The organism is Thalassospira sp. A40-3 (genome assembly GCF_015871485.1).
GTDB classification, from domain to species: domain Bacteria; phylum Pseudomonadota; class Alphaproteobacteria; order Rhodospirillales; family Thalassospiraceae; genus Thalassospira; species Thalassospira tepidiphila.
On the sequence record NZ_CP065428.1, the window covers coordinates 115,343 to 172,448 of the forward strand.

53 protein-coding genes, 1 tRNA gene, 1 other RNA gene and 1 riboswitch (2 of these 56 cut by a window edge) are annotated in these 57,106 nt (G+C 54.7%); of the genes, 27 read left to right on the top strand and 28 right to left on the bottom strand.

The window, feature by feature from the left end; translation table 11 throughout:
• From IT893_RS00490 to aroQ, 5 genes are all read left to right on the top strand, one after another.
• A protein-coding gene (locus IT893_RS00490) for a TRAP transporter large permease (RefSeq protein ID WP_064788160.1) crosses the window boundary here: on the top strand, nt 1-1,172 show its 3' portion. 97 nt of this gene lie to the left of the window's left edge; only the last 1,172 of its 1,269 coding nucleotides appear in the window; the start codon falls outside the window, past its left edge; it ends in the stop codon at nt 1,170-1,172.
• Between the two features lie 11 nt (nt 1,173-1,183).
• A complete protein-coding gene (locus tag IT893_RS00495) occupies nt 1,184-2,032 on the top strand; it encodes a shikimate dehydrogenase (RefSeq protein ID WP_008889076.1) in 849 nt (282 codons plus the stop codon).
• A 12-nt stretch (nt 2,033-2,044) separates the two neighbouring features.
• Complete coding sequence (locus IT893_RS00500; protein WP_063085768.1) at nt 2,045-2,698, top strand: GntR family transcriptional regulator; 654 nt, start codon at nt 2,045-2,047, stop codon at nt 2,696-2,698.
• 81 nt (nt 2,699-2,779) lie between these two features.
• Nucleotides 2,780-4,657, top strand: a complete 1,878-nt coding sequence (locus IT893_RS00505) for a bifunctional sugar phosphate isomerase/epimerase/4-hydroxyphenylpyruvate dioxygenase family protein (protein WP_197146485.1) — start codon at nt 2,780-2,782, stop codon at nt 4,655-4,657.
• A 38-nt stretch (nt 4,658-4,695) separates the two neighbouring features.
• Nucleotides 4,696-5,142: a type II 3-dehydroquinate dehydratase gene (aroQ, locus tag IT893_RS00510; RefSeq protein ID WP_197146486.1), complete on the top strand. Its 447-nt coding sequence runs from the start codon at nt 4,696-4,698 to the stop codon at nt 5,140-5,142.
• Between the two features lie 144 nt (nt 5,143-5,286).
• On the opposite strand, the gene recR is transcribed toward aroQ, so the two are convergent.
• The 4 genes from recR to ffs all read right to left on the bottom strand — a co-directional run bounded on the left by recR (nt 5,287) and on the right by ffs (nt 8,484).
• Nucleotides 5,287-5,880: a recombination mediator RecR gene (gene recR, locus IT893_RS00515; protein ID WP_197146487.1), complete on the bottom strand. Its 594-nt coding sequence runs from the start codon at nt 5,878-5,880 to the stop codon at nt 5,287-5,289.
• Between the two features lie 120 nt (nt 5,881-6,000).
• Nucleotides 6,001-6,324: a YbaB/EbfC family nucleoid-associated protein gene (locus IT893_RS00520; protein ID WP_008889081.1), complete on the bottom strand. Its 324-nt coding sequence runs from the start codon at nt 6,322-6,324 to the stop codon at nt 6,001-6,003.
• Nucleotides 6,321-8,210 (bottom strand): DNA polymerase III subunit gamma/tau, encoded by a 1,890-nt coding sequence (locus tag IT893_RS00525; RefSeq protein ID WP_197146488.1) that lies wholly within the window; start codon nt 8,208-8,210, stop codon nt 6,321-6,323. The genes IT893_RS00520 and IT893_RS00525 overlap by 4 nt, the downstream gene beginning before the upstream one ends.
• 179 nt (nt 8,211-8,389) lie before the next feature.
• Nucleotides 8,390-8,484: signal recognition particle sRNA small type (gene ffs, locus IT893_RS00530), an RNA gene on the bottom strand.
• Between the two features lie 190 nt (nt 8,485-8,674).
• Here ffs and nudC point away from each other — a divergent pair.
• Together nudC and IT893_RS00540 are read left to right on the top strand one after the other, a co-directional pair.
• A complete protein-coding gene (gene nudC, locus IT893_RS00535; RefSeq protein ID WP_197146489.1) occupies nt 8,675-9,601 on the top strand; it encodes an NAD(+) diphosphatase in 927 nt (308 codons plus the stop codon).
• A gap of 78 nt (nt 9,602-9,679) precedes the next feature.
• Nucleotides 9,680-10,480 (top strand): transporter substrate-binding domain-containing protein, encoded by an 801-nt coding sequence (locus tag IT893_RS00540; protein WP_197146490.1) that lies wholly within the window; start codon nt 9,680-9,682, stop codon nt 10,478-10,480.
• A 40-nt stretch (nt 10,481-10,520) separates the two neighbouring features.
• Here the strand turns inward: IT893_RS00540 and IT893_RS00545 are convergent, their stop codons facing one another.
• Nucleotides 10,521-10,889 carry a DUF1636 domain-containing protein gene (locus tag IT893_RS00545; protein WP_197146491.1) on the bottom strand — a complete coding sequence of 123 codons (369 nt, stop codon included), beginning with the start codon at nt 10,887-10,889 and terminating at the stop codon, nt 10,521-10,523.
• 54 nt (nt 10,890-10,943) lie between these two features.
• Nucleotides 10,944-11,822, bottom strand: coding sequence for a LysR family transcriptional regulator (locus IT893_RS00550; protein ID WP_197146492.1), 879 nt, complete (start codon nt 11,820-11,822; stop codon nt 10,944-10,946).
• 157 nt (nt 11,823-11,979) lie between these two features.
• On the opposite strand from IT893_RS00550, the gene IT893_RS00555 reads away from it, so the two are divergent.
• Entirely contained in the window at nt 11,980-12,588 is a 609-nt protein-coding gene (locus IT893_RS00555) for a glutathione S-transferase family protein (RefSeq protein WP_197146493.1), read from the top strand.
• Nucleotides 12,589-12,715: 127 nt separating this feature from the next.
• Here the strand turns inward: IT893_RS00555 and IT893_RS00560 are convergent, their stop codons facing one another.
• Entirely contained in the window at nt 12,716-13,384 is a 669-nt protein-coding gene (locus tag IT893_RS00560; RefSeq protein ID WP_197146494.1) for a glutathione S-transferase family protein, read from the bottom strand.
• Nucleotides 13,385-13,530: 146 nt separating this feature from the next.
• Here IT893_RS00560 and IT893_RS00565 point away from each other — a divergent pair, with 146 nt between their 5' ends.
• A complete protein-coding gene (locus IT893_RS00565; RefSeq protein WP_197146495.1) occupies nt 13,531-14,199 on the top strand; it encodes a TetR/AcrR family transcriptional regulator in 669 nt (222 codons plus the stop codon).
• Between the two features lie 17 nt (nt 14,200-14,216).
• On the opposite strand, the gene IT893_RS00570 is transcribed toward IT893_RS00565, so the two are convergent.
• From IT893_RS00570 to IT893_RS00585, 4 genes are all read right to left on the bottom strand, one after another.
• Nucleotides 14,217-15,299 (bottom strand): 2OG-Fe(II) oxygenase family protein, encoded by a 1,083-nt coding sequence (locus IT893_RS00570; RefSeq protein WP_197146496.1) that lies wholly within the window; start codon nt 15,297-15,299, stop codon nt 14,217-14,219.
• Between the two features lie 46 nt (nt 15,300-15,345).
• Nucleotides 15,346-16,491, bottom strand: coding sequence for a succinyl-diaminopimelate desuccinylase (gene dapE / locus IT893_RS00575; RefSeq protein ID WP_197146497.1), 1,146 nt, complete (start codon nt 16,489-16,491; stop codon nt 15,346-15,348).
• Nucleotides 16,492-16,645: 154 nt separating this feature from the next.
• Entirely contained in the window at nt 16,646-17,491 is an 846-nt protein-coding gene (gene dapD / locus IT893_RS00580) for a 2,3,4,5-tetrahydropyridine-2,6-dicarboxylate N-succinyltransferase (protein ID WP_197146498.1), read from the bottom strand.
• A 256-nt stretch (nt 17,492-17,747) separates the two neighbouring features.
• Nucleotides 17,748-18,437 carry a pyrimidine 5'-nucleotidase gene (locus IT893_RS00585; RefSeq protein WP_197146499.1) on the bottom strand — a complete coding sequence of 230 codons (690 nt, stop codon included), beginning with the start codon at nt 18,435-18,437 and terminating at the stop codon, nt 17,748-17,750.
• 462 nt (nt 18,438-18,899) lie between these two features.
• Here IT893_RS00585 and IT893_RS00590 point away from each other — a divergent pair, with 462 nt between their 5' ends.
• On the top strand, nt 18,900-20,582 hold the full coding sequence (locus IT893_RS00590; protein WP_197146500.1) for an EAL domain-containing protein: 1,683 nt from the start codon (nt 18,900-18,902) through the stop codon (nt 20,580-20,582).
• A gap of 67 nt (nt 20,583-20,649) precedes the next feature.
• Here IT893_RS00590 and IT893_RS00595 read toward each other — a convergent pair whose 3' ends face one another.
• From IT893_RS00595 to IT893_RS00615, 5 genes are all read right to left on the bottom strand, one after another.
• The gene (locus IT893_RS00595) at nt 20,650-21,525 is read right to left on the bottom strand and encodes an ABC transporter substrate-binding protein (RefSeq protein WP_197146501.1); all 876 of its coding nucleotides are present in this window, start codon (nt 21,523-21,525) and stop codon (nt 20,650-20,652) included.
• Between the two features lie 179 nt (nt 21,526-21,704).
• Nucleotides 21,705-23,330 carry a phosphoenolpyruvate carboxykinase gene (locus tag IT893_RS00600; protein WP_008889096.1) on the bottom strand — a complete coding sequence of 542 codons (1,626 nt, stop codon included), beginning with the start codon at nt 23,328-23,330 and terminating at the stop codon, nt 21,705-21,707.
• Nucleotides 23,331-23,548: 218 nt separating this feature from the next.
• A complete protein-coding gene (locus IT893_RS00605) occupies nt 23,549-24,301 on the bottom strand; it encodes a HugZ family protein (protein ID WP_197146502.1) in 753 nt (250 codons plus the stop codon).
• A gap of 85 nt (nt 24,302-24,386) precedes the next feature.
• The gene (locus IT893_RS00610) at nt 24,387-24,575 is read right to left on the bottom strand and encodes a DUF1289 domain-containing protein (protein WP_197146503.1); all 189 of its coding nucleotides are present in this window, start codon (nt 24,573-24,575) and stop codon (nt 24,387-24,389) included.
• A gap of 138 nt (nt 24,576-24,713) precedes the next feature.
• Nucleotides 24,714-24,911 carry a CsbD family protein gene (locus IT893_RS00615; RefSeq protein ID WP_063085705.1) on the bottom strand — a complete coding sequence of 66 codons (198 nt, stop codon included), beginning with the start codon at nt 24,909-24,911 and terminating at the stop codon, nt 24,714-24,716.
• Between the two features lie 275 nt (nt 24,912-25,186).
• Here IT893_RS00615 and IT893_RS00620 point away from each other — a divergent pair, with 275 nt between their 5' ends.
• Nucleotides 25,187-25,804: an RNA methyltransferase gene (locus IT893_RS00620; protein WP_197146504.1), complete on the top strand. Its 618-nt coding sequence runs from the start codon at nt 25,187-25,189 to the stop codon at nt 25,802-25,804.
• Between the two features lie 145 nt (nt 25,805-25,949).
• On the opposite strand, the gene IT893_RS00625 is transcribed toward IT893_RS00620, so the two are convergent.
• From IT893_RS00625 to IT893_RS00635, 3 genes are all read right to left on the bottom strand, one after another.
• Nucleotides 25,950-28,214, bottom strand: a complete 2,265-nt coding sequence (locus tag IT893_RS00625; RefSeq protein WP_197146505.1) for an anthranilate synthase component I — start codon at nt 28,212-28,214, stop codon at nt 25,950-25,952.
• 228 nt (nt 28,215-28,442) lie between these two features.
• On the bottom strand, nt 28,443-29,435 hold the full coding sequence (locus IT893_RS00630) for an ion transporter (RefSeq protein WP_197146506.1): 993 nt from the start codon (nt 29,433-29,435) through the stop codon (nt 28,443-28,445).
• A gap of 109 nt (nt 29,436-29,544) precedes the next feature.
• Nucleotides 29,545-30,189, bottom strand: a complete 645-nt coding sequence (locus IT893_RS00635; protein ID WP_197146507.1) for a phosphoribosylanthranilate isomerase — start codon at nt 30,187-30,189, stop codon at nt 29,545-29,547.
• A 156-nt stretch (nt 30,190-30,345) separates the two neighbouring features.
• Here IT893_RS00635 and ubiE point away from each other — a divergent pair, with 156 nt between their 5' ends.
• The 3 genes from ubiE to IT893_RS00650 are packed head-to-tail and all read left to right on the top strand — an operon-like array spanning nt 30,346 to nt 33,177.
• Nucleotides 30,346-31,119, top strand: coding sequence for a bifunctional demethylmenaquinone methyltransferase/2-methoxy-6-polyprenyl-1,4-benzoquinol methylase UbiE (ubiE, locus tag IT893_RS00640; protein WP_063085689.1), 774 nt, complete (start codon nt 30,346-30,348; stop codon nt 31,117-31,119).
• Between the two features lie 13 nt (nt 31,120-31,132).
• Nucleotides 31,133-32,695 (top strand): 2-polyprenylphenol 6-hydroxylase, encoded by a 1,563-nt coding sequence (ubiB, locus tag IT893_RS00645; RefSeq protein WP_197146508.1) that lies wholly within the window; start codon nt 31,133-31,135, stop codon nt 32,693-32,695.
• 38 nt (nt 32,696-32,733) lie between these two features.
• Entirely contained in the window at nt 32,734-33,177 is a 444-nt protein-coding gene (locus IT893_RS00650; RefSeq protein ID WP_252724028.1) for a GNAT family N-acetyltransferase, read from the top strand.
• Nucleotides 33,178-33,249: 72 nt separating this feature from the next.
• Here IT893_RS00650 and IT893_RS00655 read toward each other — a convergent pair whose 3' ends face one another.
• On the bottom strand, nt 33,250-34,908 hold the full coding sequence (locus IT893_RS00655) for a methyl-accepting chemotaxis protein (protein WP_064780427.1): 1,659 nt from the start codon (nt 34,906-34,908) through the stop codon (nt 33,250-33,252).
• Nucleotides 34,909-35,367: 459 nt separating this feature from the next.
• On the opposite strand from IT893_RS00655, the gene IT893_RS00660 reads away from it, so the two are divergent.
• Nucleotides 35,368-36,921, top strand: a complete 1,554-nt coding sequence (locus tag IT893_RS00660) for a tetratricopeptide repeat protein (protein ID WP_197146509.1) — start codon at nt 35,368-35,370, stop codon at nt 36,919-36,921.
• Between the two features lie 196 nt (nt 36,922-37,117).
• Here IT893_RS00660 and IT893_RS00665 read toward each other — a convergent pair whose 3' ends face one another.
• A complete protein-coding gene (locus IT893_RS00665) occupies nt 37,118-38,017 on the bottom strand; it encodes a tectonin domain-containing protein (protein ID WP_063085675.1) in 900 nt (299 codons plus the stop codon).
• Between the two features lie 385 nt (nt 38,018-38,402).
• On the opposite strand from IT893_RS00665, the gene gpt reads away from it, so the two are divergent.
• From gpt to IT893_RS00680, 3 genes are all read left to right on the top strand, one after another.
• Complete coding sequence (gene gpt, locus IT893_RS00670) at nt 38,403-38,882, top strand: xanthine phosphoribosyltransferase (RefSeq protein WP_008889111.1); 480 nt, start codon at nt 38,403-38,405, stop codon at nt 38,880-38,882.
• 325 nt (nt 38,883-39,207) lie between these two features.
• Nucleotides 39,208-40,365, top strand: coding sequence for a sorbosone dehydrogenase family protein (locus IT893_RS00675; protein WP_197146510.1), 1,158 nt, complete (start codon nt 39,208-39,210; stop codon nt 40,363-40,365).
• 94 nt (nt 40,366-40,459) lie between these two features.
• A tRNA-Gly gene (locus IT893_RS00680) sits at nt 40,460-40,533 on the top strand.
• A gap of 21 nt (nt 40,534-40,554) precedes the next feature.
• Here the strand turns inward: IT893_RS00680 and IT893_RS00685 are convergent.
• From IT893_RS00685 to IT893_RS00695, 3 genes are all read right to left on the bottom strand, one after another.
• Nucleotides 40,555-41,154, bottom strand: a complete 600-nt coding sequence (locus IT893_RS00685) for a sigma factor (protein ID WP_197146511.1) — start codon at nt 41,152-41,154, stop codon at nt 40,555-40,557.
• Between the two features lie 6 nt (nt 41,155-41,160).
• The gene (locus tag IT893_RS00690) at nt 41,161-41,619 is read right to left on the bottom strand and encodes an ArsI/CadI family heavy metal resistance metalloenzyme (protein ID WP_197146512.1); all 459 of its coding nucleotides are present in this window, start codon (nt 41,617-41,619) and stop codon (nt 41,161-41,163) included.
• An 84-nt stretch (nt 41,620-41,703) separates the two neighbouring features.
• Nucleotides 41,704-42,420 (bottom strand): thermonuclease family protein, encoded by a 717-nt coding sequence (locus IT893_RS00695; protein WP_197146513.1) that lies wholly within the window; start codon nt 42,418-42,420, stop codon nt 41,704-41,706.
• 218 nt (nt 42,421-42,638) lie between these two features.
• Between IT893_RS00695 and IT893_RS00700 the strand changes: the two genes are divergently transcribed.
• From IT893_RS00700 to IT893_RS00710, 3 genes are all read left to right on the top strand, one after another.
• Complete coding sequence (locus tag IT893_RS00700; RefSeq protein ID WP_245227770.1) at nt 42,639-44,096, top strand: TrkH family potassium uptake protein; 1,458 nt, start codon at nt 42,639-42,641, stop codon at nt 44,094-44,096.
• Nucleotides 44,097-44,233: 137 nt separating this feature from the next.
• The gene (locus tag IT893_RS00705; RefSeq protein WP_197146514.1) at nt 44,234-44,422 is read left to right on the top strand and encodes a DUF3012 domain-containing protein; all 189 of its coding nucleotides are present in this window, start codon (nt 44,234-44,236) and stop codon (nt 44,420-44,422) included.
• A gap of 328 nt (nt 44,423-44,750) precedes the next feature.
• Nucleotides 44,751-45,758, top strand: coding sequence for an aspartate-semialdehyde dehydrogenase (locus IT893_RS00710; RefSeq protein WP_008889118.1), 1,008 nt, complete (start codon nt 44,751-44,753; stop codon nt 45,756-45,758).
• A 90-nt stretch (nt 45,759-45,848) separates the two neighbouring features.
• Here the strand turns inward: IT893_RS00710 and IT893_RS00715 are convergent, their stop codons facing one another.
• Nucleotides 45,849-47,336, bottom strand: coding sequence for a sensor domain-containing diguanylate cyclase (locus IT893_RS00715; protein WP_197146515.1), 1,488 nt, complete (start codon nt 47,334-47,336; stop codon nt 45,849-45,851).
• Between the two features lie 382 nt (nt 47,337-47,718).
• On the opposite strand from IT893_RS00715, the gene IT893_RS00720 reads away from it, so the two are divergent.
• The 4 genes from IT893_RS00720 (at nt 47,719) to IT893_RS00735 (ending at nt 50,933) form a co-directional block, all read left to right on the top strand.
• Nucleotides 47,719-49,278, top strand: coding sequence for a TrkH family potassium uptake protein (locus IT893_RS00720; protein ID WP_252724029.1), 1,560 nt, complete (start codon nt 47,719-47,721; stop codon nt 49,276-49,278).
• A gap of 155 nt (nt 49,279-49,433) precedes the next feature.
• A complete protein-coding gene (locus IT893_RS00725; RefSeq protein WP_197146516.1) occupies nt 49,434-50,030 on the top strand; it encodes a TetR/AcrR family transcriptional regulator in 597 nt (198 codons plus the stop codon).
• A 3-nt stretch (nt 50,031-50,033) separates the two neighbouring features.
• Nucleotides 50,034-50,321 carry a YciI family protein gene (locus IT893_RS00730; protein WP_197146517.1) on the top strand — a complete coding sequence of 96 codons (288 nt, stop codon included), beginning with the start codon at nt 50,034-50,036 and terminating at the stop codon, nt 50,319-50,321.
• Nucleotides 50,322-50,324: 3 nt separating this feature from the next.
• Nucleotides 50,325-50,933, top strand: a complete 609-nt coding sequence (locus IT893_RS00735) for a DNA-3-methyladenine glycosylase I (protein WP_197146518.1) — start codon at nt 50,325-50,327, stop codon at nt 50,931-50,933.
• A 370-nt stretch (nt 50,934-51,303) separates the two neighbouring features.
• On the opposite strand, the gene IT893_RS00740 is transcribed toward IT893_RS00735, so the two are convergent.
• The 3 genes from IT893_RS00740 to IT893_RS00750 form a co-directional block, all read right to left on the bottom strand.
• Nucleotides 51,304-52,785 carry a PAS domain-containing sensor histidine kinase gene (locus IT893_RS00740; RefSeq protein ID WP_197146519.1) on the bottom strand — a complete coding sequence of 494 codons (1,482 nt, stop codon included), beginning with the start codon at nt 52,783-52,785 and terminating at the stop codon, nt 51,304-51,306.
• 80 nt (nt 52,786-52,865) lie between these two features.
• Nucleotides 52,866-54,293 (bottom strand): NAD(P)/FAD-dependent oxidoreductase, encoded by a 1,428-nt coding sequence (locus IT893_RS00745; RefSeq protein ID WP_197146520.1) that lies wholly within the window; start codon nt 54,291-54,293, stop codon nt 52,866-52,868.
• On the bottom strand, nt 54,286-55,080 hold the full coding sequence (locus IT893_RS00750; protein WP_197146521.1) for a TVP38/TMEM64 family protein: 795 nt from the start codon (nt 55,078-55,080) through the stop codon (nt 54,286-54,288). The genes IT893_RS00745 and IT893_RS00750 overlap by 8 nt, the downstream gene beginning before the upstream one ends.
• 226 nt (nt 55,081-55,306) lie before the next feature.
• A riboswitch (SAM riboswitch) is annotated at nt 55,307-55,381 on the top strand.
• A gap of 82 nt (nt 55,382-55,463) precedes the next feature.
• Between IT893_RS00750 and metZ the strand changes: the two genes are divergently transcribed.
• A complete protein-coding gene (gene metZ / locus IT893_RS00755) occupies nt 55,464-56,666 on the top strand; it encodes an O-succinylhomoserine sulfhydrylase (protein ID WP_197146522.1) in 1,203 nt (400 codons plus the stop codon).
• Nucleotides 56,667-56,866: 200 nt separating this feature from the next.
• Nucleotides 56,867-57,106: the 5' portion of a Co2+/Mg2+ efflux protein ApaG gene (apaG, locus tag IT893_RS00760; protein ID WP_008889128.1), read on the top strand. 153 nt of this gene lie beyond the right edge of the window; the window shows 240 of its 393 coding nt (coding positions 1-240); its start codon is at nt 56,867-56,869; the stop codon falls past the right edge of the window.

Here is a 57,106-nt window from a genome sequence, read left to right on the forward strand (position 1 = left end):
CGTTTGGCATTGATCTTCTGCCGCAGCGTATTTTTGCCGGGATGGACAGCTTTACCATTCTTGCCATTCCGCTGTTTGTTCTGGCCGGCGAGTTGATGAATGCCAGTGGCATCACATCGCGTGTGATCAATCTGGCCAATGCACTTGTAGGCCATGCCAAGGCCGGTCTTGCCCAGGTCAATATCTGGTCCTCGGTGATCTTTGCCGGTCTTTCGGGATCTGCGGTTGCTGATACATCCGCAATTGGCCGTATCTTTATTCCGTCGATGGAAAAGGAAGGCTATCCGCGTGATTTTGCCGCCGCCCTGACGGCTGCATCATCGGTCATCGGTCCGATCATTCCGCCCAGCATTCCGGTGATTATCTATGCGCTGATCACCACCAATGTGTCGGTGCCGGCCTTATTCCTTGCCGGGATTGTGCCCGGTGTTTTGCTGGCGATTGCGTTGTCGGTTTATGTGCGCTTCTTTGTCAAAAACCACGCCAAGCCGCGCGAACGCATGAATATGGGCGAGAAGCTCAAGGCGATCTGGAACGGCCTTATTCCGCTGTTCATGCCGGTCTTTGTCATCGGCTCGATCCTTGCTGGCATCGTCACCCCGACCGAGGCGGCAAGCTTTGCTGTGTTCTATGCACTGGTTGTTGGCCTGTTCGTATTCCGGGAACTGAAACCGGGCGATCTGCCGGCAATTTTCGCAGGTGCGATGCGCGATTCATCAAGCATCCTGATCATCATGGCAACGGTGGCGGCGGCAAACTGGTTCATGACCTTTGCCGGTATTCCACAGACCGTCAGCAAGTTCGTTCTGGGCTATGTCGACAGCCCGGTCACCTTCCTGATCCTGATCAACCTGATGCTTTTGGCGGTTGGTCTGGTGCTTGAAGGGATTGCTGCGATGCTGGTGCTGGTGCCGATCCTGCATCCGATCGCGATCAGCCTTGGCATTGATCCGACCCATTTCGGGATCATCGTGATCTTTAACCTGATGATCGGCCTGATTACGCCGCCGATGGGATTGTGCTTGTTTGTTGCGGATGCGATTGCGGGCGTCGGTATGGCCCGAATGATCCGCGCGATCATGCCGTTCTTTATCGTTGAACTGGCGGTGTTGCTGATCATCACCTTTGTACCGGGCATCGTTACGTTCTTGCCCGATCTGTTTGGATTTTAGGATACCTGTCCATGTTGAAACTCGGTCTTATTGGTAAAGGCATTTCGCGGAGCCAGTCGGCACGACTGCACGTATTGCTGGGCCGTATGTGCGGTATGGATGTCACGTACGACTATCTTGACAGCGATGTGATCAAGGATTTTGACCTGATCAAGCAGCTGACTACCTGTGCGGAAACCGGCTATGCCGGGGTCAATGTGACCCATCCGTACAAAACAAGTGCGCGCAAACTGATCACCCCGCGCAAACGCCTGCCCGAAGCCCTGGGCTCGGTAAACACCGTTGTCTTCCGCGAAGATGGCTGGCGTGGGGATAACACCGACTTTGTCGGCTTCATGCGCGGCTATCAAAAACAGTTCGGCGATGCCAAGCCGGGAACCGTTTTGCAGATGGGGGCGGGTGGTGTCGGCCTTGCCACGGCGTTTGGCCTGCGCGGGCTTGGTGCGGACAAGATCCTGATCCATGACAAGGATGCCGCGCGCGGTGAAGAACTGGTGGCAACCCTTGTTGCGGCCAATGCCAATGCGGCCTTTGTCGGTGAAGATGACCTTTCTGATGCGGTGCGCGCGTCCGATGGTTTGATCAACTGCACGCCGGTTGGCATGAACCAGTATCCCGGCTGCCCGTTTGATACCGATCTGTTTGGTGGACAGAAATGGGCGTTTGATGCGGTCTATACCCCGGTTCAAACCGCCTTCCTGCGCGCTGCGGCCAAATCGGGGATCGACGTCATGACCGGCTTTGAACTCTTCTTCTTTCAGGGTATTGAAGCATTTGAAGTTTTCAGCGGGGCAGAGATTGATGCCGACGCTGCGAGGGACGAATACTTCAATGCCTATCCCGAGGCATTGACAGGCTAGGGGACCAAGACCATGAGCAGCAGTACCGTTGCCGAGACAGTCTATAACGAAATTCGCGATGACATTTTGTATGGCGAATTGCAGCCGGGCGTGAAGCTTAAGCTCGAGGCGCTGCGCGAACGTTATAGCGTCGGGGTCAACACGCTGCGTGAAGTGCTTAATCGTCTGGTGGCGTCGGGCTTTGTGTTTGTCGAAGGCCAGAAGGGCTTCCGTGTTGTTGAAACATCGCCGTCGAACTTCATGGAACTGACGGCGATGCGACTGTTGCTTGAACGCGATGGTCTGGCGGCCTCGATCAAGCATGGCGACGTTGAATGGGAAGCCCGGGTTGCGGCCGCCCATCACAAGCTTTCCACTGTTGAAAAGCAGATGCTTGACCGTGACAGCCGCGAACTGACCGTGCGCTGGAGCCAGTATGACCGCGAATTTCATCAGGCGCTGATTTCGGCCTGTGGGTCGAACCTGCATATGCGCCTGCACCACGAGATTTTCGATCAGTTCCGCCGCTATGTGGTGATCGAACTCAAAACCCATGGTTTCCGTGCCCAGGAAATCATCGATGAGCATCGCGAAATCTGTGAGCTGTCGCTTGCACGGGATCTGGATGGCGCGATTGCCAAACTGACCGACCATATCGAAACCTATCGGCGCCGTTCACAGCATTGATCTGCGCGCGGGGTACGCCCCGCGATTGCAGCATCCTTCTGTGAATGTGCCGGTGCCCCACATGCATCCCGGAGGGATAAAATGCTGACCTCAATTGCCACAGTTTCACTGTCAGGCGATCTTCAGGAAAAACTCGATGCCATTGCCGCTGCCGGCTTTGACGGGGTCGAGATTTTTGAAAATGACCTTCTGTCCTTTGACGGATCGCCGGAAGATGTTGGCAAAACGATCCGTGATCTGGGTCTGAAACTGGTCACCTTCCAGCCGTTCCGCGATTTCGAAGGCATGCCCGAACCCCAGCGCACCCGCGCGTTTGAGCGCGCCGAGCGCAAGTTTGACCTGATGGAAGAACTGGGCACAGACCTATTGATGGTTTGTTCGAACGTCTCCCCGCAATCATTGGGCGGGCTTGATCGCGCCGCCAAGGACCTGGCAGAGCTTGGCGATCGTGCCGCCAAACGGGGCTTGCGTGTCGCGTTCGAGGCCCTTTCATGGGGCAAGCATATCAGCGACTATCGCGACAGCTGGGAAGTCGTGCGGCGCGCCAATCACCCGAATGTTGGTCTGGTGCTTGATACCTTCCACATCATGGCGCGCAAGGTGCCGCTCGATGCGATTTCATCGATCCCGGGCGACAAGATTTTCCTCGTGCAGGTGGCCGATGCGCCGATCCTTGAAATGGATGCCCTGTCCTGGAGCCGCCATTTCCGCTGCTTCCCGGGGCAGGGGGACTTCCCGCTCGGTGAGTTCATGCGCAACCTTGCCATGACCGGCTATGACGGGCCGCTGTCGCTTGAGATTTTCAACGATCAGTTCCGCTCAAGCTCGACCAAGAACGTGGCCAAGGATGGTTTGCGCTCCCTGATCTATCTCGGCGACGGCATCGAAGGCGTTCAGGTTGGTGAGAAGGGCACGGCCCTGCCGCCCAAGGCGCATGCCAAGGAAGTCGGCTTTGTCGAGTTCGCGGTCGAGGAAGAAAACGCCGAAAAGCTTGCGACACTGTTCGCTGCCCTTGGCTTTGAAAAGCGCGGCAGTCACAAGACCAAGGCGGTGACATGGTGGAAACAGGGTGACATCAACCTTGTGATCAATTGCGACAAGGATGGCTTTGCGCATTCCTATAACATCGTGCATGGCCCGTCGGTCTGTGCGGTCGGGCTTAAGGTCGATGACGCCAAGGCAACGATGGATCGCGCGCAATCTTTGCTGGCAGCCCCCTTCAGTCAGGCGGTTGGCGAAGGCGAAATTGAAATGCCGGCCATCCGGGGTGTCGGCGGCAGCCTTGTTTATTTCCTTGATGACCATAGCGAGCTTTCGCGCATCTGGGATGTCGAGTTTGAACCCGAAAAGGGTGCTTACGCTGACGCCGGAAAGGCAAAACTTCGCAAGGTCGATCATGTGTCATACTCGATGCAGTATGAGGAAATGCTGACCTGGCTTTTGTATTTCACCTCGATCTTTGATCTCGGCAAAATGCCGACCCTTGATATCCCGGATCCGGGCGGGCTTGTGCAAAGTCAGGTGGTGCAAAGCGATGCGGTGCGTTTGATCCTCAATGGCTCGCAAAGCCCGCATACCCAGCATTCCCAGTTCCTCAACGAGTTCTTTGGCAGCGGTGTGCAGCATCTGGCCTTTGCCAGCGACGATATCTTTGCCTCGGTGGATTATTGCATGGCACATGGCGTTGAAATCCTGCCGATCCCGGAAAACTATTATGACGATATCGAAGCACGGTTTGGGTTGGAGCCGGAACTGCTTGATCGTTTGCGCGCACGTAATATTCTCTATGATCGTGATGATGAAGGTGAATATTATCAGGCCTATACGCGTACCTTCGCCAACCGTTTCTTCTTTGAATTGGTCGAGCGTCGCGCGTATCGTGGCTTCGGGGCGGCCAATGCGCCGATCCGGCTTGCGTCACAGACGCGCATGAACCGTCGTAACGATGCGGCGAAATAACCACAGGGCACCAAGCGCATAAAGGCGGGAACAAGGAAATGAGCGTGCAGGAAATTCTAGTCATCAACGGACCGAACCTGAACCTTCTGGGACAGCGCCAGCCGGAAATTTACGGCTATGACACGCTGGCCTCGATCGAGGAAAAATGCAGTGCCCTTGCCAAGGAGCTTGGCGTTTCGGTGCGGTTTGGCCAGTCCAACCATGAAGGTGCGATCATCGACATGATCCACGAGGCCCGCACCAAATCAGCCGCCCTGATCATCAATGCCGGTGCCTATACCCATACCTCGGTTGCGATCCATGACGCGCTCAAGACCTTTGAGGGCTATATCATCGAGCTGCATATTTCCAACCCGCACGCGCGTGAGGAATTCCGCCATACCAGCTGGATCAGCTCGGTCGCCGATGCGGTGATGGCAGGTGCCGGTGCCTATGGCTATGAGCTGGCAACCCGCCTTGCTGCGGAAAAGATCAAGGCTGCCTGAAAAAGGCTCTGAATTATTCAATCCGGCTGTGGCAGAATACTGTAATTCTGACCTCAGAAGGTTTGAATAATTACGACACAGTAATTGTGAAAATAATTAAGGGCAGCTCATGGCTGCCCTTTTTTCTGTCTGAATGATTGCTGTTTAGACCGAGCTTCTTGAGCGCAATGCGGCCGCCAGTGTGCCATCATCAAGATAATCAAGCTCACCGCCCACCGGCACGCCATGGGCAAGGCGGGTGACCTTGACCCCGGTTTCGATCAGCCGTTCGGTGATGTAATGTGCTGTGGTCTGACCATCGACCGTGGCATTGGTGGCAAGGATGACCTCGGACACAGCGTTTTCGCGCACGCGGTTGACCAGCTGATCGATTTTAAGGTCATCCGGGCCAACACCATCAAGCGGCGACAGCGTCCCGCCCAACACATGATACTTGCCCTTAAACGATGCCCCGCGCTCAAGCGCCCAAAGATCCTGGACTTCCTCGACCACACAGATGATGTCCGTGCCGCGGTTTTGGTCTGCACAGATATGGCAAGGGTCGGTGACATCGATATTGCCGCAATTCGAACAGGTCGTCATGACCTCCGCCGTGGAATGCAGCGCATCTGCCAGCGGGATCATCAATGTTTCAGGCTTTTTGAGCATCTGCAAGACCGCACGCCGTGCCGAACGCGGCCCAAGTCCGGGCAGACGCGAAAGCAGCTTGATCAGATTTTCAATTTCCCGTCCGGTCATAATGACCCCGTGTGTGGTGTTTTCTGATAGTTAGCTTGTATCAAAAACAAAGGGCGGCGCAACGCCACCCTTTGCCGCGTACATTAAAAGTACGAATTTTATCGCGTGTCCGATGAAAGATCAGAACGGCAGTTTGAAGCCTTCCGGCAGGTTCATGCCGCCGGTGACGTCTTTCATCTTTTCCTGAACGGCGGCCTCGACCTTGACCTTGGCGTCGTTATAGGCGGCCACAATCAGGTCTTCGAGGACTTCGGTGTCGTTCGGGTCAACGATGCTTTTATCAAGCGAAAGGCCGCGCATTTCGCCTTTGCCATTCAGCATCACCTTGACCATGCCCGCACCGGACTGGCCTTCGATTTCAAGTTCAACCAGTCCTTCCTGCATTTCCTGCATTTTGGACTGCATCTGCTGGGCCTGTTTCAGCATCCCTGCAAGGTTCTTCATAGCTCGTCGTCTCCTTCGAGATAAAATGCGTCGTCATATACGGAACCGCTTTCGTCCTCTTCGCCCTCGGCATTTTCCTGGCCGGGTGGCAGATGGACGGCAACGATTTTGGCTTTTGGTAAACCATCCAGAATGGCCCTGACCAGCGGATCTTGCGAGGCATCTGCCTTGCGCTGTTCAAGGGCTTCAAGTTCCTGTTCCTTAAGGGTCGGTGCCCCTTCTTCGCGCTCCGACACACTTACCAGCCAGCGATGACCGGTCAGGCCATTCAGCGCCTTGATCAGCTTGGTCGAAAGGTCCGACCCCGCCCCGCGTGCCGGGCGAAATTCAATGCGACCCGGCTCATACTTCACCAGATGCATATAGTTTTTGACCTGCATCGAAAGGCCGGTGGTTTCCCGGTCCTTGCCAAGCAACTCGGCAACTTCTTCGAACGTTTCGGGCATCTTGGCATAGACTGGCTGTTCGACCTGTTCGGGTTCGCCCAGCGGATCAGGTCGGCGCTGGGCAACGGCGGCTGCACCGCCGCCGCCATTAACAACCTGCATGCGCGGTCCCGGGCCACCACTACCGCCGCCATTGCCGCCACCTTGTGGCGCGCCGCCGCCGTTACCGGCATTGTTCATGTCCTGACGCAGCTTCTTGATCAGGTCACCGGGCGGTGGCATTTCCGCGGCATAGGCCAGGCGGATCAGGATCATTTCAGCGGCCTGAAACGGTGATGGCGCAATGCGCGTTTCTTCAAGGCCCTTAAGCAACATCTGCCAGGCGCGGGTCAATTGCGGCATCGCAAGCTTGGCGGCAATTTCCTTGCCGCGTTCGCGTTCGATCTGTGACACGCCGGGATCATTGGCGGCATCAGGCGACAGCTTCACGCGTGTCAGCCAATGGGTCAGATCAAGCATATCATGCAACATCACCGGCGGATCACCACCAAGGGCATATTGCGCGCCAAGAAGTTCCAGCGCCTCGTTAATCTCGCCCTTCATGGTGTGATCAAACAAGTCGAATATGCGTGACCGGTCCGAAAGACCCAGCATGTCACGCACCTGCTGGGTGGTGACCTTGCCAGCACCATGCGAGATTGCCTGATCAAGCAAGCTCATGCCATCACGGACCGACCCATCGGCGGCACGCGCGATCAGGGTGACGGCTTCTTCTTCGATCTCGGCATTTTCAAGCCCGGCGATGCGGCTATAGTGCGCGGCCAGTTCATCGGTCTGCACGCGGCGCAAGTCAAAGCGCTGACAGCGCGACAGGACCGTGATCGGGATTTTGCGGATCTCGGTGGTGGCAAAGATGAATTTCACATGCTCTGGCGGTTCTTCAAGCGTTTTCAAAAGCGCGTTAAACGCACTTTTCGAAAGCATGTGCACTTCGTCGATGATGTAGATCTTGTAGCGTGCCGACGTCGGGCGATAACGAACACCTTCGATCAGTTCGCGAATGTCATCAACGCCGGTCCGCGACGCCGCATCCATTTCCAGAACGTCAACATGGCGGTCTTCGGCAATCGCGCGGCAATGCTCACACACACCACACGGCTCGATCGTCGCACCGCCCTTGCCATCTGCGCCAATGCAGTTCAGCGCACGCGCAATGATACGCGCCGTCGTGGTTTTACCAATCCCGCGCACACCGGTCAGGATGAAAGCATGCGCAAGGCGGCCACTTTCAAGCGCGTTTGACAGCGTCTTGACCATCGGCCCGTGGCCGATCAGTTCATCAAAGGATTTCGGGCGGTATTTCCGCGCAAGAACCTGATACTCGCTTTTGCTTTCTGGCTCGGCCGTGGTGACGGGCGCGGTTGTGTCCGTGACGTTACTGTCTGTCACCGTGTCACCTTCTGGTGCCGTTTCGCTGGCGGTCTCGATCTGCTCGCTCATTCATCCGGTCCGGACTGTTTTAATTCTCATTCGGTTTTAGCAGCTTCGAAGCCCTATGGGAAAGACCAAGTGGGATATTTCCCACACAAACTTGGGAAAGTTCCCATGCAAAAAACCATCTGCCCATCAATGTCAGTGGCAAAGAAAATATCAGCAATTTCAATGGGAGGGTTTGAAGGGTGAGAGACTGAGCAGCGACCCGGAAAAACTCGTTACGGCTGCTACCTTCCGGTCCTGACCGGGTTGGCGAGCGGTCCGTCCACTGCCAGCCTCTCGCCCCCTATATCGCGCAAGCGTCCATAAAACGCAAGGGTTGGCTGGGATTTTTTCTGTTATCAAGCAATCGTGGCTTTTGACCGATCCTCACCCACGTTAATGTCATGCTCCGTCACCACAGGAAATGTCGGCGATCCCATGGGCTTGCCCGATATATTCCGCATCAGAATTTCAAGAAAGTGACCACCATGCACAGGCTGTTTTATGAATCCGTTGATCTTGATCGCGATGCGGTTTTGCGCAAACGCGAAGACTGGCAACAGGTTCTGTTGGCCGAGGAGTCGCTGCGCATCCTGATTTGCCATGCCGGTGATCCGCTTTTTGCCTGGCCGGAGGATATGGACGCCCATGAACTGGTGGTGCTGGGCGCCCCGGCGGTTCCGCATCTGGATGTTGATCTTCATCGCGGGCAGTGGATTTATCTTGGTCGTGATGAAAGCGGGCCAGTGATTGCGGTCGATATTGCCGCGGTGGTGACAGATCGTGACGAGGCGATCCGCAAACTCGGTGGTGGTTTTGGCGATATGCGCACCCGCATGGCCAATCTTTCGGTGGATGAGGCCGCCCTTGCCGCACAGGCACGTGCGATTTTCAACTGGCATCAGGGGCACCAGTTCTGTGGCGCGTGCGGCCATCCGAATGTGGTGGCAGAGGCGGGCTATCGTCTGCAATGCAGCAACCCGGATTGTGGCAAATCGCATTTCCCGCGCACCGATCCGGCCGTGATCATGTTGATCCATCATCAGGATCATGTGTTGCTGGCAAGATCCCCGCAATTCCTGCCTGGCATGGTGTCGGTTCTGGCCGGGTTTGTCGAACCGGGCGAAACCCTTGAACAGGCGGTCGCGCGTGAAGTGTTCGAAGAAGTCGGTGTCCGGATCAAACGCCCGCAATATGTCGCATCCCAGCCCTGGCCGTTTCCGGGTTCCTTGATGCTTGGCTTTGTCGCCGAGGCCGAAACAACAGACCTTTTGCCCGATAACGAAGAAATCGAGTTTGCGATGTGGGTGCATCGCGACGATGTGCCAAACCTGCCCGAAAAAGGTATCAACCTGCCGCGTCCGATATCTATCGCACGCTTCCTTCTGGAAAACTGGTGCGCCGGCCACATATAGAAACAAAGAGGCCTTTGTCACCATCCTGGTGATACGGCATCGCTGTACTGGGTGATGATCGGTATTCAGGAAAAAGCTTTGGTAGCGATACGTTTTCTACGTGATTTGGGTGTAACCGGCGTTGCTGTCTGTTTGCTTGCGATTTTGTTCGCAGTAACGGCCGCAAAGGCCCATGAACGGATCCCCGTCAAGGTCGGTGCGTATGAATATGGCGTGGTCTATTTCTATGAGGATGGCGAGCCTCAGGGCATGGTTCTGCACCTGATCAGACTTCTGAACGATTTGCAGGACGAATATGTGTTTGAACTTGCAGAAACCTCATCGCGGAGACGCTATCAGGCCGTAACCGGTGGTGATGTGGACCTTGTTCTGCTGGAAAGTTCACAATGGGAGTGGCTGGAATTTGATGTTCGCTTTTCCGAACCCATTGTTCAGGAAAAAGATCTTTATCTAACTCTGGCTGGACGCGATGACATCCAAAGCCTGCTGTCGAATGTGACCAATCATCCGATCCTGTGCGTCTTGGGGTTCCATTACGGATTTGCCGATTTCAACGCGGATCCGGAATATCTGCGCCAGAACTTTGATGTTTTGCTGCGCTATAACGAGCAAGAGGTCCTTGACGGACTTCTGGCCGGGGAAGCCCCGATTGGGATTGTCTCGGCGGGCTTTCTGGCCGCCCGGTTTGTTGATTATCCATCCTTGCGCGAAAGCCTTGTGATTTCAGATCAACCCGATGCCGTCCATGATCTGGTGGCGGTGCTGTCAGCCGGATCGTCGATCCCGCTTGAACACTTCAATCAATTGATTGCGAAACTGCAATCCACTGGCGAGGTCGAACGCCTGTGGCAGCAACTTCACATCGGTCTGTCTGGCTAGGCAATGACCAAAGTCCTGCGCCAAGCCCCGACCGCATCTGCTACTCGATCGGCGGGATGCGGGCAATAACATTGCGCCGCAGGGCATCTGGCCGTTCGCGCCAGGCAACAATGCCCTTTTCACTTTCGGCATATTTTGACGCCAGTTCACAGAGATCCTCGACCATGCTGTCGGGATCAACATTGCCATAAACATATCCCCATTTACCCGATCCGTTCAGCGCGACCGAACAGCCAGACTTGCAGTTGGTCAGGCATTCAACCGGTTTCACCTCAAACGGCAGATCGCGCGTGGCACAGATTTCCTGAATGCGCTCAAAAAGCGTCTGACCATCACGCGGATCACTTGGTGCGCTGGCGGTGGAGGACGTGCAGGTCGTACAGATATTCAGGCGGGACTTGGCGGTCATGCGGGTGATCTTATCCGGGCTGGTGACAGGTAAAACGACGCGGGGCGCATCCAATCAGCTTGCGGCCGGTCTGGTCAAGTCATCATCAAGATGATGGGTGACATATTCCTGGATCGCACCGGCAAGCTGGCGATTGACCAGCGGATGGGCTTCTTCGGCCAGCATGACAGCGACACCGACGGCTGGCAGTGGCGGAAATCCGTCCCGCGCATCAAGGATTTTGAATTCATCGGTCACACTGGCGGAGGCAAGGGCGGCAACACCCAAACCATCGCGGACCAGATGCAGCATCGAGGCCGCCTGCCGCGAGGTCGCATAAAGCGTGAAGGGCCGGTTGGATTTCGAAAAGGCGTCAATCGCCCATGCATGAAACTTGCAATCTTCGGCCGGGAGAACAAGCGGCAGCGGATCAAGAAGGTGCTGCTCATGAACTGCCGATGTCACCCAGACCCCAAGTTCATGGCGCAGGAAATATCCCTCTTCACCTTTTTCCGACCGGCTGATGATCGACAGATCAAGCTCCCCCTGATCAAGCATCCGGCGCAGCAGGATCGTCGGATTGACCGACACGAAAAAGCGCGCCTGTGGATGCACCGCACTTATGGCGCGCAGAACAATTGGCAAAATCTTTTGCGCGTAATCATCCGGGCAGCCGATGCGGATCGGACGGCTTTCTTCCTGCGAACGCAATTGTCCCATCGCCTCATCCGTCAGGCTCAGGATCCGTCTGGCATAGCCGACAAAGGTGATGCCTTCGTGGGTCAGTTGAACGTTGCGTCCGTCGCGTTCAAACAGCTTGTTGTCGACCAGTTCTTCAAGCCGCTTCATCTGCATGGAAAAGGCCGATGGCGTGCGACCGATCCGGTCTGCGGCACGGTTGAAGCTGCCGCATTCGGCAAAGGCGACAAAGCTTCGAAGAAGATCGGAATCCATGGCTTCTCCTTTGATCAGAAAAATTGATCAGGAATTTTGAACAATAGGGTCAAAACTATTCGATTGTCCGATTGCGATCCAGCGGCAAATATCAAACCCGGCCGGCCAATGCTGTAACGCGAATGCTTTTGATGCATATGCCACAAGGATGAGTCTGATGATTTTGAACGACTATTTGATGTCGGGTAACGGCTATAAAGTCCGTTTGCTGCTATCCATGCTGGGTCAACCGTTTGAATATGTCGAACGTGACATCATGAAAGGCGAAACCCGCACGCCCGAATACCTTGAAAAGGTCAACCCGAACGGCAAAATTCCGGCCCTTGTCCTTGATGACGGAAGGAGCCTTGCTGAAAGCAACGCCATTCTGATCTATCTGGCCGAAGGCACCAATTTCATCCCCGAGGATGCCTATGACCGGGCCGATATGATGAGCTGGTTGTTCTTTGAACAGTATGACCATGAACCGAACGTCGCTGTTCTGATTTCCTGGTATGCGATCAAGGGCCTGCCGGAACATGCCGATATTCTCGGACCGATGAAACAGGCAGGGGCCAAGCGTGCGCTTGATCTGATGGAAAAGCGTCTTTCCGGTCATAACTGGCTGGTGGGCGACGCGCTTACCATCGCTGATATCTCACTTTATGCCTACACGCACCGGGCCGAGCTTGGCAAAATCAGTCTGGCACCCTATCCCGGCATTCGCGCCTGGCTTGACCGGATGACGGCGGTTCCGGGCTATGTGCCGATCACCTGGACGCCATAAAAATCCCAAAAAAGCAGCCACCACAAACAGGAACGTCACCCAAGGCAAGGGGGAGGCGGGGGAGTTGTTCCCATCCGTGGTGGCTGAATACCCTGACGGGAGAAACGTCAGGGTGGCGGTACAATTTTCAGGCTGATTTCAAAAGCTTTTCTGGCAAAAGCGGGTCGGTCTGGGCCGCAGAACTTCGCGCCTTGAAACGCGCAAAGGCATCGGCGACATTGGGCGCGCTTGCCAATATTTCCGGGCCGCCCGGCATGGCGTTCAGATAATGGATCATTGGCATGATCATCATGTCGGGAATGGTGAAACGGTCACCACAAACCCAGCCATCGCCATAAGCAGCATCAAGGACAGAAAGATCATGACGGATGCGGTCCGCCATTTCGTTCATACGGGTGGTAAATGCCGGGTCACGACGTTTGACATCATCGGCAAAAAACATCGGAATAACGAAATTACGGATGATGTCCGGGTCAAGCCGGGTCATGGCGATACTGATCCACTGGTTCATCCGGGCCGCTTTTTCGGCATGCACCGGGCGCAATAACGGCCCGGGGAAATTATCATCAATATAGCGGCAAATGGCGGCGGTTTCATAAAGCACGAACGGTCCGTGGGTCAGAACCGGCACCTTGCCAAACGGGTTGTTGCGCAACAGTTCCGGTGTTGCCGGATGGCCGGGTGGCTGGACATTCCGGCTGCTGAACGTAAACGGTATTTCCTTTTCCAGACAGGCAATGCGAACCGTGCGTGTCAGGTTACTACGCGGCATTCCGATAATTGTGACATCCGACATGGCAAGACCCTTTTGTTCGGTGAACTTGCAGACAGGATTACGTCCCCCATAATATGTTCAAGAACATATTATCAGAATGTGTCATGGTCGATCTGTCGTCCGATCCAAACATCCGATGACGTGCTGATTACCTGGTGGAGTTCGAAATGCCCTATGCGCCGACGCACAAGCCCAAAACCCGCATTCGCATCGTCAATGCGGCAAGTGCGCTGTTTAAAAAGCACGGGTTTGAAAATGTGACGATTGATCAGGTCATGGCTGCGGCCGGGCTGACCCGCGGCGGGTTTTATGCCCACTTCAAGAACAAGGAAGCCCTGTTTGTTGCCTGCGTTGAAAACGGCATGTCGCTTTTGTCATCGCCGGTGCTGGCAAAATTGCGCAAGGCCGAGCTGTCCGGAAGCGACTGGGTGACATCCTTTGCCGAACTCTATCTGTCACGGGTCCATATCGATAACCCCGAACTTGGATGTGCCCTGCCGACCCTGTCATCCGAGGTCTCACGTTCCGGCGATCAGGCACGTGCAGCGTTTTCAAAACTGATTGAGCAGGCATCGGGCAAGCTTGCCTGGAAACTGGCAAAGGAAGACGGTGTTCCGGGTATGGACAAGCCCGTCCCGGTTGACGGTGCGTCCGTGCTTCCAGATGTTCCTGATGGTTACCGCACCGAAGCCACATCGATGCTGGCGATGCTGGTCGGTGCGGTCGTTCTGAGCCGTGCGGTCGATCACGAGACGGCCGAGGATATCCTCGCGGCAAGTCGGGAAAGTATTTCGCGCTCCCGTCATCAACATCTGGCGACAGCAATTGCGAAATAGCTGCCGAGATCTCGTGACTATTTCATTGCAAGCGGGGTGATTTGCTTTTTGCGTTCAGCCATCATTTTTTGCTCGGCCAGCGCGCCGGCCTCGTCTGTCAGGAAGGTGAAAATTGCAAATCGCCGACCCTTGGTAACCGGCAATGCTTCATGCAAAAGCGAACATGAAAATACGACAGCACCACCGGGCGGCGGCGCATAAACTGCCCGGCCATATTCCGGGAAGCGCACCTGACCACCTTCGTAATCAATCGGGTTCAGGTTCAGAGATACCGCAAATCTTCGATGGGCTGTGAAGGCGGTGCGATTGTCTCTGTGGCGGCCAAAATGCCCCTGATTGGCTGAGTCATAGCACCCGATACGCAAGGCTTCCATACTGGCAGTCTTGAAATGGAATACCTTCATCAGTTCCGGCATCAGGCGCTTAACAAGCCGGGTTTTAACCCGATTGAAAAGCCCTTCATCAAGCAGGACCACGTCGTTGCGTTTCTTGATATTGGCCTTTGCGATGTTGCTGCCAATATCACCTTGAGATACCCCATCAGCCTTCTTTTCACCGGCCTCCCAGTAAGCCAGCAAGTCAGCGCACAGCTCGGGTTCAAGCACATCCTTCATCACCAGAACCGGTGCCTGATAGGATGCCGGTTCCGGGGCAGTTTGTGCCGCAATTGCATTGCAGGCTGCGATCAGATCATCAAGTTCCGATATCGAGCCGATTTTGCTTAGACGATGGTTGGGATCGATCAGGGCAACACTGCCGCCAGCACAGGCAAATAGCATGCGCAACTTGTTTTCCGCATCAAAAAGCTCGGTTGCCTTCGCGCTGGATTTGCCAGATTTCTTCGGGCTTTTCTTTCCGCCAATTACGATGAAATGCAGCACTTCGGCATCTGCGGTCGCATCACGAAGCTGATCAATTTTCTCCCACTCGGCCTTGCCGGGTTTTTCATCAAAAAACCACAAGGCCAAAGTGTTTCCGGCAATGAGCTGGTAGGTCAGGTCGATGCTTTCCCCCGTGGTATCGGGGAGCACAATCTTGGGGACAAAGTCTCCCACTTCCAGACTTTTGGTCTTTGGGGGCTGTTGCGATGTACCAGTCATGTCCGAAAATCCAAAAAATCAGAAAAAGGAAACACGTCTTCTTTAATCACGAAGTCATAAAATAACCGGACAGAATTTCACTGTAAATTCTTGTGAGGTTTTCGATGTCATCGACCATGGCGTGTTCATCGACCTTGTGCATGCTTTGCCCGACCAGACCGAATTCGGCGACCTCGGTGTATTTCTGGATGAAGCGTGCATCGGATGTGCCGCCAGTCGTGCTCATTTCAGGCCGCTTGCCGGTGACTTTTTCCGAGGCATCCGCAATCAGGTTGGCGAGTTTGCCCGGATTGGACAGGAACGCCTCGCCCGAAATCTTGACCTTAAGATCGTGCGCGCCAGCATGCTCGGCACAGACATCCTCGATCCATTTTTTAAGATCAGCACCCGTGTGCTGATCATTAAAGCGGATGTTGAACGCCGCACTGACTTTGGCAGGTACCACGTTGGTCGCGGTATTTCCGGCATCAACCGTGGTGATTTCAAGGTTGCTGGGCTGGAAATGATCGGTGCCCTGATCAAGTTCGCGGGAATTCAAAACATCCAGCGTCTTGATCATGCGCGGGACCGGGTTGTCGGCCAGATGCGGATAGGCGACATGACCTTGTGCGCCATAAACCGTCAGCCAGCCGGTGATGGAGCCACGGCGGCCAACCTTCATCATCTCGCCCAGATATTTCGGGTTGGTCGGTTCGCCGACGATGCAGCAATCGAACTTTTCGCCCTGCTGATCGCACCATTCAACCAGCTTGACCGTGCCGTTGATCGCGTCGGCTTCTTCGTCGCCCGTGATCAGGAAAGAGATGCTTTCATCAAAATCCGGATGGGCAGCAAGGAACGCGTCAACCGCACCAACAAAGCAGGCAATGCCGGTTTTCATGTCCACCGCACCGCGGCCAAACAAACGGCCATCTTTGACTTCGCCCCCGAACGGATCGACGGTCCAGGCGGCAACATCGCCGGCGGGCACCACATCGGTATGACCGGCAAAACAGAAATTGCGCCCCTTGGTCCCCAGGCGGGCATAGAGGTTATCGATGGGATCACTGCCATCACCATCAAAGACCTTGCGCGTGCACTTAAATCCCCGTGCCTCGAGCGCCTTTTGCAACACATCAAGCGCGCCTTCATCGGCGGGAGTAACCGACGGGCAGCGGATCAGGGATTGTGCAAGTTCAAGGGCGGTCGACATTGGCATTCTCTTGGTCTTTGGGTGTCAGACGATAATAGGAATTCAGGCCTATTTTTATGTTTCACGTGAAACAAAATAGGAACAAATATAAATTAAGGGGCGAAACAGCCATCCGTTTCGCCCCTTATATCATGATCACATTGCGTGTCGCAGATCAGTCGCGCAGCAATTCATTGATCGAGGTTTTCGAGCGGGTCTTTTCATCAACACGTTTGATGATGACCGCGCAATACAGGCTCGGCCCCGGGGTTCCATCCGGAAGCGGCTTGCCCGGAATGCTGCCCGGAACGACCACGGAATAGGCCGGAACGCGACCGACAAAGGTCTCGCCGGTAGTGCGGTCGATGATCTTGGTCGATGCGCCGATGAAGACACCCATCGAAATGACAGCACCTTCTTCGACAATCACACCTTCGACGATTTCCGAACGCGCACCGATGAAAGCATTGTCTTCGATGATCACCGGGCCAGCCTGAAGCGGTTCAAGCACGCCACCGATACCCGCACCACCCGAAAGGTGAACGTTCTTGCCGATCTGTGCGCACGATCCAACCGTTGCCCAGGTATCGACCATGACACCGGTATCGACATAGGCGCCAAGGTTCACAAAGGACGGCATCAAAACGGTGCCCGGTGCGACATAGGCCGAACGGCGCACGATGCTGCCTGGAACGGCACGGAAACCGGCCTTTTTGAATTCGGCATCGCCCCAACCTTCGAACTTGGACGGGACCTTGTCCCACCAGTTGGTGTTTTCGCCGGGGCCACCTGCGATGGTGGTCATGTCATTAAGGCGGAAGGACAGCAGAACCGCCTTTTTCGCCCACTGATTGACAACCCATTTGCCACTGGTCTTTTCGGCAACGCGCAGGTCGCCGGAATCCATGGCAGACAGCGTCTGTTCAACAGCCTTGCGGATTTCACCCTGGGTAGAGGAGTTAATCTCGTCGCGGTTTTCCCATGCGACGTTGATCACGCCTTCAAGCTCGGTTCTGTTCATTTTTCGAAGGTCCTTGCGGTCAGCCAAAATTGCGTTGGCGGAGAATGGTCAATGCGCGCGCGCAAGTCAACTCCGCCAGTTTACTTAGAAACGCCTGTGTCAGGCAGATTTCCGTTCCTGATCCCGTATGGCCGATAGACATAGCCGATCATACCGCCAAGCTCAATCCTGGAACGATGACAAATCAGCTCTGCCCTGCCCGGTTGCGGGGAAGTGAAGCACCCTGATTGGGCGCAGCTTTAATGGGGAATTACGATCAGCTGTTAAGCCCGCGCAAGAAGCCGACAAGATCATCCGTTTCATGATCAATGCGCGGATCATCGCGACCGGCCTGCGCCCATTTAAGATCGGTATGCACCCAGACGGTGGTCATGCCCATATCCTTGGCCGGCAGAAGGTTTTTGGCCATGTCTTCGAAATAGACCGCACGGGTCGGGTCAATGCCATCACGCGCCAGAAGCAGGTCATAGGGTTCCTGCTTGGGTTTGGGGATGTACTCGGCATCGACGATGTCAAAGATGGTTTCAAAATGATCAGCAATGCCGAGGCGATCCATCACCCGTTCGGCGTGACCGCGTGAGGCATTGGTGAAAATCAGTTTACGGCCCGGAAGATCATTCAGCGCGCTGGCAAGATCCGGTGCCGGGTCGACCACGGACAGATCGATGTCATGGACCTTGGCAAGATAATCGGCCGGATCGATTTCATGTTCGGTCATCAACCCGCGCAAGGTGGTGCCATAGCGATGGAAATAGTCCTTCTGCACCCGGTGGGCTTCGGTTGCCTCAAGCTTGAGCGCGTCACGGACATATTGCCCGATCAGATCAGAAACCTGTGAAAACAGATTGCAGGCCGCCGGATAAAGCGTGTTGTCGAGATCAAAGATCAGAACGCTGTCATCGTCGACACGGGGCAATTCGGATCTGCGTTTCGGGGCGGTGGTCATGATCTGGGGCCTTCCGGATATGCTTGTTGGACAGACGTGCCTGGCGCGCGTGTCAGGCAGTCGACATTTGTATGCGATCCTTACGGTGTTGCAAACCATCAGGATCAATCAGAGCCACAAATGGTGTACCCGTGGTCATTTGTTCGCTGTTGAATGCATGCTGGCTGTCCGGCGTGAACGGCACAGGGGTTTAAAACCGCCAAAAAGAGCAAACATATATTGGGTTCTTATCCGGGATCCATGTTTGGGGTCCTTGGCTGCGCGTGTCAAATGTGAAGGAGGTTCGGCCCGGAAAACCTGGCGAGGACATTATTATCCGTCCGCATAGGAAATTCAGGTTTTGTAAAACCCTTGTTAAGTAGAAGCAGCGAAAATGACCGAAAGCCATTAAGGCGATCAGACTGGTTTCCGTGCTTGGGGGAAGGGAAACACTTGTTGATCCGGGCAGCGTGAGAGGGTGCATTGGATAAACTTATAAAAGCGCGAACAACCGAACTGCGCAAGGAAAGAAACCGTTTTGCGGCATTGGCCTTTGTCTGGGGGGATCTTCTTCTGGAACTGGACGGGGATCTGCGCATTGTTTTTGCCTCTGGCGCATCAGACGGGATTTTGGAGCATCGGCCCCAAGATCTGTCGGGGAAGTCGTTCATCCAATTCCTGGCCAAACAGTATCGCCCGCTGGTGACAGAGATGTTGCGGGTCGCGCGTCGTCGCGGGCGCATGGACAATATTCAGGTCCGCTTCAATCAGCAGGCCGACATGTTAAGCCCGCCGGTTTCCATGAGCGGCTATTTCCTGCCTGATCTTGGCGATCATTTCTTTGTCGCGCTCAGAGTTGCGATCAATGCCCTGTCGCCTGATGTTGCCGCCAGCCTTCAGCGCGACACTGCTACGGGACTTCTTGATGAGGAAAGCCTGTCAAAGGTCGTCACGGAACGGTTGATGGCGCGCCGGGAAACCGGGATCGAGCACAAATTTACCCTGATGACCCTCAATGCGTTTGATCCGCTATGCGCGCGGATGAAACAGATCGAACAGGCGGAAATGATGGCCAGCGTCGGAGCCTTTCTGCGCGCCCATTCGGTTGCGGGCGACACGGCCGGGCGACTGGGGACAGAACAATTTGGCATGTTACATCGGGCAGATGTCCCGATTGGCGATCTTGAAAAACGGATCGAGGAATGTGTGCGCGATGCCGATCCGACCGGGGTTGGCATCGAGGTCAGTTCATCCGTGACCGATTTTACCGCCGAGCTGATCCCGCCGGGCGATCTGGCGCGCGGGGTTTTGTATTCCATCCGACGGTTCTGTGACCGGCAGGAGCACAGCTTTACGTTTTCGCGCCTGATGGGGCAGGCGGATAATCTGGTCAACAATACCTTTTCGGCGATGCAGGATTTCGGCACCCGGGTCGATCAGTTGAAGTTCGATACGGTGTATCAGCCGATCGTGCGCCTGCCGAATGCGGAAATCCATCATTTTGAAGTGCTGGTAAGGTTCTATGACGATGATGGCAAACTGATCCCGACACAGGAACTGGTCAGTTTTGCCGAGCAGGTCAATATGGTCCATCGTCTGGATCTGGCGATGTTGCGCCGAAACCTTAAATGGATCACCTCCCAGCTTGATCAGGGGATAACAGCCCGGGTTGCTGTGAATATTTCCGGCCATTCGTTAGGAAATCCGGATTTTTGCCGGTCTGTGATTGCGCTGTTTGAGCGCCATCGCGAAGCACTTGGCCAATTGATGCTTGAGATCACCGAAACCGCCGAAATCAGCGATATCGATACGGCGGCAAAGTGGATTGCCCGTTTCCGTGAATTCGGGGTCGAGATCTGCCTTGATGATTTTGGCACCGGTGCGTCGAACTTCCGGTATCTCAGCGCAATGGATATCGATTATGTAAAGATTGACGGCGAATCAATCCGGCAATCGACCAAGACGGCCAAGGGACTGGCGTTCCTGAGATCGCTTGTCGATTTGTGTCACGACATCAATGTCGAGGTTGTCGCCGAGATGATCGAGACAGACAAGATGCGCGAACTTGTGACCAAGGCCGGTTTTGACTATGCCCAGGGCTATCTGTTCGGCAAGCCAGAGGCAGACATTACGCTTTATTGGCGTGATTCTGTTTACAAGCGGTGATGCCAGCAGGCAAAGACAGGCGCGGGCGGGGATATTGAGTCGCGAGATGTGGCGTTAACTGGCCCGATCAGTTTTTGCTGTCCCCGGAAGTCACGCCATATCGGGCGAGGATTTTTTCAAACAGACCGTTTTCCCGGATTGCCATAAGGCCTTTGTTCAGTTCCCTGAGCAATGTCTTTGGGTCCCTTGCCTGGCGCGAGATGCAGGCAAAGTAGGGATTGGTTGAAATCACCTTGGAATGGACCTTCTCGATATCGGTGATGGTGTGTTGCGAATGATGCAGCTCGTACTCCATCGGCGCCTTGTAGGACAGGGCCGCATCGATACGACGTGACAGCAGCATGTTAAGAAGGGTGGCCTCGTTATTGACCACAAGAACATCAAGCCCGGCTGCACGCGCGGTTGATTCAAGGCTGTAACCGCTGACCACACCGATGATCATGTTTCTGGCATCGGAAATCTTTTCCAGCGATTGCAGGGCGGTCTCCCCAAACGCATAGAATGCGACCCCGACATGGCCGAGCAGATAGGAATAAAACATTTCCTCTTCGCGTTCAGGCAGGTAACTGCACGAACACAGGCCATCAACCTGTCCGGTACGGGCAAGGAAATAGGCCCGTCGCCAAGGGTAAAATGGCGTGATCAGGGTGATGTTGCGCGTGGCAAAAGCGGCGCGCAATATTTCGATGTCGTAGCCCGGCAAAGTGGCGTTCTGGGCAATTTTTGAGGGCGGGAACGGATTGCACGCCAGTGTGACGGTACGCTGGTTGCCAGCGGGGGGGATCAGGGTGTTTTGGGCCGATGCCGTACTGATCGTGCCAAGCAGGGCCAAGGCACCAAGGGTCAGGCCAATGATCTTGCTGCAAATGCGCAGATGTTGGTGCGCGCCGATAACAGAACGGCGCAAAGACACATATGAAAGAGTACCGGCCCACTTTCCCACGATATTTTTTAACCGCTCTAAAAGAATAACGGAATCAATATGCTATCACGCTTTGATCGATAAGGATGCGTTATTCGCGCGATGCATGAAACAATTTAAGGTAGAAATATTTACAAATAGTCACGCAACAAAAAAGGCCGGTGTCAAACACCGGCCTTTTTGAATATCAATGCCCGAACTTATTCGGCGGCTTTGACTTCCGCGCTGTTGCGGATGGCTGCTTCGCGAACATCATCAGTGACATGTTCTTCGAACTTCGCGAAGTTCTTTTCAAACAGGCCGGTCAGGTTGGTGGCAGCCTTGTCATAGGCAGCCTTGTCTTTCCAGCTTTCGCGCGGGTTCAGAACATCGGCCGGGATATCGCCGCAGGCGGTCGGATAGGCCAGACCGAAGAACGGATCGGTCGCGAATTCGGCATTTTCAAGATCGCCATTCAGCGCAGCATTCAGCAGGCCACGGGTATAGGCAATCTTCATGCGCGAACCAACGCCATAGCCGCCACCGGACCAGCCGGTATTGACCAGCCAGCAATTGGCTTCGTGTTTTTCCATCATTTCGCCAAGCAGTTTGGCGTAAACTGAGGGATGACGCGGCATGAACGGCGCACCGAAGCAGGCCGAGAACGCAGCAGTCGGTTCCTTGACACCTTTTTCGGTGCCGGCAACTTTCGCGGTGTAACCCGACAGGAAGTGGTACATCGCCTGTGCCGAGGACAGCTTTGCGATCGGCGGCAGAACGCCAAAGGCATCACAGGTCAGCATGATGATGTTTTTCGGGTGACCACCACGACCGGTTTCCGATGCATTCGGAATGAATTCGATCGGATAGGAAGAACGGGTGTTTTCGGTGTGACGGGCATCGTCGAGATCAAGCTCGCGCGATTGCTTGTTCATCACAACGTTTTCAAGAACGGTGCCGAAACGCTCGGTCGTTGCGAAGATTTCCGGTTCTGCTTCGCGCGAAAGTTTGATCACCTTCGCATAGCAACCGCCTTCGAAGTTAAAGACGCCGTCTTCGCCCCAGCCGTGCTCGTCATCCCCGATCAGGGTGCGCGATGCGTCGGCAGAAAGCGTGGTTTTACCAGTACCCGACAGGCCAAAGAACACGGCGGTGTCGCCATTCTTGCCCATATTGGCCGAGCAATGCATCGGCATGACGCCCTTGGCCGGAAGGATGTGGTTAAGAACCGAGAAGATCGATTTCTTCATTTCGCCGGCATACCAGGTGCCGCCGATGATGACCATTTTGCGTTCGAAGCTGACCATCACGAAGACTTCGGAGCGGGTGCCGTCGTCTTGCGGGTCTGCCTGAAGGCCCGGTGCATGCAGAATGGTAAATTCCGGCGCGAAGTCGCGCAGTTCTTCTTTCTGCGGCTGGATGAACATGTTGCGGGCAAAAAGGTTATGCCATGCGTTTTCGTTGATCACGCGCACCGGCAGGCGGAAACGCGGATCGGAACCGGCAAAGCAATCCTGAACGAACAGTTCGGTGCCCTGGAAATATGCGCGCACTTTCTGATAGAGGCGCTCAAATACTTCCGGGCTGACCGGGCGGTTTACATCGCCCCAATCGATATCTGCCTTGGTGCTTTCTTCTTCGACGATGAAGCGATCCAGCGGGGAACGGCCGGTATGTTCGCCGGTAAGGGCGACAAAGGCGCCGCCTTTGGCGATTTTACCTTCGTTGCGACGGATCGCATGTTCATAAAGGCCGGCAGCGTCAAGGTTCCAGTGAACGGCGCCAAGGTTTTTGAGGCCATGGGTTTCAAGGCCTACACGGCTGACAACGGGTCCTGATTGCAGCACGAAACTCTCCTGGTGGGAATGAAAATCTGGGGGTTAATGTCCTATTTTACACCGCCAATTGTGGGTAATCGGAAGCGCTGAGACATATTGTTACAAAGGTGTCTTAAAAGCAACCGCTCCTTTTGCCTTATACCTAGGAAAACGTAAGTGTTTTTGCGTTTGCGAAAATTACATTTTCAGGGTCGCGGGTTTAATGTTCAGAATACAAATGGTCCGACTTATGCGCGCCATATTTTGCACATTTTGACCAAAATTTCGCGTGCCTCGTCCGGCGTTCGGACCGGGGACGGGAAGTCGATTCTAAGTGGTGCGATATCGACTGAATTGGCGCTCAGAACCATGCCATCGCAATCAATCGATTGCATCTGCCAGCCGACGTCGGGATCGGCGGTGGTGAAGTGACCGACAATGCCGGAAATGGCATCGGCATGATCGGCATTCATATGCGCGACGATCCCGTCATGGCCGTCGATCAGTGCCTGACAGTTTGGCAGGATCAGTTTGTCACCCGAAAGGCGGCGTTGTTTGCCAAATCCGCCCACCCAGTAGGCTGCATCGACAGAAACCCGATAGAACCCGAAATCGGTAAACCCGGCATACTGGGCGGCATCGGGATTGGCGCGCAGATAGCAGGCGCGAATTGCCGGGGCATCATCGCGCACAGCACGACCAAACACGGTCAGCCGCGCCGTATCCGTTTCAATCATCGCCGCCCCGTCTCCCAAAGTTGGCGGCGGGGTAAACAGAAGGGAAACCCGATTATCGGCCAGAATGTGACGGGTGTGATCAGCCAGTTCGGAAATCAGCAACAGCGGTGTGCCATCAATATAAATGGCCGGAACCACCATCGAGGTCACGGGCCAGCCATCTGTGACCTGCTTGTGGCCAATTGCAATTGTCGCCAGGGTCGCGTGGTTTGCTGCGCGCATCAAATGACGCAGTGATGTTGCAGAAGCTGTGCTTTCTGACATGCCCGGTTCCTTCTTTATCTGATAGCAAACTAATTGCCGCAATCAGGTCGGGCAAGTAGTTGAAAGAAGAAGCACGGGTGGGGGATCAGTCTTGATGGGACTTGGCGGGAGTGTTGGCCTTGCGCTTCTGCGCGCTGGCGATAACGCGTTTTTTGGTGCCGTCACTCATGGTCATCCAGGAACCGATTTCATCGCCGGTGCGATAACAACCCATGCAGTAACCCGTTCTTGGGTCAAGCAGGCAGGTGCCGTTGCACGGGGATTTGACGGGCATGATGATGGGCCTGTAAACGCGAAAACAAAGATTTCAGACCCATAAAAAGCAGTTTCGCGCGCAGCAATCAAGGGGAGGATCTTGGGCTGCGCGCGAAACGAACGGGGGAATGGCCGGTTATGGCTTAAATCAAATCACTTAAAGGCGATTGAACCACTCGCGAACCTGACGGTCGGCCTCTTCGCGTTGAATGCCATAGGCTTCCTGAATCTTGCCGACCAGTTTGTCTTGCTGGCCATCAATGGTATCGACATCATCGTCGGTCAGGCGACCCCACTGTTTTTTGACGTCACCGGTAAGCTGTTTCCAACGTCCTTCGATTTGGTCCCAATTCATTATCGTCTCCTGTTTTGGTTGACGGTTTGCTCGACCAAGGGATGTTGTGCCCTTTGCTAGAATCAACGAAGCAGCAGCGGTGTTGTTCCAAATTGTTTTGCCAGATCAGTTAGGGCATTCGGTTAGGGCAACCAGCTACAGGAGCGGGTGGCAGCATTGCCCGTGGTGTGCTTGCCATATCGTGCCCGGGGCGCTATAGCCCCCTACAGTTCTTTTTATGGAGTTGTTTTCGCACCGGCCCGAGACCGGCTGTCTGGTGCGGCACGGAGGAAGATATGCGCGGCTATTTCGGGATTGGAATTGAAGGGGCAAGCAAGCCTTTGAATGTGGGCACCCTGTTTCGTTCTGCCCATGCCTTTGGCGCAAGTTTTGCGTTTACGGTGGATGCAGATTTCCGTGAGGAACGCTCCAACATCACCGATACATCGAAGTCGGGCGAACAGATGCCCTACTATCATTTCCCCGATCACGAAAACCTGTTCCTGCCGCAAGGCTGCCGCATGGTGGGGGTCGAACTGACACCTGATGCGATTGAACTGCCAAGCTTCAAGCATCCGTCGCAGGCCGCCTATATCCTGGGTCCGGAACGCGGAAACCTGTCTGATGAAATGCAGGAAAAATGCGATTTCATCATCAAGATCCCGATGAGTTTCTGTGTCAATGTGGCGATTGCCGCCAATATCGTGATGTATGACCGCGTTATCAATCTGGGCCGGTTTGCCCCGCGCCCGGTGCGTGCCGGTGCGCCGACCGAACCCAAGCCCGAAGCCCATTACGGCGGCTGGATTTCGCGCACGCGCGACAAACGCAAGGGTGACCCGGAAAAATTCCGTCAGGCCCCGCCGCCGGATTACTCCGTAATCGACGGTTCGCTTGATGATGACGACGCCTGATCACGGTATCAAACTCCCCTGAGCAAAAAAGAAGCAACGGCCGCGAGGGAGGAGCACGGCCGTTGCTGTGTGTGATCTGCGGTTTGCGGTGCCTTGACAGGGGGGGGGCTTGGCACGCCACGCAGATCAGGGTGTTTGATGATGGTCAGGCGGCCTTGTGATCGGTCGCTGTATCTTCCTTGTTTGTCGTGTCGTCCTGTTCGGGGTCTTCGATCTTGTCATCGGGGCGTTCGCCATGCGGGTTGCGCAGAAGGTTTGCGATCATGCGCATGCCGACTTCGCCCTGAAGGGTCAAAAGGCTTTCGGGGTGGAACTGCACGGCACTGATCGGCAGGCTTTTGTGGCGGATACCCATGATCACCCCGTCGTCACTGCGCGCCGTGACCGTAAGGTCGGCTGGCATTTCAGCCGCCTTGGCAAACAGGGAATGGTAGCGTCCGACAACGATGTCTTCGGGCAGGCCATCAAACAGCGGATCAGTTGTATCGAGTTTCACCTTTGACGGTTTGCCATGCATCGGTGTGACAAGTTGACCCAGTGATCCGCCAAAGAATTCGACAATCCCCTGAAGACCAAGGCAAACCCCAAATACCGGCAAGCCCGCCGCAAGGGCACGTTCGATGCTGTCGCGCAGGTGATAGTCATCCGGCCGCCCGGGACCGGGTGACAGGAACACCAGATCAGGTTTGAAATCCTCAAACGCCTGATCGGGAAAGCCCGGACGGAGTGTGAGCGTTTCGGCACCCGTCGCACGGATGTAGCTGGCAAGGTTTTGCACAAAGCTGTCTTCGTGATCGATCAGAAGCACGCGCTTGCCAACGCCTGATACCGTCGGATCAAGGGTAACCTCATCCTTGGCATCGCGGGTGACGGCATCGATCATTGCTGATGCCTTAAGGACGGTTTCGGCTTCTTCGGCGTCCGGTTCGCTATCAAACAGAAGCGTCGCACCCGCACGGACTTCGGCGACACCCTGTTTGAGCCGCACAGTGCGCAACGTCAGGCCGGTATTCAGATCGCCATTGCACAAAACAGCGCCAATCGCCCCGCCATACCAGGCGCGCGCACTGCGTTCGACGGCCTCGATATGTTTCATCGCAGCACGCTTGGGCGCACCGGTAACCGTGACCGCCCAGCAATGGGTCAGGAAGGCATCAAGCGCATCAAACCCATCCCGCAGGCGACCTTCGACATGATCGACCGTGTGGATCAGGCGGGAATACATTTCGATCTGACGCCGGCCCAGAATACGGATGCTGCCCGGTTTGCAGACGCGTGCCTTGTCGTTGCGATCGACATCGGTGCACATGGTCAGTTCCGATTCTTCCTTGGCCGAGTTCAGCAATGTGCGGATATTTTCGGCATCCTCAATCGCGTCGCGGCCACGCGCGATGGTGCCGGAAATCGGGCAGGTTTCAATACGCTGTCCCTTGACCCGGACATACATTTCGGGCGATGCGCCGATCAGGTGTTCACCGTCGCCGAGATTGATCAGGAAGCCGTAAGGGGCGGGGTTGCGACGCTTGAGACGGCGGAAAATTTCCGACGGTTTGACATCACAGGCGGTGCGGAAAACGCGGCTGGGTACGACTTCGAACAATTCGCCACGGGCAAAGCGGTGCTTGGCATCCTCAACAATGGCGGCATATTCGCCCTGTTTCATGTCGTTTTCGATGGCGGCGTTGTTGCCGCGTGATGGCGGATGGGGTTGGGAAATGCGTTCCAACCCGGCGGTGCTGCGGCCATCGGGGGCGATGAATTCATAATCAAACCGGGTGGCGACGCGCGAGGCATGGTCGACTGTCACCATCTGATCGGGCAGGAACAGGTGGATGTCCTTATGGTCCGCCGGGCGGTCTTGTGCCAGATTGATCTGTTCGAAATGAAGCGCGATGTCATAACCAAAGGCGCCATACAGACCAAGACGTTCATCGCCCTTGTGCCCGAACAGATCACGCAGCGCACGGACGACCGAAAACAGGCTGGGTTGCTGGCTGCGTTCTTCCTCGGGGAACCAGGCGGCGGGTTTTTTGACCACGCCATAAAGCCCGTCTTCGCCGTTGGTCAGGTTTTCGACATGGGGATGGTTTTCAAGCGCACTTGCAATGACATCAAGCAACACCCGCCCACGATCATTGAGTGCATGCACAGCAAAGCCGCGTTCGCGCCCGACAATTTCAAGCGGTGGCGCATCAAAGCCCATATCCCAACGTGAATAGCGCCCCGGAAACTCATAGCTTGAAGACAGCAACACGCCCTTGGTGGCATCAAGCGCATCAATCAGGCCTTCGGTTGCGTTTTCGTAGGGCATTTCGGTCATGCGGCGGATGACCGAAACACCGCCATCGGTGGTGTAGCGATAGTCGCTGCTGTCAGTGGAAATGCCGGTCTGGCTTGTCGGGGTCGTCACGTTTTTTACTCCTGTGTGGGCCTTTCGCCGCAGGAGCCATGTGATCTTAAGACAAGGAAGAAGAAGTCTGAAAACACAAAGCCGCCTGCAAGAATGAGGCGGCCGGTATGTTTAGGGCACGAGTTTTGGCCGCCCGCTTAAGCGAGCCACCACCAACGATTTGCAATGCGGGTCGGGTTCATGCCGTGTGTTTTCATGGCCCAACCATGTGCCCAAAAAAACCGGGCGTCAAGACTTTTGCGGCGTGGGTGTTGTTTCGGTGTCGTGCAGTTCAAGATGAAGCGGCTGATGGCAATGCGGACAGGTCAGGATTTCATCGCTTTCATTGCGATGGACATCGCGGATGTCCTCAATGATCGACTGCGCCTGTTCTTCACTGATGCCGAGTTCTTCCTGATGCGATCGCAGTTTGTTACGGACCCGTTCGGTCAGGCGTTTGCCCAGCAACTGGCGGGTGGCCTGATGGCGATATTCGGCTTCGCGCCGACGCAATTCGGCGTTAAAGGCCGATGCCAGAATACCGGCCGGGACGGCAACAATCCCGATCCCGGTCAATGAGATGATGCTGGCAAGGAGTTTGCCAAACGGCGTAATCGGCACAACATCGCCATAGCCAACCGTGGCGAGCGTAATGACACTCCAATAGAGCGCATCGAGCAGGTTGGAGAATTGTTCAGGTTGGGCTTCGTGTTCGGCGAGGTAAATTGCCCCGGCACTGAAAACCAGCATGCAGGCAAGTGCGGCACTGGCGGCACCGAAAATGCCCATTTGCTGGCGAAACACCAGCATCATCAATTCCAGCCCGGTGGAATAGCGGGTGAATTTCAACAGGCGCAGCAACCGGACAATACGGATAAAGCGCAAATCAATGCTGGTAAAGAACCACAGGAAGATCGGCAGGATGGCCAGAAGGTCAATCAACGCCATCGGTGTCAGCATATAGCGCAGACGCGCAAATCGGCCACCAAAGCGCGGATTGTCCGGGGCGGACCAGACACGCAGGCCGTATTCGATGGCAAAGATCAGCGTGCAAACGATCTCGATTGTGGCAAACAGAATGAAATAGCGTTCGGCAAAGGCTTCGACCGAGTCAAAAATCACAGAGACGACATTGATGATGATCGCGCTGGCCAGAACCAGATGCACAAACAGCGAAAACCGCGATTCCCGGTCAACACCGTGCAGAAGTTTCTGGGTTCTTGATCGAAGGGTCGGTTTCATGTCGCGCGTACTCTGTCCGGGCAATGGAGTGCACTATTGCCCGGGCAGTTTTGCGCCCAATCATTTCAGAAATGGTTAAATCAGCTCTGATCGCAGTTGCTCAGAAGGATCAGTACCCTTTTGCCGCCTGGATGAAGGCCGAGATTTTGCGCGGGTCCTTGACCCCCTTGCTGCGTTCGACACCGGATGACACATCAACCCACGGGGCGCCTGTAATCTTGACGGCCTCGGCGACATTGCTGGGATCAAGTCCGCCGGCCAGCATCCAGTTGCTTTGGAAATTCTGACCGGTCAGAAGCGTCCAGTCGAATGAAACCGCATTGCCGCCGGGAAGGATGCTGTCCTTGGGCGGTTTGGCATCAAACAACAGAAAATCGGCAACGCCGTCATAGTTTTTGCGGGCCGTTTCGATGTCGTTTGCGGTGCTGACGGAAATGGCCTTCATGACCTTGAGGCCAAAGCGTTCCTTGACCTCGGCCACGCGTTCCGGGCTTTCCTTGCCATGAAGCTGGATGACGTCGAGATTGCCGGCCTTGATCGCGTTTTCAAGCGCCTCGTCACCGGCTTCGACAAACAGGCCAACCTTATAGATGCTGTTGGGGACCCGTTCGGTGAGCGTCTTGGCACCCTTAAGCGAGATATGGCGCGGGCTTGGCGGGAAAAAGACATATCCAAGGGCATCTGCCCCGGCACTCATGGCTGCAATCGCGGCATCTTCGCTGTTAATTCCACAGATTTTTACCATGCAGGTCATCGGGGCATCCTGTTCTTGTCGTCGCTCTAATCTTCTTGGCAAACGCTTGTCGCGTCAGATTGACTTAACAGAAATGACCACGATCCAACAGGATATTTGCGTTTTGTCGTGGCTTTCCACTGGCAGGATAATCATTGCTGCGCTATTTTCCCGGCCATGAGCAAGAACACAGACCCTGCCGCGGGCGAAACCGGCGAAAACACAACCCACTTTGGTTTTCGTGATGTTCCCGAAAGCCAGAAGGCATCCATGGTGCGCGAGGTCTTCGACACTGTTGCGTCGAAATATGACCTGATGAACGATCTGATGAGCGGTGGCGTGCATCGCTTGTGGAAAGACAGTTTCATCAACGAGCTCAAGCCGCGTCCGGGCATGAAGTTGCTCGATGTTGCCGGGGGCACCGGGGATATTGCGTTTCGCTTCCTGAAAAATGGCGGTGGCTCTGTCACGGTCTGTGACATCAACTATGAGATGCTCCATGTCGGGCGCGACCGCGCGGTCGATCACGGGATCCTGAAAAACATCAACTGGACGGTGGGCGATGCGCAGAAATTGCCGCTGCCCGACCAGTCGGTTGATGCCTATACCATCGCCTTTGGCATTCGCAATGTGACCCGCATTGAAGAAGCACTTTCAGAGGCTTATCGCGTCCTGCGTCCGGGTGGAAAGTTCCAGTGTCTTGAATTTTCCAAGGTCGTCGTGCCGGGGTTCGATAAGCTGTATGACACCTATTCATTCAAGCTTTTACCCGAAATCGGCCGGTTTATTGCGGGCAATCGCGAAGCTTATCAGTATCTGGCGGAAAGCATTCGCAAGTTCCCCGATCAGGAAACATTTGCATCGATGATCCGGGCGGCCGGCTTTGAGCGGGTCAAATACCGCAACCTGTCTGGCGGGATTGCAGCTATTCATTCCGGTTGGCGGATATAAGGGCGTTTGACGCATGATCCGTTTTATTCGTAACAGCTTTCGCCTGCTTGCCATGGCGCGCACTTTGGCGCGCTATGATGCGTTATTCCCACTGGCCCTTGTGCCGGGCGGCAAGCTTGTGGCTTTTCTGGCCCGCCTGACCGCACCGTTTTCGCGCCGGTCTGATTTGCCACCGGGCAAACGACTGGCCCGTGCGCTTGAGGAATTGGGCCCGGCGTTTATCAAGCTTGGCCAGACCTTGGCGACCCGATCCGATTTGATCGGCGATGATGTGGCGGCCGACCTTTCGTCGCTTCAGGATCGCCTGCCGCCGTTTTCGGCCAAGGTTGCCAAACGCATCATCACCGAACAGCTGGCTGAACCGTTTGACGTGCTGTTTGCCGAATTTGATGAAACGCCTGTTGCCGCAGCATCGATCGCGCAGGTGCATTTCGCCACCACGACCGACGGGCGCGAAGTGGCGGTCAAGGTCCTGCGCCCGGATATCCGGTATCGCTTTGCGCGCGACATGGACCTGTTTTACTGGATTGCGGAACTTGTCGAACTGACCCAGCCGCGCCTGCGTCGTCTGAAACCGATTGAAACGGTCAAGGCGCTGGAAGACAGTGTCCATCTTGAGATGGATCTGCGGTTCGAGGCGGCGGCAGCATCGGAGTTCCGCCAAAATTTCGAAGACGATCCGACCTATTACATCCCGCAGATCGATTGGGAACGCACGGCTGAACACGTGATGACCATGGAACGGGTCAAGGGTGTGCGCATTGATAATGTCGAAGCCCTTGATCGCATGGGCATTGACCGGTCGGACTTGCTGGCCAAGGCGGCCGGGGCATTTTTCCAACAGGTTTTCCGCGACGGTTTTTTCCATGCTGATATGCATCCGGGCAACCTGTTTGTTGATGAAAATGGCCGGGTAAGTTTGGTTGATTTCGGCATCATGGGCCGGGTGGACAAGCAAACGCGCCTGTATCTGGCCGAGATGCTGCTGGGCTTTTTGACGCGTGATTATCACCGCGTGGCCGAGGTGCATTTCGAAGCGGGGTATGTGCCGCGCAACCAGTCACTTGAAAACTTCCAGCAGGCGTGTCGTTCGATTGGCGAGCCGATCCTGGGCAAGGAACTGGCCGATATTTCCGTCGGGCGGTTGTTGGGGCAGTTGTTCCAGATTACCGAACAGTTCGGCATGGAAACGCAGCCGCAGCTTCTGATGCTGCAAAAAACCATGATCGTTGCAGAGGGGCTTTCACGTATTCTCAGCCCGAATGAGAATATGTGGGAACTGTCGCGTCCGCTGATCGAAGACTGGATGCGTGAAAACCTTGGTCCGGAAGCCAAGATCAAGGAAGCCACCCTTCAGGCTGGCACGATGTTGCGCCGATTACCGCGCGTGATCGAAGCCGCGGAACAGGCATCCGCCGTCTTTACCGATCAGGGTTTACGCCTGCATCCCGACACGGTTGCCGCCATGCGTGGAAAGCCAAATAACGGGCAAAGCAAATCTAGCGGATTTTCGCGCCAATCCCTTGTGATGTGGGTGGCGATTGCGGCACTGGCTGTGGCGGTTTACCTGAAATAACCCAATCACCTTATGAGACGATACCTTGTGGGACGACCATGATGGCAGATGGCGACAAAACCATTGAAATCAGCCTGGATCGGTCACGGATTGATCTTGAATATTGCTATGATTTTATCGCTGCGTCCTATTGGGCCGCCGGGCGGACGCGCGGTGAGTTTGATAGATCTGTCGAGATGTCATTTCCTGTCGGCGCCTATTGCGATGGCCGTCAGGTGGGTTTTGCGCGTGTGGTCAGTGATCAGATCGCCATTGCCTATGTTGCCGATGTGTTTGTCGATCCGGATTATCGCCGCATGGGAATTGCCGCCAAAATGATCGATGCGTTGCATAATCATCCGGAGCTAAGGCGTGTGAAACGCTGGCTTCTGGCGACAGCGGATATGCAGCCGCTTTATCGTTTACATGGTTATACCGATCTCGACGACATGATGATGATGCGCCTTGATGAGGATGCAAGAAACCGCGATCCATTACGCTAGGACCACATCTAAAAACAAAAACGCCGCCACGGAAAACCGGGCGGCGTTTTTTGGTTTTAAGCCAGATGAAGCTTAGCTTGCGCGTACTTCATTGAGGAAGTTGCCAACCTCACCGCGCAGCGTGCCCGACTGGCTGTTAAGCTTATCAGACGCGCCCAATACCTGATGGGCGGCTTCGCCGGTCTGGCGGGCGGCTTCCTGCATTTCGCGGATGTGGTTGGACACTTCCTGCGTGCTTTGAACCGCCTGCTGAACCGAGGTCGAGATTTCCGTGGTTGCCTGACCCTGTTCTTCGACCGCAGCCGCCACTTCGGATGCGATATCGTTCAGATTGGCAATGATGCCGGTGATCCCGTCAATCGCGCCAACCGCCTGCTGGGTCGAGCCCTGAATACCGGAAATCTGTTCCGAGATATCCTCGGTCGCACGCGCGGTCTGGTTGGCGAGGTTTTTGACCTCGTTGGCGACCACGGCAAAGCCCTTGCCAGCATCACCGGCACGGGCGGCCTCGATCGTTGCGTTGAGTGCCAGCAAGTTGGTCTGTTCGGCAATCGCCTGAATGATCTGGACGACTTCGCCGACTTTCTGGGCCGAGACATCAAGCCCCTGAACCATTTCATTGACCCGGTTTGCCTCGGTCGAGGCATTGGCGGTGATGTTCGAAGTTTCATTCACACGTGCGCTGATGTCGCGGATCGAAACAGCAAGCTGTTCGGCGGCACTTGCGACGGTCTCGACACTGTGGTTGGCCTGCTCAACAGCGGCAACCACGGCCTGTGATCCGGCTTCGTTTTGTTGCACGGCGGCCACCATGGTCTGGGCGACTTCCTGCATTTCGCCAGATGCACCAGACACGCCATCGACCACACCCATGACGGTTTGTTCAAACCGGCCGGCAAGGGCCGCCATGGCTTCGCGGCGTTTGGCCTCGGCGCGTTCGCGTTCCTGTTCGCGTTCGCGATCAAGCTGGGCGACGCGCTTGGCGTTTTCCTTGAAGATTTCGACCGATGACGCCATTTCGCCGATTTCGTCATTGCGCTTAAGGCCCGGGATATCGACATCCAGTTCGCCATCAACAAGCGACCGCATCGCGCCATTGATCTTGACCATCGGGGTCAGGATCTGATGGCGCAGGACAAACCATGTGACGCCGAGCAAAACCACCAGAATGGCCGCAGCCAGGGCGACCTGAATGATAACGGCTTGCTGGACTTCGGCGTTGACGCGATCAAGTGACCAGGCGGTGACCAGCATGCCCCGATACTGATCTTCGTCGCGGCGCTTGGAGTATTTGGTGATCGGGGCACCGACGATTACGGCATCTTCGGAAATGAAGCTGATGACTTCCTTGTTTTCAAGCTGCCCGAGATATGGCTCGATCAGGGCTGCCAGATCATGCTTTTTCAGTGTTTCCGATTGATAGGTGCCTATGGCATCGCCATCAGGATTTGCCGCGATCAGGCTTGCCAGCTGCGAGCCTTCCTTGTCAGTGATCTTGCGGAATTCCTTTTCGACGGATGCGCCGTCCATGGCAATGAAGCCCGGCTGAACCGCGGTTGACAGCATTTCGGTTTTTTCGACCGATTCATTATACATGATTTCGATCATGGCATTGCGTTGCGAGACGGTCTGGATGGTCATCATCGCGGCAAAGCCGACGATGAGAAGTCCCACAATCACAAAAATTACTTTACGTCCGACGGAGGCACCGGATCTCTTAGGTTCGGCCATTTACGGTCTCCCAATCCTTCAAAGGCAGAATTAACCCAATCCCTAGATCTGATGTCGGTGATCGGCCTGAAGCTCCGATCATGTTACCGACAGTCAGGTTGTGACGAATTGTTGCCCTGTGTGATGTTCACAGTGACCAATTCGTGCATTTATTTTTCCGTAATGAGGCACAAAGGCGTGACGACTACATTCTGGTTTGTTGTTATGCCGCTGAGGCTACCCCATCTGGTAAAATTACTGAAACAAGAAACGATGGGCGTGGTGAATATTCCATTTCCATAAAACCAAATGAATAAATCCACTTATTGGTAAGGCTTTTTTGGTAAATTATGCTTTGTGCAGGAAAGGCCACATGCCGCCGAATCGGGCGGTCAGCGCCGTGGTCAGTCTGTGGGAAATGCCTTTAATGGGGGCGATGGCTTTTGCCAGATAAGGGCAAAGGCACCGGGGGGAACAGGAATGGCGAAAGCGGCGACAACGCGCAAAAAACGACCGGCAAAGAAGGCATCAAAGCCATCTGCGGACAATATGGCAGCCAAACAGGATGATCCGGTGATCCCGGCTAAGGACGCCACCCCGAAAACCCAAGACGTTGCCAGCAGCGATCAAAGCATGCCATCGGCCAAAAATGGTGATGCCGCGGTTCAGCGCCGACAGGTGATCAGTGACCTGTTTCAGCGCGGTCTTGCCGCCCATCAGGCTGGTCAGATTGACGATGCCATCCGCCTATACAGCACGGCCCTGCGCCAGAACCCCAATCAACCGGATGTATGGAACAACCTTGGTGTGGCGCTTCGTCGCAGCAAGAAGTTCGAGGCAGCCCTGATTGCCTATCGACGGGCGGCAGACTTGCGCCCCGGGAATGCCGGCTTGTGGTCGAATATGGGCAATTGCCTGCGCGAAATGATGCGCTTTGACGAGGCGCTTGTTGCGCACAAGAAGGCGCTTGAACTCGATGACACGGTGAAGTCGCATACGTTCAATACCGGCCTTGTGTATCGCGATATGAACCGCTTTGAAGAGGCGCTTGACTATTTCGAGCGTGCGCTTGCGATTGACCCCGATTATGTCGATGCCAACTGGGACAAGTCACTGGCGCATCTTGCGCTTGGCAACTATGCCGAAGGTTGGGCGGGGTACGAGACGCGCCGCAAACTTGCCGATAATCCGATCCGGCCGCTTGAAACAGCGCCCGAGTGGGATGGCAAAGCTGATCTTCGCGGTAAACGCATTTTACTGCGTGCCGAGCAGGGCTTTGGCGACATGATCCAGTTTGCGCGTTTCGTGCCGCTGGTGGCGCAAAAGGCCGCACATGTGATCCTTGAATGCCGCAAGGAACTGATCCCGATCATGAAGACCGTTTCGGGTGTGGGTACCGTTGTGGAAAAGGGCCGGCCGCTTCCGGAATTTGATGTGCATGTGCCGCTTTTAAGCCTGCCGCATGTGATGGGCATCGGATCCAAAGAGCTTCAGAAAATCTCGACCGATAGCTACATCTCCGCGCCGCAGGGCAAACGTGCGCGTCTGGCACCGCCGCCGGGCACGGTGCTTAAGGTCGGGCTGATCTGGGCGGGCAAGCTTAACCCGCGCGATCGTTCCTGCCCGCTTGAGACGTTGCTGCCGATCTTGTCGGCCAAGGGGGCAGCATTTTACAGCTTCCAGATTGATGATCGCCGCGGTGATATCGACAAGCTTGGTCTGCATGCCTTTGTTACCGATCTCGGCGATCATATTCATGATTTTGGTGACAGTGCCGCATTGATGCAGGCGATGGATCTGGTGATCACGATTGACAGTTCGCCAGCCCATCTGGCAGGCGCGCTTGGCGTGCCGGTCTGGATGTTGCAGCTTTATACGACCGACTGGCGCTGGATGGTGCATCGGGCCGATAGCCCGTGGTATCCGACCTTGCGGATCTATCGTCAGGACAAACCCGGCGACTGGTCATCGGCGATCCAGAAACTCGGCAGTGATTTTTCAACCCTGCTGCAAGCGCGGATGAACGCAAAGTAAAAAAACTTACCGGCGAATACTTGCCATCGTCCCCAACTCGGCGTCGTTAAACGGCTTAATTTTGTGGAATACGACCTTCGATAACCCCGAAATACGACCTATTTTTGGCGTATAAGGGATAAGATTATACAAAAAAAATGAAGCAGGGCATGTCCATACCCCACTTCATCTTAATATCAACAAGTCGCATCAGAAATTAACGCACTTTGAAAATATCCAAGTTCTTGCTTAACTTAAGCAGTTCTCCACTGCTGCCACCTATGGCAACCGTATCCTTCGACTGTGACAGATACCACCATCTATTTGTTGTAACCTCATATTGAAGAACATCGCCCTTTTCATCAACAAACTCGACGTTGCCCGGCTCCGACGCGTTTAAGTCAATCGCTTTTGGCGCATTGATTGCCCGCCACTTTCCAGCATGAAATCGGTTCAGCTGCCCGCTTTTATCGATTATCCAAGGGTTATCCGAATCATCGAGTTCAACCTTTACAGCATTAACATTCACGCGCGCCCAGCCGCCGACTCCATTGTTAAAAGCCAGCTGATCTTGCGACGCTACAAATTCAAGGGTTCCTTGTGGCACATAGCGAAAAATCTCGTCATTTGGTGTCGTGATCCATACGGTATCACGACCCGCACTAATATCTTTCGCGATCGGTGCCGGTACATTTCTCCAGGTTGGGCCACTTTCATAAAAAACCTGACCCTGTGTATTCACAATCCAGGCTTGTTTGGGTCTCGCCGTTATGCGCACAGCTTCACCATTCATTTTTTGCCATGCCGCAGAGTTTGCCGCCCACTTGTAAAGGGCATAGCCATTCATGCCTTTTTGGGACCCTACCGCATATCTGTTCCCCAGTTTATCTACGGCAATATCATGCGCTTTACCTGGAAGAAGATTGGCGTTCTGAGCATTTGCATTACCGCCAGCGCCTTGATTTTCCAGAGATTCAATACTCTGCCCGCCGCCGGTATCGCCAATAATTTCTATGTTTTGCTCAACACCATGAGCATCAACATAAGGATAAATCAGTGCACTTGCCGCGACAAATAGACCGCCGATCCTGGCTTTTGACATAATTTTTAACTTCATCGTCTTTCCAACACTTTTTTAAGTTTTTGTCTCCTTGTTCCCTACATCCAAACTCAAACGTTTAAAACGATGTACAAACCGCACTTTGTCGTTTTTGTCTTGATTCGGATATCCGTGACCAAATTCGGATAAATCTCGTTTTATGCTGCGCAAAACCGATCCAGAAAATTAGCGTTGATTTTTCCAGCACTCCTGTAAGCAAGGCTGAATGCCGAGTAAGAAACGAACACGCCAGCGAATACTTGCCTTCGGGCCCAACAGGGCGTAGTTAAGCGGCTTAATTTTGTGGAATGCGGGTCTGGATGGTGATGCCTTTGGGTTACGCCTTTAGGTAATCTCCGGGGCACATTCATTTGGCGAACCGATCTGGCGCAGGAGAATTCTTGTGAGCGAAGCTGCTTATAACAAAGGTTTCCCGGTTTCCTGGGAACAGATGCATCGCGATGCCCGTGCACTTGCATGGCGACTGTTGGAAAAAGGCCCGTTCAAGGGAATCGTGGCAATCACCCGTGGCGGTCTTGTGCCGGCGGCGATCATTGCACGCGAACTTGATATTCGCCTGATTGATACGGTGTGCGTACGCAGCTACTCTGACAAGACGCGTGGCGATCTGGAATGGCTGAAAGACATCAAGGGTGACGGCACCGATATGCTGATCATTGATGATCTGGTCGATACCGGCAAAACCGCCAAGGCTGTGCGCGAAAAACTGCCGCATGCGCATTTCGCAACCGTTTATGCCAAGCCGCTTGGCCGTGAAATCGTTGACAGCTTTGTGACCGAAGTCTCCCAGGACACCTGGATTTACTTCCCCTGGGACATGGAACTGTCGGTCAACGCCCCGATCTCTGAACGCGTTCGTTAGGGACAAGACCGCCTAATTTAATTGAATTGGTCAATCAGATTTGTTCGAATACGCGAAGCGGGGCCGAAGGAAGATTTTTATCTTTCAAGGCTTCGCGACAAAGTAGCTCGTACAAATCCGATTGATCCGCAGGACAGATATTCTATTGGCGAACTCCTGCGTCAAAACCCTTGGAAGGGATGAGACCCATCCTGCGGGCTTTTCCTAGTATCTCGCCAATAGAATATCCGCCAATACAATCAAATTAGGCGGTCTTGTCCCTGATCGACCTGGGGAAACTGTCCGTATCCTTTTAAGGCCGATTGCCAGACAAGGAGATTTCAGGATGACCCAATATTTACGCCCGGACTTCCGTCGCCAGTTGCACACCGCACGCCGATGGGCCGGGCGTTTGTGTTTGGGGGCTGTCTCTTCCGCGGCTGTGACCGCGCTAAGTATCTCCGCACAGGCCCAGCAGGTTTCCGAACGTGTGGCACGCGTTCAATCGATGCTAACGGCTGAAAGCGGATATCGCCTTTCGGTGTTTGCCGAGGTCAGCAACGCCCGGACGATTGCGGTTGCCCCGGAGCTTAACGGCGCTTTTGTCGGGACGCGCGGGCCGAACCTTTATTTCGTGCGTGACCAGGATGGCGATGGCGTTGCCGAGGACGTCAATCTGATTGCGGATGACTTCAAGCTGGCCAACGGGATTGCCTATAAACCCGGGACCCTGTTTGTTGCCGATCAGCACCGCATTGTGTCCTATGATCTTGCCAATTTTGATGGCGAAAGCCTTGGTCGCCCGCGGATACTGTTTACCAATCTGCCTGATGAACGCCATCATGGCTGGCGCTATGCCGCCTTGTCACCGGATGGCGATCGCTTGTTTGTTGCGGTCGGGGCACCGTGCAATATCTGCAAGGTCAGCGGCCTTGAAGGCACGATCATCTCCATCCCGGTCACTGGCGGCGCACCAGACATCTATGCCAGCGGCATTCGCAATTCTGTCGGTTTGACCTTCCATCCGGAAACGGACGAGCTTTGGTTTACCGATAATGGCGGCGATATGCTGGGCGATAATATCCCGCGTGAGGAACTTAATCGTGCCAGCCAGTCTGGCCAGTTCTATGGCTACCCGTGGTATGCGGGGAACGACACCAGAAGCCCGCAATTTTCCGATGAAACGGTGCCAGAAGAAGTCACTTTCCCGGAATTTACCTTTAATGCCCATAATGCGCCGCTTGGCTTCACCTTTGACGGTGGGGATGCGCTGGTTGCATTGCACGGATCCTGGAACCGAACGATACCTGATGGGTACGAGGTGGTCCGGGTGGAATTCATCAATGGCAAGCCGGTGACAGAAAACCCGTTCCTTGTTGGTTTCCTGCGCAGCAATGGCGAAGTGATCGGGCGTCCGGTCGATGTGAAACACTATATCGACGGGTCGATCCTGATTTCCGATGACCATGCCAGTGCGATCTGGCGCATGGTGCCGGAAGGCTAAAGTTTTCCGGTATTTGGTCGGGCAATTAATTGGATGGATCTGGATGGGACCGGCTTGCGTTGATCGGAAAAGCGGGCTATAAATCGCGCGCTTCGCGGGTGTAGTTCAATGGTAGAACGGCAGCTTCCCAAGCTGCATACGAGGGTTCGATTCCCTTCACCCGCTCCAAGCCTTTTCCCACAGACATCATCACATCCGGTCCGGCGGACAGGCGCCCGTATTTTGGCATGCGCCATTGCATGCCGTGGCATCGCCACCGGCATCTTCATTATGGCCCTTGTCGCCACCCGGACAGCAGGCAACCAACCGATCACGCAGACGGTTTCGGGCGCGTTGGACGCGTGACTTCACTGTAGGGAGGGCGATGGCATTGCGGATGGCGAAGTCGGTTTGTCGTGTGCCGTTGATATCGATTTCTTCAAGAATGGCTTGGTCGGTTTCGCTCAATCGACCAATGAAGCCCATCACGCAGTCATGCAAACCGGGTTTGTCGTGCGGCTCGTCATGGTTCAACAGGGTCGGGTCGGTATTAAGGGTCTGAAGTGCGGTATGTTCGCGCCCCTGTCGTCGATAGAAGTCTGCCACTTTGCTGCGTGCGACGGCATAAATCCAAGCAGATGGATTGGATGCCAACCGAAGATCCGATTTTTTGCGGATAATCGTTTCAAGGATGTCGGCAACAATATCGTCGACTGCGTCCTGGGGAAGACGGTGATAGACGAAACTGCGCAGGCCTTTTTGCAAGGCCTGCCAGTCTGAAGTTGTGTGATGTGTCGATGCAAACTTCATGGTTCTTTACGCGCAGCACACCTGATCTGATTGCAATTCCTTGCCCGGTTGTTGGCCACAACAGCCAGCCCCCGACGTTTGTTGATCGCCAGACTGGTCATGTGGCGCATCGTCAAGAATACGATACCACTCCCAGTCAAGTTCGTCTGGTCCTGTTGTCCAGAACTTGGTTTGCTTTGCGTGACAACATCCGGTTTCAGCAACGCCGCTGGTGACAAGATGACTTTGATGCAGCCGGGCTGAGGCGGTTTCAAACGCCTGCTCGCTGAGACATTCGACACCGATATGGTTCAGGTTTTCGGTTGCTGCCGGGTGTTCGAACAAAACCAGCTTAAGCGGCGGGTTTTCAATTTCGAAATTGGCATATCCCGGCCGTTGTTTGTGCACCGGGCTTGCGAACATTTCGCTGTAAAACGCGATGGCACGGTCAAGGTTTTTCACATTCAAGGCAAGTTGCAGGCGCATCGTATTCTCCTGTTTGATCGAAGCGATAAACAGGAAGACGCGCGAAGACGCCAAAAGATGCACCTGCCACCAAAAAGGGGCCGGTTACGGTGATGGCGGTAGATAGTTCAGGTTCATGTCACGTGCCTCTTCGTCGCTGCAGATTTTGGTATCTGAAGCAAAATCGGCAAAGCGCGGATCAAGGGTGCTGAGGTAATTGCCCTTGCCGTCAGCGATGAACAGGCAGCGTCCGGTTTCACCGTCAAGCCGTTTACCCGCCCGCCAGTCAGACGGAGCAATCATATCGCCACCATGGATGCCGATGCCGGCATTGTCGGCATCGCGCGACAGCCGGTCATAGCGATGGGAGTAGCCTGCAATCGGCAGCGCTTCACCGTCGCTGATCATTGCCGCCGCCACGTCACGTTCGCCGATCCCGCATTCGACGATGGGGAAATCATCGGCCTTGCCCGCGCGTTCCTGATCACCGGGCCAGCAATGGACATCAAACGGCGCCATGGCGAAATATTTCCGTAATTGCATGGCCGAAGACATGCCGCAGTCCCAGAAACTGCCATTATGCAGGCATTGCTGACCGAGTTCCGGGGCATCCATGCCGGCGATATCAAGCACCTGACCTGCAATAATGATGGTATCGCCGTCAATCACCTGAACATCGCGGCCCCTGGCTTCCAGTCCGGCCGGATCAGCAAGTTGGGGCGCGTTGTCAGCCGCATGGACCGGTGCGCTGTGCCAGTGAAGGCCAATGGCAATTAAGGCCGGAATGGCAAGAAGGACGATCAGGCGGATAACGCGTTTCACACTGGCCTCAAAGATCTGCGGGGTGAGTATTTGGCAAGAATGACACAACGGTCATGGCAAAAGAACAAGCAAAAAGAACGGCAAAATGATGACGCCCTTGTCCGGTAGATGGCGGGCAGCGGGAATTGCCATCAATGGTGTCATGCACAATAACCGGATGCATCAATTGTCAATTGGCGCTACAAGCGGGTTTGTCTTTTGCTGTCAGGGAAGCTTGCTTGTTCCGTCTGCAACCCATCTTTTTCGTTGTCGGGGTTATGGTCATTATCATCGGTATATCGATGATGGTGCCTGCTGCTGTTGATCTTGCATATGGCAACCCGGACTGGAAAATTTTCGCCCAAGCCTCGATCACGACCATCGGGCTTGGCGGTATGGCGTGTCTTGCCTGCCGATCTGATATCGGCCCGCGTGTGACAGCACGTCAGGGCTATGTCCTGACCGTGGTGTCATGGATTGCGATTAGCCTGACCGGGTCCTTGCCGCTTTGGTATTCATCGCTTGAAATCAGTTTCTGTGATGCGGTGTTTGAAACCGTATCGGGCCTGACGACGACCGGATCAACCATCCTGTCGGGGCTGGATGAACTTCCGCCGGGATTGCTGATCTGGCGATCGATCATGCAGTGGCTTGGCGGGATCGGGATCATTGTGACCGCCCTTGCCCTTTTGCCGATGATGCGGGTTGGCGGCATGCAGCTTTTCCAGATGGAAAGCTCGGATCGGTCGGAAAAACTCAGTGGTCGCATGCGCGACATGTGCCTGCAGATCGTGATGATCTATTCGGTTCTGACCCTGGTGTGCATTGTGCTGTATCGCATCTTTGGCATGGGATGGTTTGATGCGATCAATTACGGCATGACGACGCTGTCGACTGGTGGCTATGCCACGTCGGATCTTTCATTTGCCAAGTTTGACACCAGCCTGTCGCTGCACTGGATTGCCATCCTGTTCATGTTCTTTGGCGGTTTGCCGTTTACCGCCTATGCGGTTTTTCTGCGCAAACGGGCGATCAAGGCCGTGATCGGCAATCAGCAAATCAAATTGTTCTGCCTGATCATTGCAGGTTTTACATTTTTGCTGACGCTGCGGCTGTTGCAGATTTCAGATGACGGCTTCTTCCGGTCGCTGACCATGGCGGCGTTCAACCTTGTATCGGTGATTACGACCACGGGCTATGCATCGGGGGATTACCTGTTGTGGGGCCCGGCCGCGGTCATGCTGTTTTTCTTTGCGACCTTTATCGGCGGTTGTTCGGGATCAACATCGGGCGGGTTCAAGATGTTTCGCCTGTATGTCGTGTTTACCGGGCTTCGCGCCCATTTCATGCGCCTGCGCAGCCCGTCTGCCGTGGTGGTCAGCCGCATTGACCGCCACGAAATCACATCCGACATCTATAACGCCGTAACGGTCTATGTCTTCCTTTTGACCATCAGCTATATCGCGGTGACGATTGCCCTCGGTTTGACGGGGCTTGATCTGATTACCTCGATGAGTGCGGCGGCAACAGCACTTGCCAATGTCGGGCCGGGGCTTGGCAATATCATTGGACCGGCGGGTAATTTCCAGTCCTTGCCGGATTCCGCAAAGTGGATTTTGGATGTTGCCATGGTGCTGGGCCGGCTTGAGTTCGAGACGCTTCTTGTGCTGTTGATGCCGTCCTTCTGGCGCGACTGATCCCTGATTTTCATTTTGTCGATTGTTGCTGTCGGTCTGTGATGGTTGCCACAGACCGAAGGTTTACTTTGCGTCATTTTCGCGCCGTGTATAAGTTTGTAGCGTCAATAACAAACACACAAACAGTGGACACGGACATGAAACTGCAGAAAACGATCACGACCAAAATCGCCGGGGGCCTTGCGGTCCTTTTCCTGGCTGGTGCTGTTTCCGCATGCTCGCCCGAGGTGGGCAGCGAGGAATGGTGCAATGACCTTAAGGAAAAGCCGAAAGGCGACTGGACGGCAAACGAGGCGACCGATTTCGCCAAACATTGCCTTATGTGATCAGTGCATTCGCCTGATCGGACATTAAAACGATCAGCCGATTCTCTTTCATAGTCTGGATATGTCGTCTTTATGGCGGCTAAATCCGCCCTTTGACGTCTGCTTGGCGGTGGTACTGTTGAAGGGCGGATTTTTTATGTCAGCCCGTTTAAAATCGCCATGGAACAATCTGTTGTCCGGTGCGTTTTTACCCAATCAGAACCGCGCATGAATGCAATGCAGCAAGGTACATTTGCGTTACCTTGATTAATCCTTATAATGCGCGGCCCGCGAATGATCGCGGCAGTCGAATATGACAACAAATTTATTGCGAGGTTAGACAACTATTATGAGTGCCGAAAATCTCCATGTCGGTGTCATTGGCGCAACCGGTGCGGTTGGCGTCGAGCTGATCAATGTAATGTTTGATCGCAAGTTCCCTGTGGGTGAACTCACCCTGTTCGCGTCAGAGCGTTCAGCAGGCAAGACCGTGGAGACTAAATTCGGCACTAAGACCGTCGCGCTGTTTTCTGTTGAAGAAGCCAAGCAGTGCGACATTGTCTTCCTTGCTGTTTCCGGTGATTTCGCCAAGGAATATGCACCCAAGATTGCCGAAGGCGCGCTGGTGATTGATAACTCCTCGGCGTTCCGTCTGAATGACGATGTTCCGCTGATCGTGCCGGAAATCAATGGTCACCTTGCCAAAACGGCAAAACTGATCGCGAACCCGAACTGCACCACGGCGATTGCCGCAGTTGCCCTTTGGCCGCTGCATCAGGCCTTTGGCCTGAAGAAAGTGATCGTATCGACCTATCAGGCCGCATCGGGTGCCGGTCAGCCGGGCATGAACGAACTGCGCGAAGGTCTGGCAGCTGGTCTTGCTGGCAAGCCGGTCCCGGCAGAGGTGTTTTCATCGCCGCTTGCGTTTAACGTGATCCCGCATATCGATACTTTCCAGGACAACGGTTACACCCGTGAAGAAATGAAAGTAACCTGGGAAACGCGTAAAATCTTTGGCGCGCCGGACCTTCCGGTATCGTGCACCGCGGTTCGTATTCCGACCGAACGTACCCATTCCGAGGCCATCGTGGTTGAAACCGAAAAGGTTGTTACCCCGGAGGCGGCCCGTGAAGTGCTGGCAAAGGCCAAGGGTGTCAAACTTGTCGATGATCCGGCAAACAACAAATACCCGATGCCGCTGACCGCGACCGAACAGTATGACGTCGAAGTTGGCCGCATTCGTACCAACCTGATCTTTGGTGATCATGGTCTGGAGCTGTTTGTTGCCGGTGACCAGTTGCTTAAGGGTGCTGCGCTTAACGCAGTCCAGATCGCCGAGGCATCTATCGCCGACTGATCGCGCACGGAAGCGAATTAAATAAACAAAAAACACCCCCGGCAGACCATTCTGCCGGGGGTGTTTTGTATCTGGTCGCGGCCCAATGGATCAGGACAGGGAGATATGATCGCGGCCGGATGCCTTGGCGGTATAAAGCGCGTTATCAACACGGGCCATCAAGGTATCAAGATCCTCGCCATCGCGGTATTCAGTTATACCGGCACTGATGGTGACCGGAATATGATCCCGCCCGAAACGGACCGGTGCATTGCGGACAGAGTCGGCAAGTTCGCGGGCCTTTGTCATGGCTTCCTTGCGATCTTTTCCGGGGAACAGAACAACAAATTCATCCCCGCCCCAGCGACAGATCACGTCGGAGTCCTGCACATTCTGGCGGACCATGGTCAGAACTTCGCGAAGCGCTGCATCCCCGCCCGGATGGCCATAGCCATCGTTGATTGCCTTGAAGCCATCAACATCAAAACACATCACCGACAGGGGCGCCTTTTGCCGTTTTGCGTTCTGAACCGCCTGATCAAAGATCATGTCAAAGATCTGACGGTTAAACGTGCCGGTCAGTTTGTCACGCGATGCCAGTTCTTCGAGGCGCTTCTGATAATTGCGCACGGTCAGGAAGGCGATCAGCCCGACCACAATCGTGATCAGCAACGAAATCGCGATATTGATGAACAGGGTGTTCTGAAGACGTGCGTCAGATGAGTAGTCACTTTGTTCAACTATCAGAAGCCAGCCAAATTCAGGCACCAGGCGGCTGTTGACGAAATAGGTGTGTCCACCATGTTCGTAACTGATCGACGCGCCGGGCGAGGTCAGGATTTTGGTGGCCTGGGTGCGCATGCCGGGCCGTTCCTGCAGGCTGTGGGCATCGCCAAAGCCGCTACCACGCAGGGTAACGTGGCCTTCGGTGTCGATGAAATAGATCGTTCGGCCATAGCGCGCCTGATAGGTTTCGATCAGATTGGTAACCGAACTGACGGCCAGACCAACACCGGTAATACCGATGACATTGCCGTCATAATCGCGGACCTGATAATTGACAAAGATCGACAGGCGCGACCGATCAACCGTGTCGTGGTCGATATTGATCTCGTAAGGTTGCTTCCCGTCGCGCGCACGGAAATACCAGCCATCGGCCGGATCATCTTCGCTGACCTGTTTGATCACGCCGGTCGGGTGATAATAGTTCCGGGTCTCTTCCGAGATGAAATAGGCTGTGATCGTGTCATAACGCGATTGAATTTCGGCGAGGTACTTGGTGATCCGTTCCGGATCAGTTTCGCCGGAAAGGGCCCAGTCGCGAAAGAACGTATCATGGGCCATCAACGAAGAAATAAAGATCGGCTGCAGCAGATCGCGCTGGATCTCGGAATAGATATTGTCGCTGGTCAGCGGAAGCGTGCTTTCGGAAATCTGTTCTTCAAGAGAATCCCGGGCGACATAGAAGCTTACAAAACTCGTGGTCAGAAACCCGACCGCCAGCAGAACGCACAGAATGATCGCGAAGTATAATTTCTTTCCCCACACGGGAAGCTCCCCAAGGATAGTCACAAGGCAGGCACCGATGATTGAGCTCATCGTTTTTGATCCGGCTAATTTAGGGGAAAGCGCGCCATGTTGCACGACACAATATCAAATACAGGCAGGTTTGCCTTGTTTGTGTGATGATGAAAAAGCCAAAAGAAACCGGCGATTATATTGGAATGATTCTGATCAACAGGTGAACTATCAGAAATCAATAAGAATTATAGACATAGTTAAGTGGTGATAGTCGCGCAGTGTGGAGATACTGAAAGTCGGATCAAAGGTGACGGTGGTTCATTAATCAGGGTGCGGGCGCGAACAAATCGTGTTGATGATCGCGAAAATCCGACCGCAAGGCAGCGTGCAACAGCTTAAAAGGACTGGACATTGTGGCCCCATATGCCAAGAATTTCGCTGCTTGTGATGAAGGGGGTACATGCAGACCGAATTTTCGGGTATGCAGTGGCTTCCGAAAACAGAACATCAGACGCACCATATGCCGTTTGTCCGGGGGGATTTCGCGGTGTATGTGCCAAGAGGCGCTTCATTGATCGATTTCCGTCCCATTCTTTTCATCGTCGGCATTTTGCTCTGTACGTTGTCGATTGGCATGTTCATTCCGGCTTTGGTCGACCTTTATTACGGGCAGCGTGACTGGATCGTGTTCTCGGCGGCGTCTTTTGTGTCGCTGTTTATCGGCGGGGCATTGATCATGATGAACCGCATGGACAATCTTAAGATCAATTCACGCCAGGCCTTTATCCTGACCACGCTGAGCTGGCTGGTTTTGACGGCGGCATCGGCGCTGCCCTTTGCCTTTTCCGATCTTGATATGTCCTATACCGACGCGTTTTTCGAAGCGATGTCAGGTATCTCCACCACCGGATCGACCGTGATTGTCGGCCTTGATACCGCGCCGCAGGGGATCTTGCTGTGGCGAGCACTGTTGCAGTGGCTTGGCGGGATCGGGATTATTGTCATGGCGATTGCCGTTATGCCGATGCTGCGCGTTGGCGGGATGCAGTTGTTCCGCATGGAAAACTCCGACAAATCGGACAAGGCGTTCCCGCGCGCAACCCAGATCGCGATGGGTATCGCGATGCTGTATCTGAGCTTCACGGGCCTTTGGGCGATTATGTTGTGGTCGGCGGGCATGACGCCATTTGATGCGATTGCGCATGCCATGACGACGATTGCCACCGGCGGCTTTTCGACCAAGGATGCGTCAATCGGGCATTATGACAGTGCAGCGATTGACGTGATCATCACGCTTGGCATGGCGACGGGGGCGTTGCCGTTTATTTTGTATCTGCAGATGTTGCGCGGGCAGGGTCGGGCCTTGTTCCGCGACAGTCAGGTGCGCTGGTTTATCACAATCGCGGTTTCCATCGTTGTCGGCCTCGCGCTTTGGCATTCGGAAACCAACAATGTCGATTTCCTGTATGCGTTGCGCTTTACGTCCTTCAACATTGTGTCGGTGATGACCGGTACGGGATATGCCACCACCGATTACGGGCTTTGGGGACCGTTTGCGGTGACGGTGTTCTTCTTTGTCATGTTTATTGGCGGCTGTGCGGGTTCGACAACCTGCGGGGTGAAGATCTTCCGCCTTCAGGTTCTGTATGAAATCGCCAAGATCCAGCTTTCGCACATGCTGCGTCCGCATGGCGTTTTCATTGCCTATTATAACCGCAAACCGCTTTCGGAAGATGTTACGGAATCGGTGCTGAGCTTCTTCTTCCTGTTTGTGTTCTGCTTTGTGGTTCTGGCCGCAGCACTTGGTGCAATGGGACTTGATTTCATCACCGCGGTATCGAGTGCCGGCACGGCGATTGCCAATGTCGGACCGGGACTGGGCCCGATTGTTGGCCCGTCAGGCAACTTTGCGACCCTGCCGGACGGGGCGAAGTGGCTGATGTCGATTGGCATGCTGATCGGCCGTCTTGAAGTGTTCACTGTATTGGTTCTGCTGTTCCCGGCCTTCTGGCGCGACTGATAGAAACCCAGAATATTTATCACCGAATTTTCCGGCACCCGCAGGCGATGCTTGCGGGTGCTTTTTTGTCTTGTTGACAGAATAGGACAATTGACCTAATTTCGGATCTGGGACAGTTGTCCTAATCCTAGGTCAATCGGGCGGCATATCGGAAAATGGCAACAGAAACACGAGAACGGATTGTCGAGGCAGCGGACCTGCTGTTTTACCAGCACGGCTTCGAGGCAACATCGTTTGCCGATATTGCAACCACCGTCGGCATATCGCGCGGCAACTTTTATCATCACTTCAAGACCAAGGATGACATCCTTGATGGGGTGATCAATCGTCGCCTTGCCAATACCGAGCAGATGCTTGATCGCTGGGAAATTGCCGGATCAGACCCGGCGGAGCGTATTCGAAGCTTCATTCATATTCTGATCGTCAATGGCGAGAAAATCCGAAAATACGGCTGCCCGGTGGGTACGTTGTCGTCAGAACTGGCGAAACTGAATCACGCGGCCAAAAGCGATGCCGCGGCGCTGTTTACCCTGTTTCGCAGTTGGTTGTGCCGGCAGTTCGAACGGTTGGGTTTTGGCGACAAATCCGATGAATTGGCCATGCATATCCTTGGCCGAAGTCAGGGTGTGGCGACCCTTGCCAATGCGTTTGATGATGACCGGTTCCTGCATCACGAGGTCGAGCTGATGTGCACCTGGTTGGACGATCAGATTGCCGATCTTGCCAACAAAAACAATCCAGACAGGGAGTAGACGATGTTTGCGATCTTTTTGAAATTCGCCGAAAACCGCCCAAAGGCCCCGGAATTCATGGACGCGCACAAAGCGTGGATCAAACAGGGTTTTGATGATGGCGTGTTTCTGATGGTCGGCAGCCTGCAACCCAATATGGGCGGTGCGGTTCTGGCCCATGGTGTGTCACGCGACGAGATTGAAACCCGCGTGAATGAAGATCCGTTCGTTGTCGAGGGGATCGTTAGCGCCGAGATTCTGGAAATCTCGCCTGCGCGTGCCGATCAACGTTTTGATTTCCTGATGGCCTGAGCGATGAGCAAAACAACAATCGGAACGGATGGAAAATGCCGGTGCGCCTGGTGTGATGCGGCGCCGGAATTTAACGCCTATCACGACACGGAATGGGGTTTTCCGGTGACCGATGACATCCGGCTGTTTGAGAAAATCTGTCTTGAGGGATTCCAGTCGGGATTAAGCTGGCGCACGATCCTGACCAAGCGCGAGAATTTCCGCAAAGCCTTTGCCGGTTTCGATTTTCATGTGGTCGCGCAGTTTGATGATGCGGATGTTGAACGTTTGCTTGGCGATGCCGGGATCATCCGCCATCGCGGCAAGATCGAAGCATCGATCAACAATGCCAAACGGGCCTGCGAGATGGTGGCCGAGGAAGGATCACTTGCCGCCTATTTCTGGCGGTTTGAACCGAAACCGGATGAGGTTGACCCGCCGCAGTCGATGTCAACGTCGCCGACGTCCGTTGCCCTTTCCAAGGATCTCAAGAAACGCGGTTGGAAGTTCGTAGGGCCGACCACCGTGTTTGCGTTCATGCAGGCGATGGGCCTGATCAATGATCACGCGCAAGGATGCTTTTTGCGCCAAGAGATGGACGACATGCGTGCGTCATTGATCCGCCCAAGCTGATGTGATGTCAAAAAAACACCCCTTGTCCAGATACGGACAAGGGGTTTTGAGGGCGGGGACCATTTCAGATCCCCTGATGATAATCCGGCAAGGATTATGGGGTCTTCAACATGCGGTCTCACTTGAGGTGCCAACGTCAAGGGAGGGTGCAACAGGGGTAGGAAGGCTTCAAAATAATACGGTTCACACTCAAGCGAGTTTGGCGATACCGAACTTTGGGTCAGGAGCGGATCGGGGATCGGGATCAAGCCCGGCATCGCCATAACCAAAGGTCGCAAATGCTGATCAAAAGATAAAATCGAATATAAAATTAAAATAGATAGGAAAAATCTATCGATCAGATGCGCTGCAGCACAGGAATGCAGCGAAATCAGTTACCAAGTGGCAATTTGACTGTGAAAACAGCACCATCCGGCCCTGTTGCAGTGAGGCGAAGTTCACCATTATGGGTGCTGATCAGTTCGCGTGCGATGGCAAGACCAAGCCCGGTCCCACCTTGCCGCCCGCTGCCAGCAAACGGGACGAACAGGTTTTTGATCGCCTTTTCGGGCAAACCCGGCCCGTTGTCGGCAATGAAAACTTCAATGGAGCGGCGGGCCTTGACCGATTCGTCACCCTTTTCAGGTTCGGTTTGAATTTTATGACTGATGGTGACGGTAGTCGCCCCGGCCTCCAGCGGGTTGCGCATCAGGTTGCTGAAGGCGCGAAACAGCATGTCATAGTCGGCTTCAAGCATGACATCATCAGGCAGGTCGATCTCAATGCGCGCCGGGCAGGGTTCACTGGCCGCAGGTGCATCGCCCATGCCGCCATCAAGCAGTGGCTCGCATTTTTGCAGCAAGATCTGATCGCGGATTTCCTCGATCAGCTCAATGAGTGTGAAGGTTGCAAGATCGCGCGGCGGTGGCGTTTCGCGGGCAAAGGACAGGGTTTGTTCGCTGATGTAAACCGCGCGTTCCATCGATGATAACAGTCGCGGCACCACAGCGCGGACTTCGTCATCTTCGCTTTTCGCAAGCTGTTCGGTCATCAGCATCGATGTTGCCAGCGCATTGCGCAGGTCATGGCTGATTTTGGTGGCGGCCGTACCCAGGGCAGCAAGACGGCGACGCTGATTGAGCATTGCCTGAATGTCTTGCTGCATCATGGCGAGTTCCTGGCGGGCAACACCGATTTCATCATCCCGTTCGCCCGGATTGATCAGCGATGCCTTGTCCTGCGGATCTTCGCGAAAACGGATCATGTCGCTGGTCAGGGTCCGCATCGGGCGCACCAGCAACCGGTTGAGCGCGAAATAGACAAGCCCGGCTGTAAAGAACGAAATCATCAGCGACAGGCCAAACACCCGCCAACCGAAATTACGCATCGCCTCGGTCAGGCGGTCTTCATGCACAAGCACCTCGATCTCGAAATCCGGCGCCATGGAGGGCATGCCGACCACGCGCAATACCCGGTTTTCGGTCTGACTGAGTGTTGTCAATCCCTCCATCAAAGCCATCGGGATCGAGAAATCGCTCAGATTGACGTCCTTATCGACCTTGGCGGGCATATCATCGCGTTGCAGCAGCAATTTGCGATCTTCACGGCGCAGGATGACCGCCTCGATCCCGGCATTGGACAGAAGTTCGCGTTCAAGATCATCAGGGATCATTTGATCGGGGGTGGCCTCAAGGGCAAGGGCCGCAAGGTAGCCTGAATCAAGGTGCGCCTTTAACCAGTCAATCCGAAAGCGGGCGACAGAAGGGGCAAAGACAAACACCTCGGCAAGCATCACAAAGCTTACCGTCAGCACCAGAAGGCGCGCGGAAAGCGATTTGGCCCATGGGGGCAATTTCAGATGCCGGTTATTCATTAACTGATGTTAGGCCGATAAACCGAAAAAAGTACAGCAATACAGATGCTTGTTTTCCTGCGTGATGGCAAGCGAGCCGCTTATGCGAATCTGAGCAGGAAACGAACAAGCCTGCGGGTTTTTTCGCCAAACAGGCTGGGGGTATACCAGGCCCCGGCAACGCGTTTGGAAAGTTCGCCCAAGGTCGGGTACGGCGCGATCATGCCCGCAATCGCGCCGATCTTCATCTTCTTGCTGATGGCAAGTGACCAGACACCGATCAGTTCACCGGCCTGCCGTCCGACGATGGCAGCCCCCAGAATCCGGCCATTTGGTTTGGTGATGACCTTGATGAAGCCTTCGGTCTCGGCCTCTGCCCGGGCGCGGTCATTTTCGGCGTAATCCCAGGTCACAACGCGGATGTCATCGCCATATTGTTCGCGGGCGGCCTTTTCGGTCAGACCGACCTGTGCCAGTTCCGGGTTGGTATAGGTCACCCATGGTACGGCGCTGTGATCGACCTTGGCCGGAAGACGGAACAGCGCATTGCGAATGACGATACCTGCGTCATATCCCGCCATATGGGTAAATTGCAGGCCGCCGGTGATATCGCCAATGGCAAAGACCTTTTTGTTGGATGTCCGCAATCGCGCATCGACGGAAATACCGCGGTCGGTATAGTCAATACCGGCATCCTTCAGGCCGAGATTCTCGACATTGGGTTTGCGTCCGGTTGCCAGCAACAGGTGGCTTCCTTCCAAGGTAATCTCGATACCCTGATGTTCGATCACGACCCGGATCTGGTCATTCACATCAAGGATTTCCTTGGTCTTGGCACCTTCATAAAGGCTGATGCCATCGGCCTTGATGCGGTCGCGGACAACAGCCACCAGATCCGGATCGTCCTTGGGCAGGATGGTCCCCATTTCAATCACGGTGACCTTTGCACCCAGCTGATGATGGGCCTGCGCCATTTCGAGCCCGATGGGGCCGCCACCGATTATGATCAGATGTTCGGGACGGACCCGGTTTTCAAAAATGGTTTCATTGGTGAAATAGCAAACGGTTTCAAGGCCCGGGATCGGCGGTACGGCCGCACGCGATCCGGTGGCGATGACAAAGCGTTTGGCCTTGACTGTGGTGTCACCGGCAATGACTTCATCCGGACCGGTAAAACGGGCTTCGGCCTGAACGACGGTGCAGCCGAGTTCTTCGAACCGTTCGACCGAATCATGGGGGGCGATGCCTGCGATCACGGAATGAACGTGGTCGATTGACCGGCCAAAGTCGATCTCCACGGGGCCGGTCGATACGCCAAACCGTGAAGCCCTGCGTGCATTTTCCGCAGCATGGCCAGCCGCCAGCAGCGCCTTTGACGGAACACAGCCGGTATTGAGGCAATCACCGCCCATTTTGCCCTTTTCGATCAGGACAACCTTTGCGCCCATCTGCACCGCACCGGCGGCAACGGAAAGGCCGCCTGATCCAGCCCCGATGACACAAATGTCGGTCGTGATGATCTTATTCATCGGCGTTCGCCCCGATTTTACGTTTGCGCAATTTCTTGTAGGCCACCGGCAAAAGGGCCAGCAAGGCGAGCCCGATGATCGGGGTCAGAATACGGGGTTCGAAAATGATCCCAAGATCGGGTGTCTTGCCCTGATCAAATAAGGCCCCCAGACCATCGCCGATCGAGGCATATACAAAAGTGCCCGGAATGATGCCGATCATGGTGCCAAAGACAAAGGATCGCAGTTTGACGCCAAGAAGGGCCGGCACAAGATTGACCAGCCAGAACGGGAAGATCGGAATCAGGCGCAAAACCATCAGGTAGCTGAACGCGTTTTCAGCAAAGCCTTCCTCCATCCTGCGGACGGCGTTTCCGGCCTTGGCACGCATCAGATCGTAAAACGCATAGCGGGCCGCAAGGTAAACGATCGTCGCGCCGATGGTGGCGGAGACCACAATATAACTGGTGGCAAGAAATGCCCCGAACAGAAAGCCACCTGTGATGGTCAGGATCGACCCGATTGGCAGGGAAAGTGCGACCGAAACGACATAAAGTCCCATAAAGACCAGAACGCTGGAAACCGGGTTATTGGCAACAAAACCCTGCAACAGGTCGCGGTTTTCACGCAGGGACTCAAATGACAGCAAATCGAGAACGCCGCTGGCCCATGCGATGACAAGCCCGACAATCAGAACAATCACCGGCAAAAGCTTGCGCCATAGGGGCTTTGACGTGCTTTTGATTTCGCTATGGGTATCTGGTTTCTGGTCGGACACGTGTGACGCCATTGAACTGGTTTTGGTCATTGATTTCAGGCTCTTGCAAGTCGTTCGCTCGGGTCGAAATGCAAATCCCTGAAGACAGGATCGCATTATTTGACCCAACATTAGAGAGAAATTTCAAAACTTGCTTATGAACTGCCTTCACCATTGCGTGAGGGCAAATTGTACAAAGCCTGGCCGGATGGCGCAGGAACATGCGCAATAAACCTGAGGGAGTGGCGCTTGACGTAGGGGAAAACTGGACGTATCGTCTGCGCATCGTGGGATTTGTCGACCGGCTTGCGGCCACGTAAAAAATCGCTAAAGAGGGGTGCTATGGCTTCGGCCCTGACCCATTCATGCCGGTCAGGGTTTTTTTGTGTCCGGATTACGGTATGCATACATTCCGGGCATGTAGGAGCAAGACGATGACGACCGACAAAAAGGCTTCCGATAACTGGCGCGCAGCGACCCGATCCGTGCGTGGCGGTACAGCGCGCAGCGGATTCTGCGAGACCTCCGAAGCCATCTTTATGAATTCCGGCTATGTGTATGAAACTGCCGCCGAGGCCGAGGCCTCCTTTGATGGCAGCGGTCCGGAACGTTTTGTGTATTCGCGTTTCGCAAACCCGACCGTTGGCATGTTCGAAGAACGCCTTGCCCTGATCGAGGGCGCGCAATATTGCCGCGCGACGGCATCGGGTATGTCGGCTGTCTGGAATGCATTGGCCGCCAGCACCAAGGCCGGTGGCCGTGTGGTTGGATCGCGTGCGCTGTTCGGGTCGTGCGAATTTATCCTGACCACGCTTTTGCCGCGGTTCGGGGTTGAGACCGAACTGGTGGACGGCACGGACAAGGATGCCTGGGAAAAGGCGCTTTCCAAACCGGCAGATGCGGTTTTTCTTGAAACGCCGTCGAACCCGACGCTTGAGGTGCTCGATATCCCGTTTATTGCCGAACTGGCCCATAAGGCCGGTGCCAAGGTTGTTGTTGATAACGTCTTTGCCACACCGATCCTGCAAAAGCCGATGGAGCTGGGTGCCGATATCGTCGTTTATTCCGCGACCAAGCATATTGATGGGCAGGGGCGCTGCCTTGGCGGGGCGATCCTGTTTAATGACAAGGAATGGCATGACGAACATCTGACCACCTTCCTGCGCCATACCGGGCCAAGCATGAGCCCGTTCAATGCCTGGGTTCTTCTTAAGGGGCTTGAGACACTTAGCCTTCGCGTCGATCAACATATTCGTAATGCGACAGCACTGGCGGAATTTCTGACGGAACAGCCACAGGTGTCACGCGTTCTGTATCCGGGACTGAAAAGTCACCCGCAGCATGAATTGGCAATGCGCCAGATGTCTGGCCGTGGTGGTGGATTGATCGCAATTGAGCTTTCCGGGGGCAAGGCAGCGGCGTTTTCGCTGCTTGATAACCTCAAGCTCATTGATATTTCCAACAACCTTGGTGATGCAAAAAGTCTGGCAACCCATCCTTGGACCACGACCCACCAGCGTGTACCAGCCGAGGACAAGGTCGCGATGGGCATTACCGAAGGCATGCTGCGTTTATCTGTCGGTCTGGAAGATATTGATGACCTTAAGGAAGACCTGTTGGCTGCCCTTGCCGTTTAAAAGGTTCGGACAACAGTAATCCCGACATCGATCCGGCCCGTACATTGTGCGGGCCTTTTCGTTTCCGATCCGGGGGATAATGCCAGTTTGTTTTGACTGCTGACTGGTACTTTCGGGAAGGATTGTCTACATAAAGGGTCCATCCATCGCATTCTTGGCTGATGCAAATTGACTGGAACACACTTGGCCCGGAGATATGCATGTATTCGACCGTAACCCACGACATCAAGGTATCGGTAAAACCGATGTTCCTTGAGGACGAATCAGACCCGGACACCCATCGTTACATTTGGGCTTATCGCATCGAGATCGAGAATCTCGGCTCGAAAACTGTTCAGTTGCTTAACCGTCACTGGCGGATTACGGATTCGCGCGGCGAAACCCAGGAAGTCAAAGGCCCGGGTGTTGTCGGCGAACAGCCTGTTTTGGCATGTGGCGAA

What these genes read in the sequence shown, in the direction of transcription:
- recR (WP_197146487.1), bottom strand. Translation starts at nt 5,880, where the DNA reads ATGACCGGACGGGAAATTGAAAATCTGATCAAGCTGCTTTCGCGTCTG.
- IT893_RS00690 (WP_197146512.1), bottom strand. Translation starts at nt 41,619, where the DNA reads ATGCGCCTGCAACTTGCCTTGAATGTGAAAAACCTTGACCGTGCCATC.
- IT893_RS00660 (WP_197146509.1), top strand. Translation starts at nt 35,368, where the DNA reads ATGGCGAAAGCGGCGACAACGCGCAAAAAACGACCGGCAAAGAAGGCA.
- IT893_RS00495 (WP_008889076.1), top strand. Translation starts at nt 1,184, where the DNA reads ATGTTGAAACTCGGTCTTATTGGTAAAGGCATTTCGCGGAGCCAGTCG.
- ubiE (WP_063085689.1), top strand. Translation starts at nt 30,346, where the DNA reads ATGAGCAAGAACACAGACCCTGCCGCGGGCGAAACCGGCGAAAACACA.
- dapE (WP_197146497.1), bottom strand. Translation starts at nt 16,491, where the DNA reads ATGTCGACCGCCCTTGAACTTGCACAATCCCTGATCCGCTGCCCGTCG.
- IT893_RS00545 (WP_197146491.1), bottom strand. Translation starts at nt 10,889, where the DNA reads ATGACCGCCAAGTCCCGCCTGAATATCTGTACGACCTGCACGTCCTCC.
- IT893_RS00570 (WP_197146496.1), bottom strand. Translation starts at nt 15,299, where the DNA reads ATGACTGGTACATCGCAACAGCCCCCAAAGACCAAAAGTCTGGAAGTG.
- IT893_RS00650 (WP_252724028.1), top strand. Translation starts at nt 32,734, where the DNA reads ATGATGGCAGATGGCGACAAAACCATTGAAATCAGCCTGGATCGGTCA.
- IT893_RS00605 (WP_197146502.1), bottom strand. Translation starts at nt 24,301, where the DNA reads ATGTCAGAAAGCACAGCTTCTGCAACATCACTGCGTCATTTGATGCGC.
- IT893_RS00555 (WP_197146493.1), top strand. Translation starts at nt 11,980, where the DNA reads ATGATTTTGAACGACTATTTGATGTCGGGTAACGGCTATAAAGTCCGT.
- IT893_RS00730 (WP_197146517.1), top strand. Translation starts at nt 50,034, where the DNA reads ATGTTTGCGATCTTTTTGAAATTCGCCGAAAACCGCCCAAAGGCCCCG.
- IT893_RS00635 (WP_197146507.1), bottom strand. Translation starts at nt 30,189, where the DNA reads ATGACCTGCATGGTAAAAATCTGTGGAATTAACAGCGAAGATGCCGCG.
- IT893_RS00615 (WP_063085705.1), bottom strand. Translation starts at nt 24,911, where the DNA reads ATGAATTGGGACCAAATCGAAGGACGTTGGAAACAGCTTACCGGTGAC.
- IT893_RS00735 (WP_197146518.1), top strand. Translation starts at nt 50,325, where the DNA reads ATGAGCAAAACAACAATCGGAACGGATGGAAAATGCCGGTGCGCCTGG.
- IT893_RS00505 (WP_197146485.1), top strand. Translation starts at nt 2,780, where the DNA reads ATGCTGACCTCAATTGCCACAGTTTCACTGTCAGGCGATCTTCAGGAA.
- IT893_RS00705 (WP_197146514.1), top strand. Translation starts at nt 44,234, where the DNA reads ATGAAACTGCAGAAAACGATCACGACCAAAATCGCCGGGGGCCTTGCG.
- IT893_RS00655 (WP_064780427.1), bottom strand. Translation starts at nt 34,908, where the DNA reads ATGGCCGAACCTAAGAGATCCGGTGCCTCCGTCGGACGTAAAGTAATT.
- IT893_RS00585 (WP_197146499.1), bottom strand. Translation starts at nt 18,437, where the DNA reads ATGACCACCGCCCCGAAACGCAGATCCGAATTGCCCCGTGTCGACGAT.
- IT893_RS00685 (WP_197146511.1), bottom strand. Translation starts at nt 41,154, where the DNA reads ATGAAGTTTGCATCGACACATCACACAACTTCAGACTGGCAGGCCTTG.
- nudC (WP_197146489.1), top strand. Translation starts at nt 8,675, where the DNA reads ATGCACAGGCTGTTTTATGAATCCGTTGATCTTGATCGCGATGCGGTT.
- IT893_RS00500 (WP_063085768.1), top strand. Translation starts at nt 2,045, where the DNA reads ATGAGCAGCAGTACCGTTGCCGAGACAGTCTATAACGAAATTCGCGAT.
- IT893_RS00560 (WP_197146494.1), bottom strand. Translation starts at nt 13,384, where the DNA reads ATGTCGGATGTCACAATTATCGGAATGCCGCGTAGTAACCTGACACGC.
- IT893_RS00610 (WP_197146503.1), bottom strand. Translation starts at nt 24,575, where the DNA reads ATGCCCGTCAAATCCCCGTGCAACGGCACCTGCCTGCTTGACCCAAGA.
- IT893_RS00750 (WP_197146521.1), bottom strand. Translation starts at nt 55,080, where the DNA reads ATGACCAAAACCAGTTCAATGGCGTCACACGTGTCCGACCAGAAACCA.
- ubiB (WP_197146508.1), top strand. Translation starts at nt 31,133, where the DNA reads ATGATCCGTTTTATTCGTAACAGCTTTCGCCTGCTTGCCATGGCGCGC.
- IT893_RS00520 (WP_008889081.1), bottom strand. Translation starts at nt 6,324, where the DNA reads ATGAAGAACCTTGCAGGGATGCTGAAACAGGCCCAGCAGATGCAGTCC.
- IT893_RS00710 (WP_008889118.1), top strand. Translation starts at nt 44,751, where the DNA reads ATGAGTGCCGAAAATCTCCATGTCGGTGTCATTGGCGCAACCGGTGCG.
- IT893_RS00675 (WP_197146510.1), top strand. Translation starts at nt 39,208, where the DNA reads ATGACCCAATATTTACGCCCGGACTTCCGTCGCCAGTTGCACACCGCA.
- IT893_RS00630 (WP_197146506.1), bottom strand. Translation starts at nt 29,435, where the DNA reads ATGAAACCGACCCTTCGATCAAGAACCCAGAAACTTCTGCACGGTGTT.
- IT893_RS00715 (WP_197146515.1), bottom strand. Translation starts at nt 47,336, where the DNA reads ATGAGCTCAATCATCGGTGCCTGCCTTGTGACTATCCTTGGGGAGCTT.
- IT893_RS00725 (WP_197146516.1), top strand. Translation starts at nt 49,434, where the DNA reads ATGGCAACAGAAACACGAGAACGGATTGTCGAGGCAGCGGACCTGCTG.
- IT893_RS00720 (WP_252724029.1), top strand. Translation starts at nt 47,719, where the DNA reads ATGCAGACCGAATTTTCGGGTATGCAGTGGCTTCCGAAAACAGAACAT.
- IT893_RS00620 (WP_197146504.1), top strand. Translation starts at nt 25,187, where the DNA reads ATGCGCGGCTATTTCGGGATTGGAATTGAAGGGGCAAGCAAGCCTTTG.
- dapD (WP_197146498.1), bottom strand. Translation starts at nt 17,491, where the DNA reads ATGAACAGAACCGAGCTTGAAGGCGTGATCAACGTCGCATGGGAAAAC.
- IT893_RS00565 (WP_197146495.1), top strand. Translation starts at nt 13,531, where the DNA reads ATGCCCTATGCGCCGACGCACAAGCCCAAAACCCGCATTCGCATCGTC.
- IT893_RS00525 (WP_197146488.1), bottom strand. Translation starts at nt 8,210, where the DNA reads ATGAGCGAGCAGATCGAGACCGCCAGCGAAACGGCACCAGAAGGTGAC.
- IT893_RS00740 (WP_197146519.1), bottom strand. Translation starts at nt 52,785, where the DNA reads ATGAATAACCGGCATCTGAAATTGCCCCCATGGGCCAAATCGCTTTCC.
- IT893_RS00665 (WP_063085675.1), bottom strand. Translation starts at nt 38,017, where the DNA reads ATGAAGTTAAAAATTATGTCAAAAGCCAGGATCGGCGGTCTATTTGTC.
- IT893_RS00550 (WP_197146492.1), bottom strand. Translation starts at nt 11,822, where the DNA reads ATGGATTCCGATCTTCTTCGAAGCTTTGTCGCCTTTGCCGAATGCGGC.
- IT893_RS00745 (WP_197146520.1), bottom strand. Translation starts at nt 54,293, where the DNA reads ATGAATAAGATCATCACGACCGACATTTGTGTCATCGGGGCTGGATCA.
- metZ (WP_197146522.1), top strand. Translation starts at nt 55,464, where the DNA reads ATGACGACCGACAAAAAGGCTTCCGATAACTGGCGCGCAGCGACCCGA.
- aroQ (WP_197146486.1), top strand. Translation starts at nt 4,696, where the DNA reads ATGAGCGTGCAGGAAATTCTAGTCATCAACGGACCGAACCTGAACCTT.